Annotated in this window: 47 protein-coding genes, 1 tRNA gene and 1 pseudogene; 25 read left to right on the top strand and 24 right to left on the bottom strand. The window is 71.0% G+C overall.

Translation table 11 applies throughout. The features are described 5' to 3' along the window. Nucleotides 1–149 precede the first annotated feature (149 nt). Together ACFO3J_RS19795 and ACFO3J_RS19790 are read left to right on the top strand one after the other, a co-directional pair. On the top strand, nt 150–1,319 hold the full coding sequence (locus tag ACFO3J_RS19795; protein WP_386430789.1) for a PLP-dependent cysteine synthase family protein: 1,170 nt from the start codon (nt 150–152) through the stop codon (nt 1,317–1,319). Nucleotides 1,320–1,380: 61 nt separating this feature from the next. Beyond that, nucleotides 1,381–2,592, top strand: coding sequence for a low temperature requirement protein A (locus tag ACFO3J_RS19790; protein WP_386430788.1), 1,212 nt, complete (start codon nt 1,381–1,383; stop codon nt 2,590–2,592). Between the two features lie 24 nt (nt 2,593–2,616). On the opposite strand, the gene ACFO3J_RS19785 is transcribed toward ACFO3J_RS19790, so the two are convergent. Next, nucleotides 2,617–3,366, bottom strand: a complete 750-nt coding sequence (locus ACFO3J_RS19785) for a VIT1/CCC1 transporter family protein (RefSeq protein ID WP_386430787.1) — start codon at nt 3,364–3,366, stop codon at nt 2,617–2,619. 136 nt (nt 3,367–3,502) lie between these two features. Next, nucleotides 3,503–4,498, bottom strand: a complete 996-nt coding sequence (locus ACFO3J_RS19780; RefSeq protein WP_386430786.1) for a sigma-70 family RNA polymerase sigma factor — start codon at nt 4,496–4,498, stop codon at nt 3,503–3,505. 192 nt (nt 4,499–4,690) lie between these two features. On the opposite strand from ACFO3J_RS19780, the gene ACFO3J_RS19775 reads away from it, so the two are divergent. From ACFO3J_RS19775 to ACFO3J_RS19765, 3 genes are all read left to right on the top strand, one after another. Next, the gene (locus ACFO3J_RS19775; protein ID WP_386430785.1) at nt 4,691–5,215 is read left to right on the top strand and encodes a GNAT family N-acetyltransferase; all 525 of its coding nucleotides are present in this window, start codon (nt 4,691–4,693) and stop codon (nt 5,213–5,215) included. Nucleotides 5,216–5,336: 121 nt separating this feature from the next. Beyond that, nucleotides 5,337–6,122: a dioxygenase family protein gene (locus tag ACFO3J_RS19770; protein ID WP_386430784.1), complete on the top strand. Its 786-nt coding sequence runs from the start codon at nt 5,337–5,339 to the stop codon at nt 6,120–6,122. A 19-nt stretch (nt 6,123–6,141) separates the two neighbouring features. Continuing rightward, nucleotides 6,142–6,777, top strand: coding sequence for a hypothetical protein (locus tag ACFO3J_RS19765; protein ID WP_386430783.1), 636 nt, complete (start codon nt 6,142–6,144; stop codon nt 6,775–6,777). Between the two features lie 204 nt (nt 6,778–6,981). Here ACFO3J_RS19765 and ACFO3J_RS19760 read toward each other — a convergent pair whose 3' ends face one another. Further along, nucleotides 6,982–8,487 (bottom strand): MFS transporter, encoded by a 1,506-nt coding sequence (locus ACFO3J_RS19760; RefSeq protein WP_386430782.1) that lies wholly within the window; start codon nt 8,485–8,487, stop codon nt 6,982–6,984. A gap of 360 nt (nt 8,488–8,847) precedes the next feature. Continuing rightward, complete coding sequence (locus ACFO3J_RS19755) at nt 8,848–9,504, bottom strand: TetR/AcrR family transcriptional regulator (RefSeq protein WP_386430781.1); 657 nt, start codon at nt 9,502–9,504, stop codon at nt 8,848–8,850. Between the two features lie 180 nt (nt 9,505–9,684). Here ACFO3J_RS19755 and ACFO3J_RS19750 point away from each other — a divergent pair, with 180 nt between their 5' ends. After that, nucleotides 9,685–10,170 (top strand): MarR family winged helix-turn-helix transcriptional regulator, encoded by a 486-nt coding sequence (locus tag ACFO3J_RS19750; protein ID WP_386430780.1) that lies wholly within the window; start codon nt 9,685–9,687, stop codon nt 10,168–10,170. Nucleotides 10,171–10,209: 39 nt separating this feature from the next. Here ACFO3J_RS19750 and ACFO3J_RS19745 read toward each other — a convergent pair whose 3' ends face one another. The 4 genes from ACFO3J_RS19745 to ACFO3J_RS19730 all read right to left on the bottom strand — a co-directional run bounded on the left by ACFO3J_RS19745 (nt 10,210) and on the right by ACFO3J_RS19730 (nt 15,249). Continuing rightward, nucleotides 10,210–11,040 carry an ABC transporter ATP-binding protein gene (locus tag ACFO3J_RS19745; RefSeq protein ID WP_386430779.1) on the bottom strand — a complete coding sequence of 277 codons (831 nt, stop codon included), beginning with the start codon at nt 11,038–11,040 and terminating at the stop codon, nt 10,210–10,212. 65 nt (nt 11,041–11,105) lie between these two features. Continuing rightward, nucleotides 11,106–12,650 (bottom strand): MFS transporter, encoded by a 1,545-nt coding sequence (locus ACFO3J_RS19740; RefSeq protein WP_386430778.1) that lies wholly within the window; start codon nt 12,648–12,650, stop codon nt 11,106–11,108. 881 nt (nt 12,651–13,531) lie between these two features. Then, on the bottom strand, nt 13,532–14,146 hold the full coding sequence (locus tag ACFO3J_RS19735) for an FMN reductase (RefSeq protein WP_386430777.1): 615 nt from the start codon (nt 14,144–14,146) through the stop codon (nt 13,532–13,534). Beyond that, complete coding sequence (locus ACFO3J_RS19730) at nt 14,143–15,249, bottom strand: LLM class flavin-dependent oxidoreductase (RefSeq protein ID WP_386430776.1); 1,107 nt, start codon at nt 15,247–15,249, stop codon at nt 14,143–14,145. The genes ACFO3J_RS19735 and ACFO3J_RS19730 overlap by 4 nt, the downstream gene beginning before the upstream one ends. 330 nt (nt 15,250–15,579) lie before the next feature. On the opposite strand from ACFO3J_RS19730, the gene ACFO3J_RS19725 reads away from it, so the two are divergent. Beyond that, nucleotides 15,580–15,652, top strand: a tRNA-Arg gene (locus ACFO3J_RS19725). Nucleotides 15,653–15,699: 47 nt separating this feature from the next. On the opposite strand, the gene ACFO3J_RS19720 is transcribed toward ACFO3J_RS19725, so the two are convergent. Both ACFO3J_RS19720 and ACFO3J_RS19715 read right to left on the bottom strand, forming a co-directional pair. Beyond that, nucleotides 15,700–17,379, bottom strand: coding sequence for a site-specific integrase (locus tag ACFO3J_RS19720; protein ID WP_386430775.1), 1,680 nt, complete (start codon nt 17,377–17,379; stop codon nt 15,700–15,702). Further along, nucleotides 17,376–18,029, bottom strand: coding sequence for a helix-turn-helix domain-containing protein (locus tag ACFO3J_RS19715; RefSeq protein WP_386430774.1), 654 nt, complete (start codon nt 18,027–18,029; stop codon nt 17,376–17,378). Before ACFO3J_RS19715 ends, ACFO3J_RS19720 begins: the two co-directional genes overlap by 4 nt. Nucleotides 18,030–18,125: 96 nt before the next feature. Here ACFO3J_RS19715 and ACFO3J_RS19710 point away from each other — a divergent pair, with 96 nt between their 5' ends. Both ACFO3J_RS19710 and ACFO3J_RS19705 read left to right on the top strand, forming a co-directional pair. After that, on the top strand, nt 18,126–18,362 hold the full coding sequence (locus ACFO3J_RS19710) for a hypothetical protein (protein WP_386430773.1): 237 nt from the start codon (nt 18,126–18,128) through the stop codon (nt 18,360–18,362). Nucleotides 18,363–19,004: 642 nt separating this feature from the next. Next, on the top strand, nt 19,005–20,042 hold the full coding sequence (locus ACFO3J_RS19705) for a DUF3631 domain-containing protein (protein WP_386430772.1): 1,038 nt from the start codon (nt 19,005–19,007) through the stop codon (nt 20,040–20,042). 410 nt (nt 20,043–20,452) lie between these two features. Here ACFO3J_RS19705 and ACFO3J_RS19700 read toward each other — a convergent pair whose 3' ends face one another. Together ACFO3J_RS19700 and ACFO3J_RS19695 are read right to left on the bottom strand one after the other, a co-directional pair. After that, entirely contained in the window at nt 20,453–20,965 is a 513-nt protein-coding gene (locus tag ACFO3J_RS19700; protein ID WP_386430771.1) for a DUF6907 domain-containing protein, read from the bottom strand. 229 nt (nt 20,966–21,194) lie between these two features. Beyond that, entirely contained in the window at nt 21,195–21,557 is a 363-nt protein-coding gene (locus tag ACFO3J_RS19695) for an ATP-binding protein (protein ID WP_386430770.1), read from the bottom strand. Nucleotides 21,558–21,785: 228 nt separating this feature from the next. Between ACFO3J_RS19695 and ACFO3J_RS19690 the strand changes: the two genes are divergently transcribed. After that, nucleotides 21,786–22,247: a hypothetical protein gene (locus ACFO3J_RS19690; RefSeq protein ID WP_386430769.1), complete on the top strand. Its 462-nt coding sequence runs from the start codon at nt 21,786–21,788 to the stop codon at nt 22,245–22,247. 87 nt (nt 22,248–22,334) lie between these two features. Next, complete coding sequence (locus tag ACFO3J_RS19685; protein WP_386430768.1) at nt 22,335–23,096, top strand: hypothetical protein; 762 nt, start codon at nt 22,335–22,337, stop codon at nt 23,094–23,096. Here the strand turns inward: ACFO3J_RS19685 and ACFO3J_RS19680 are convergent, their stop codons facing one another. Next, the gene (locus ACFO3J_RS19680) at nt 23,097–23,630 is read right to left on the bottom strand and encodes an NUDIX domain-containing protein (RefSeq protein WP_386430767.1); all 534 of its coding nucleotides are present in this window, start codon (nt 23,628–23,630) and stop codon (nt 23,097–23,099) included. Between the two features lie 218 nt (nt 23,631–23,848). Here ACFO3J_RS19680 and ACFO3J_RS19675 point away from each other — a divergent pair, with 218 nt between their 5' ends. Then, complete coding sequence (locus tag ACFO3J_RS19675; protein WP_386430766.1) at nt 23,849–24,250, top strand: Imm7 family immunity protein; 402 nt, start codon at nt 23,849–23,851, stop codon at nt 24,248–24,250. Between the two features lie 991 nt (nt 24,251–25,241). Here the strand turns inward: ACFO3J_RS19675 and ACFO3J_RS19670 are convergent. Further along, nucleotides 25,242–25,421, bottom strand: coding sequence for a helix-turn-helix domain-containing protein (locus ACFO3J_RS19670; RefSeq protein ID WP_386430765.1), 180 nt, complete (start codon nt 25,419–25,421; stop codon nt 25,242–25,244). A 235-nt stretch (nt 25,422–25,656) separates the two neighbouring features. Between ACFO3J_RS19670 and ACFO3J_RS19665 the strand changes: the two genes are divergently transcribed. After that, nucleotides 25,657–26,190 carry a helix-turn-helix domain-containing protein gene (locus ACFO3J_RS19665; RefSeq protein WP_386430764.1) on the top strand — a complete coding sequence of 178 codons (534 nt, stop codon included), beginning with the start codon at nt 25,657–25,659 and terminating at the stop codon, nt 26,188–26,190. 528 nt (nt 26,191–26,718) lie between these two features. After that, nucleotides 26,719–27,711, top strand: a complete 993-nt coding sequence (locus ACFO3J_RS19660; protein ID WP_386430763.1) for a pseudouridine synthase — start codon at nt 26,719–26,721, stop codon at nt 27,709–27,711. A 66-nt stretch (nt 27,712–27,777) separates the two neighbouring features. Here ACFO3J_RS19660 and ACFO3J_RS19655 read toward each other — a convergent pair whose 3' ends face one another. After that, on the bottom strand, nt 27,778–28,569 hold the full coding sequence (locus ACFO3J_RS19655) for a VOC family protein (protein WP_386430762.1): 792 nt from the start codon (nt 28,567–28,569) through the stop codon (nt 27,778–27,780). A gap of 201 nt (nt 28,570–28,770) precedes the next feature. Here ACFO3J_RS19655 and ACFO3J_RS19650 point away from each other — a divergent pair, with 201 nt between their 5' ends. Then, nucleotides 28,771–28,974: a hypothetical protein gene (locus tag ACFO3J_RS19650; protein WP_386430761.1), complete on the top strand. Its 204-nt coding sequence runs from the start codon at nt 28,771–28,773 to the stop codon at nt 28,972–28,974. A 115-nt stretch (nt 28,975–29,089) separates the two neighbouring features. On the opposite strand, the gene panD is transcribed toward ACFO3J_RS19650, so the two are convergent. Then, nucleotides 29,090–29,512 carry an aspartate 1-decarboxylase gene (gene panD / locus ACFO3J_RS19645; protein WP_386430760.1) on the bottom strand — a complete coding sequence of 141 codons (423 nt, stop codon included), beginning with the start codon at nt 29,510–29,512 and terminating at the stop codon, nt 29,090–29,092. 139 nt (nt 29,513–29,651) lie between these two features. Continuing rightward, complete coding sequence (locus tag ACFO3J_RS19640) at nt 29,652–31,676, bottom strand: FUSC family protein (RefSeq protein WP_386430759.1); 2,025 nt, start codon at nt 31,674–31,676, stop codon at nt 29,652–29,654. A gap of 126 nt (nt 31,677–31,802) precedes the next feature. Here ACFO3J_RS19640 and ACFO3J_RS19635 point away from each other — a divergent pair, with 126 nt between their 5' ends. The 4 genes and pseudogenes from ACFO3J_RS19635 (at nt 31,803) to ACFO3J_RS19620 (ending at nt 36,405) form a co-directional block, all read left to right on the top strand. Further along, nucleotides 31,803–32,279 (top strand): MarR family winged helix-turn-helix transcriptional regulator, encoded by a 477-nt coding sequence (locus ACFO3J_RS19635; RefSeq protein ID WP_386430758.1) that lies wholly within the window; start codon nt 31,803–31,805, stop codon nt 32,277–32,279. A gap of 154 nt (nt 32,280–32,433) precedes the next feature. Further along, a pseudogene (locus ACFO3J_RS19630) lies at nt 32,434–32,637 on the top strand (heavy-metal-associated domain-containing protein); the annotation flags it as partial. 129 nt (nt 32,638–32,766) lie between these two features. Further along, entirely contained in the window at nt 32,767–35,100 is a 2,334-nt protein-coding gene (locus ACFO3J_RS19625; RefSeq protein ID WP_386430757.1) for a heavy metal translocating P-type ATPase, read from the top strand. A gap of 99 nt (nt 35,101–35,199) precedes the next feature. Then, entirely contained in the window at nt 35,200–36,405 is a 1,206-nt protein-coding gene (locus tag ACFO3J_RS19620) for a winged helix DNA-binding domain-containing protein (RefSeq protein WP_386430756.1), read from the top strand. Between the two features lie 10 nt (nt 36,406–36,415). On the opposite strand, the gene ACFO3J_RS19615 is transcribed toward ACFO3J_RS19620, so the two are convergent. Then, nucleotides 36,416–38,656: a D-alanyl-D-alanine carboxypeptidase gene (locus ACFO3J_RS19615; RefSeq protein WP_386430755.1), complete on the bottom strand. Its 2,241-nt coding sequence runs from the start codon at nt 38,654–38,656 to the stop codon at nt 36,416–36,418. Nucleotides 38,657–39,212: 556 nt separating this feature from the next. Here ACFO3J_RS19615 and ACFO3J_RS19610 point away from each other — a divergent pair. The 3 genes from ACFO3J_RS19610 to ACFO3J_RS19600 all read left to right on the top strand — a co-directional run bounded on the left by ACFO3J_RS19610 (nt 39,213) and on the right by ACFO3J_RS19600 (nt 41,668). Then, nucleotides 39,213–39,917: a GOLPH3/VPS74 family protein gene (locus ACFO3J_RS19610; protein WP_386430754.1), complete on the top strand. Its 705-nt coding sequence runs from the start codon at nt 39,213–39,215 to the stop codon at nt 39,915–39,917. Nucleotides 39,918–40,427: 510 nt separating this feature from the next. Then, on the top strand, nt 40,428–41,285 hold the full coding sequence (locus ACFO3J_RS19605; protein WP_386430753.1) for a helix-turn-helix domain-containing protein: 858 nt from the start codon (nt 40,428–40,430) through the stop codon (nt 41,283–41,285). Between the two features lie 173 nt (nt 41,286–41,458). Continuing rightward, the gene (locus tag ACFO3J_RS19600; protein ID WP_386430752.1) at nt 41,459–41,668 is read left to right on the top strand and encodes a DUF397 domain-containing protein; all 210 of its coding nucleotides are present in this window, start codon (nt 41,459–41,461) and stop codon (nt 41,666–41,668) included. Between the two features lie 127 nt (nt 41,669–41,795). Here the strand turns inward: ACFO3J_RS19600 and ACFO3J_RS19595 are convergent, their stop codons facing one another. The 4 genes from ACFO3J_RS19595 to ACFO3J_RS19580 form a co-directional block, all read right to left on the bottom strand. Continuing rightward, nucleotides 41,796–42,986, bottom strand: coding sequence for an aminotransferase-like domain-containing protein (locus ACFO3J_RS19595; RefSeq protein WP_386430751.1), 1,191 nt, complete (start codon nt 42,984–42,986; stop codon nt 41,796–41,798). 106 nt (nt 42,987–43,092) lie between these two features. After that, nucleotides 43,093–44,196, bottom strand: a complete 1,104-nt coding sequence (locus tag ACFO3J_RS19590; protein ID WP_386430750.1) for an ADP-ribosylglycohydrolase family protein — start codon at nt 44,194–44,196, stop codon at nt 43,093–43,095. A 330-nt stretch (nt 44,197–44,526) separates the two neighbouring features. After that, entirely contained in the window at nt 44,527–45,780 is a 1,254-nt protein-coding gene (locus ACFO3J_RS19585; RefSeq protein WP_386430749.1) for a phosphodiester glycosidase family protein, read from the bottom strand. A gap of 266 nt (nt 45,781–46,046) precedes the next feature. Next, a complete protein-coding gene (locus ACFO3J_RS19580) occupies nt 46,047–48,653 on the bottom strand; it encodes a bifunctional FO biosynthesis protein CofGH (protein ID WP_386430748.1) in 2,607 nt (868 codons plus the stop codon). 269 nt (nt 48,654–48,922) lie between these two features. On the opposite strand from ACFO3J_RS19580, the gene ACFO3J_RS19575 reads away from it, so the two are divergent. Further along, nucleotides 48,923–50,482 (top strand): CehA/McbA family metallohydrolase, encoded by a 1,560-nt coding sequence (locus tag ACFO3J_RS19575; RefSeq protein ID WP_386430747.1) that lies wholly within the window; start codon nt 48,923–48,925, stop codon nt 50,480–50,482. Between the two features lie 109 nt (nt 50,483–50,591). Here ACFO3J_RS19575 and ACFO3J_RS19570 read toward each other — a convergent pair whose 3' ends face one another. Next, a complete protein-coding gene (locus ACFO3J_RS19570; RefSeq protein WP_386430746.1) occupies nt 50,592–51,125 on the bottom strand; it encodes a pyridoxamine 5'-phosphate oxidase family protein in 534 nt (177 codons plus the stop codon). A gap of 106 nt (nt 51,126–51,231) precedes the next feature. After that, nucleotides 51,232–52,254 (bottom strand): AMP-binding protein, encoded by a 1,023-nt coding sequence (locus ACFO3J_RS19565; protein ID WP_386430745.1) that lies wholly within the window; start codon nt 52,252–52,254, stop codon nt 51,232–51,234. A gap of 519 nt (nt 52,255–52,773) precedes the next feature. Here ACFO3J_RS19565 and ACFO3J_RS19560 point away from each other — a divergent pair. Next, complete coding sequence (locus tag ACFO3J_RS19560; protein ID WP_386430744.1) at nt 52,774–55,719, top strand: AfsR/SARP family transcriptional regulator; 2,946 nt, start codon at nt 52,774–52,776, stop codon at nt 55,717–55,719. Between the two features lie 163 nt (nt 55,720–55,882). After that, complete coding sequence (locus tag ACFO3J_RS19555) at nt 55,883–56,098, top strand: hypothetical protein (protein WP_386430743.1); 216 nt, start codon at nt 55,883–55,885, stop codon at nt 56,096–56,098. Nucleotides 56,099–56,332: the final 234 nt, after the last annotated feature.

Raw genomic sequence — 56,332 nt, 5'->3', positions numbered from 1 at the left:
AACAGGTGGGAACTCGGAGTCGGGGGCAGCTCTCATGTCTCCAGCCTACGGTGGTCCCGGCTTGCCCGGAGGTCCGTCCCTGCCCAAGCAGGTGTACGGAGATACCCCAAGTGTCCGTTTGAGGCAATCGGCCGGATATACATCGTCCCATGAGGACACCCGAGCTGACCCCGCCCCCCAGCACCCCGCCAGGAGCCGCTCAGGAACTGGACATCGACCGAAGCGACCCCGCGTACCGTCGCTGGTTGAGCGAGGCTGTGGGGAAGGTCCATGCCGACGCGAACAGGTCGGCCGATACCCATTTGCTGTCAGTTCCGCTCCCGGCGGGCTGGGGCGTCGACCTCTATCTGAAGGACGAGTCGACGCATCCGACGGGCTCGCTCAAGCACCGCTTGGCCCGGTCTTTGTTCCTGTACGCCCTGTGCAACGGTTGGATCCGCCCGGGCCGCCCGGTGATCGAGGCGTCCAGCGGGTCTACGGCCGTTTCGGAGGCGTACTTCGCCCGGCTGATCGGTGTCCCCTTTGTGGCCGTGATGGCACGTGGGACGGTGCACACCAAGGTGGAGCTGATCGAGTTCCAGGGCGGCCGCTGCCATCTGGTGGACGACGCGCGGCAGGTGTACGAGACCGCCGCCAGGCTGGCCCGGGAGACGGGCGGCCACTACATGGACCAGTTCACGTACGCGGAGCGGGCGACGGACTGGCGGGGCAACAACAACATCGCGGAGTCGATCTTCCGCCAGATGTCCGCAGAACGGTACCCGGTTCCGTCATGGATCGTCGCGACAGCGGGGACGGGGGGCACTTCCGCGACCCTGGCCCGCTACGTTCGGTACGCGCAGGCGACAACGGGGATCTGCGTCGCCGATCCGGAGAATTCGGCCTTCTTCCCGGGGTGGCGGGACAGCGACCCGGGGGCGACAACGGACACCGGATCGAGGATCGAGGGCATCGGCCGGCAGCGGGTGGAGCCGAGCTTCGTGCCGGGAGCCGTCGACCGGATGATGCGGGTCCCGGACGCGGCCTCGATCGCGTGCGTCCGCGCGCTGGAAGATCTCCTGGGGCGCCGGGCGGGCGCCTCCACCGGGACGGGTCTGTGGGCGGCGTTCCGGATCATCTCCGAGATGGTCGACCGCGGTGAACGCGGGAGCGTGGTGGGCCTGTTGTGCGATCCGGGCGAGCGCTACGTCGAGAAGTACTACTCGGACGCCTGGCTGGCCGCACAGGGTATCGACATCAGGCCCTATCTGGAACGCGTCGAGGTCTTCTTGACCAAGGGCACGCTCGGCCAGGCATCCGGGCAGGTCCGGGGCGCCTGAGACGCCGCCGATTCGCGCGTTGGGGTGCGCGCGGCGCCGACTCTGCCGCATGGTGTGCTGCATGAGTGATCCCACCTTGTCGGGCGATTCGGCGTCCGCGACGAATCCCGTGTCCCGGACCGGTGGCGCGCTGCAGCGGATGACGGCGCGCAGTCGGACCGAGGAGCATCGGGCGTCCACGCCGCTGGAGTTGTTCTTCGACCTGTGCTTCGTGGTCGCGGTGGCACAGGCAGGTGGACGGCTGGTCCACGCGGTGACAGACGGGCGCGCGGGACATGGTGTGCTCGGCTACCTGCTTGTCTTCTTCGCCATCTGGTGGGCCTGGATGAATTTCTCCTGGTTCGCCTCGGCGTACGACACCGACGATGTGGCGTACCGCGTGACGACCCTGGTGCAGATCGTGGGAGTGCTGGTGCTCGCGGCTGGCGTACCGCGGGCGTTCGACGACGGCGACTTCCAGTTGACGGCCATCGGCTACGCGGTGATGCGGCTGGCGCTGGTGACGCAGTGGCTGCGGGCGGCCCGTACCGAGCAGGGCGCGGTGCGGGCGACGGCGTTGCGGTACGCGGCGGGGGTGACTGTCTGCCAGGTCGGGTGGATGGCGTTGCTCCTCCCGCACGGCGCTCCGCCGGTGTGGGCGTTCGCGCTTCTCGCTGTCGCCGAGATGTCGGTGCCTCCGCTGGCGGAACGGACGGCGCCCACGGCATGGCATCCGCACCACATCGCCGAACGGTACGGGCTGTTCACGATCATCGTGCTGGGTGAGTCGGTGTCGGCGGCGACTGTGGCCATTCAGTCCGCCGTCGATGAGCACCAGACCTTGTCGGCGCTCATTCCCATCGCGATCGGTGGATTGTTGATCGTATTCGCGGCCTGGTGGATCTACTTCGCGGTGCCCATCCATGACCATCTGGCCTCGAACAGGCAGGCGTTCTTGTGGGGCTACGGTCACTTCGCCGTGCTCGGGACGGCAGCCGTCATCGGGGCCGGACTGGAGATCACAGTCGACCAGGCGGTCGGTACCGCTGACTTGTCGACGCGAGCCGCGGCCGCCTGGGTGACGGTTCCGACGGGCGTGTTTCTCTTCACGGTCTGGCTGCTGCATTCGCGGCATTACAAGCGCGGTCCGGCGCAGCAGCTGACGTTGCCGGTGGCGGCGTTGGCAGTGGGGTTGTGCGCGTTCACCGGTTCGCATGCGGTGCTGTGGGCGGGGCTTGTGTGTGCCGTGACCGTGGCGACCAGCGTGGCTCTGCAGGTGCGCGCCACGGAGTGACCATCCCGACCCGGGAGAGCGGAGTCAGACGCCGCTGGCGCCGAGGAGGGCACCGACGGCGTACGTCACCGCCATGGCGATGGCGCCGCCGGCCGCGTTGCGAATGATGGCCGGGCGGGCGGGCGCGCCACCCAGGCGGGCGCTTCCCCAGCCGCAGCCGGTGAGCGCTACCAGTACGGAGACGACGGTGACCGGCAGTCGCCATGCGTGCGGCGGCAGCACGATGGCCAGCAGGGGCAGTAGCGCGCCCGCGGTGAAGGAGATGAAGCTGGCCCAGGCGGCGTGCCACGGGTTGGCGAGTTCGTAGGGGTCGATACCGAGTTCGACGCGGGCGTGGGCGGCGAGGGCGTCACGGGCGGTGAGCTGTTCGGCGACTTCGCGGGCGAGTTCTTGGCTGATGCCCTGGTTCTGGAGGAGACCGGCCAGCTCATCGAGTTCGGCCTGCGGGGTGGTGGCGAGTTCGTCGCGTTCCAGGGCGAGGGCGGCTTGTTCCGAGTCTCGCTGGGTGCTGACGGAGACGTACTCGCCGGCCGCCATGGACAAGGAGCCAGCCAGCAGTCCGGCGAGCCCGGCTGTGAGAAGGACCGAGCGCGAGTCGGTGGCGCCTGCGACGCCGACGACGAGGCCGGCGGTCGAGACGACGCCGTCGTTGGCGCCGAGGACGCCGGCCCGCAGCCAGTTCAGCCGGGTGCCCAGGCCGTTGTGGTGCGGCTCCTGCGCGTGCTGGCCGGTGGGGTCCGCACCGCTGTCGGCGGAGTCGTCGCTGATGGGCATAGGAGGCAGGGTCTCATCCCGCTGGGAGTCCGCGTACAGGACACAAGCCGGACCCCGGCGCGGGGGGGGGATGCACCGGGGTCCGGGTCTGTGGGGGCGGCTTCCCGGTGGGGAGGCCGCCGGTTGGGGGTGCGGGTCAGGCCGCTTCGTAGTCCAGGCCGGTCGCTCGCGCCATGCGCTTGAGGTCGGCGAGGGCGTGCTTCTCGATCTGGCGGATCCGTTCACGCGTGAGGCCGTGTTCCTTGCCGACCTCGGTGAGAGTGCGTTCACGCCCGTCCACGATGCCGTAACGGGCACGGATGATGGAGGCGGTGCGGTCGTCGAGCCGGTCGATGAGGCCGTCGAGTTCCTCACGGCGCAGCATGACCAGGACGGAGTCCTCCGGGGACGGCGCGGCGCCGTCTTCCACGAGGTCGCCGAATTCGGTCTCGCCCTCGGCGTCCACGGACATGTTCAGGGACACGGGGTCACGGGCCCAGTCGAGGACGTCGATCACACGCTCCGGGGTGGAGCCGAGTTCGGCTGCGACCTCGGCGGGCTCGGCGTCACGGCCGTTCTCGCGGTTGAATTCGCGCTGCACCCGCCGGATGCGGCCGAGCTCCTCGACGAGGTGGACGGGCAGCCGGATGGTGCGCGACTGATCGGCGATGGACCGGGTGATGGCCTGGCGGATCCACCAGGTCGCGTAGGTGGAGAACTTGAATCCCTTGGCGTAGTCGAACTTCTCCACGGCGCGGACCAGGCCCGCGTTGCCCTCCTGGATCAGGTCGAGCAGGGGAAGGCCGCTGCGCGGGTAGCGGCGGGCGACGGCCACGACGAGGCGGAGATTGGACCGGATGAAGACATCCTTGGCCCGTTCTCCCGCGTCGACAAGCGCCTGGAGTTCCTCGCGCTCGGCGTCGCCGCCCGCTTTCGCGGGAAGGTCGGTGTCGCTTGCGAGTATGCGTTCGGCGTAGACGCCCGCTTCGATGTCCCGGGACAGCTCGACCTCCCTGGCGGCGTCGAGCAGCGGGGTGCGCGCGATCTCGTCCAGGTACATGCCGACGAGGTCGCGGTCGGCGACTTCCCCGCCTGCGGCGCGAACGCTGCTGGTCCCGCCTGCGTTACGACGGGCGACGGCACGGGTTGCCATGCGAGCTCCCTTACGAAGGTGCGGTCGGTCTCGGTGGGACAGGGCCGCTGCTCGGGCTTCCACCTGTGCGGCTCATGCCTTGCGGTTGCCCCGTCCGATCTGGATAACGACTGGAATCCGGACACAATTCCCATGTCGTGACCTATTTTTTATGATCATGCAGTACCCTGTCCGGCCACATAGAGAGGTCATATGATGTCGGATCGCGTGAATGTGCAGGTCAGCCCTGGCAAAGAGGATGATCTGACCGAGCTCACCAATATCTACAACCACTACGTCCGTGAGACGGCCGTCACCTTCGACGTCACCCCGATGGCCCCTGACGCGCGACGCCCTTGGTTGCTCTCCCACCCGGAAGACGGCCCTCACCGTCTTTTGGTTGCCCGGGCCCCCGGCCCTTCGGGGCGGATGCTCGGCTATGCCACGAGCAGCCCGTTCCGGCCGCGGGCGGCGTACGCCACTTCAGTGGAGACGAGCGTGTATCTCTCGCCTGACGCAACGGGCGGCGGGGTCGGCACATTCCTCTACAAGCAGCTTTTCGAAGCGCTCGCAGGTGAGGACGTGCATCGCGCGTATGCGGGGGTCACCCTTCCCAATGAGGCGTCCGTGCGTATTCATCGCCGTTTCGGATTCCGGCAGGTGGGCGTGTTCGAGGAGGTCGGGCGGAAGTTCGGGATCTATCACGATGTGGCGTGGTTCGAGAAGCGACTGGGGTGAGAAGCGCGCGCGAGCGCGGAGCCGCGGAGGTGGGTGCGGAGACGGAAGACAGTCTTGCTTGAAGGTTCAAGCAATCGACGCTACGGTCCTACCGTACGTTTGAAACTTCAAGGAGGGCGCGATGACCACCGCAGCTCCCGAGCGCATGCCCGCGCTCTATCTCTCGCACGGCGCGCCCCCGCTCGCCGATGATCCGGTGTGGCCGGGCGAGCTGGCCGCCTGGGCGGCCGATCTGCCCCGGCCCAGGGCGATCCTGATGGTGTCGGCGCACTGGGAGGAAGCTCCACTGGCGATCGGAGCGACGGCGACCGTCCCCCTCGTGTACGACTTCTGGGGCTTCCCCGAGCACTACTACCAGGTGACCTACCCGGCGCCCTGCGCTCCGGCGCTCGCCGAGGACGTCCGCAAGCTTCTGCGCAGCGCCGGGCATCCCGTACAGGACGTACCCGACCGCGGGTGGGACCACGGGGCGTATGTGCCGCTGGTGGAGATGTTCCCCGGCGCTGACATCCCGGTGCTGCAGCTGTCGATGCCCACCTTGAGACCGGAGAAGCTGCTGGAGGTCGGGCGGCGGCTGGCGCCGCTGCGCGATGAAGGGGTGCTGATCGTCGGCAGCGGATTCTTCACCCACAACCTGGCCGCTCTGCGGCATGCCGGCAACCGCCCGCCGAGCTGGTCGGCGGAGTTCGACGACTGGGGGAACCGGGCTCTGGACGCCCAGGACATCGACGCTCTGCTGGACTTCGAGCACACCGCGCCCGCCGGGCGGCTGGCCCACCCGCGCACCGAGCACTTCGCGCCCCTGTTCGTTACGCTCGGCGCCGCCGAGTCCGAACTCGGCAGTCAGCGCAGCATCATCGACGGCTTCTGGATGGGCCTGGCGAAACGTTCCATCCAGTTCGGCTGAACAGGGAGAATCCCACCTCATGCTCCTCGCGCCCATGCAGAAGCGACGCATCGCAATCGGTGCGGCCGTCCTGTCCGGAGCCCTTGCCCTGGCCGCATGCGGCTCAGGTTCGGGTGGCAAGGACGCCACCGGCCCGGCCGCCACGCCCACCGCCGCCGGCAAGTCCGCCACCTCTCCCGCCTCCCTCTCCTGGCCGGCGCCCGCGGACGCGTCCGCCCGGGTGAAGGCGGCCGGGCTGCCGATGCTGGGCCAGGAGGGACAGGTGCTGCACATCCACAGCCACCTGGACGTGTTCGTGGACGGCAGGGCCGTGACGGTGCCGGCCGAGATCGGCATCGACCTCGTCAAGCAGCAGATCAGCCCGCTGCACACCCATGACACATCGGGCGTCGTGCACATCGAGTCGCCGGTGCAGGCCGACTTCACACTCGGCGAGTTCATGACCGAGTGGAACGTACCGATCAGCAAGGGCGCCCTCGGCCCGCTGAAGACCGGTGGTGGCAAAGAGCTGCGGTTGTACGTCAACGGCAAGGAGCAGACCGGCGACCCGGCCGCGCTGAAGCTCGCCGCGCACGAGGAGATAGCCGTGGTCTACGGCGCTCCGGGCGACGGCGTGAAAGTGCCGAGTTCGTACGACTGGCCGGAAGGGCTGTAGATCGGTCCGTCGTACGGCCCACTTGTTCTTATATGCGCCCATATACGCCGACCGTCGCCTCCATACGACGCGGGCCGGTCATCCTCGGGCCCGGATCGTACGACAAACGGCAGGCCCCACTCCTCCAGGTGATTCCGGAGGGGTGAGGCCTGCCGTGTTGTGTCACATACGGTCATACCGTCGTATCGGCCGACCGGGAGATCGTCAGTGCGCGATGACCGGTATGGCGAAGTCCTCGATGGACTCGTCGCCGTCGACACGCTCCGCGTGGTTCTGAACCTCGGCGTTGACCAGGAAGAACGCCAGCAGCGCGGCGATCGCCAGGATGCCGGTGGCCCAGTAGATCGCGACGGAGTAGCCGTGCACGTTCGACTCGTTGATCAGGAGCTGCGACTTCGCCCCGCCGGCGCCGGCGCGGTCCTTGATCCAGGAGGCGGTGGCGCTGGCCGCGAGGGTGTTCAGCAGGGCGGTACCGATGGAACCGCCGACCTGCTGTGAGGTGTTGACCATCGCCGACGCGACACCCGCGTCCTCGGGACGCACCCCGTGCGTGGACAGGCTCATCGCGGGCATGAACGCGGTGCCCATACCGAGACCCATCAGGATCAGGCCCGGCAGCAGCACCTCGGCGTAGCTGGAGTCGACCTTGATCTGGGCCAGGATGCCCATGCCGACCGCGGCGACCAGGAAGCCCGGCGCCATCAGCAGCCGCGGACGGACCCGCAGCATGAGACGGGTGCCGATCTGCGTGGAGCCGACGATCATGCCGCCGACCATCGGCAGGAAGGCGACGCCCGACTTCAGCGCCGAGTAGCCCATGACCGTCTGCAGGTAATAGGTCAGGAACAGGAACAGGCCGAACATGCCGATGATGGCCAGGCCCAGCGAGAGGTAGACGCCGCCTCGGTTGCGGTCCGTGATGACGCGCAGCGGCAGCAGCGGTGCCTTGACCTTGCTCTCGACCAGCGCGAAGGCCGCGAGCAGGACGACGGAGGCGATCAACAGGCTGATCGTCCAGGTGGACGCCCAGCCGTCGGACTCGGCGCGGCTGAAGCCGTAGACGAGGGAGACGAGACCGCCGCTGGCGAGTACGACGCCGGGGATGTCGAGGCGGCTGTGGTTACGGCCCTGGGCGGGTTCGTTGACGAACTTGACCGCGCCGATGACGGCGGCGATCGCGAAGGCGATGTTCACGAACAGCGCCCAGCGCCAGTTCAGGTACTGGGTGAGGACACCGCCGAGGATGAGGCCGACGGCCGCGCCGGCGCCGGCGATGGCACCGTAGACACCGAACGCCTTGGCGCGCTCCTTGGCGTCGGTGAACATCACGGCGATCAGCGACAGCGCGGCGGGCGCGAGCAGCGCGCCGAACAGGCCCTGCAGGGCGCGGGCGCCGAGCAGCATGGCCGTGTTGACGGCGGCGCCGCCCAGGGCGGAGGCCGCGGCGAAGCCGAGCAGGCCGACGATGAAGGTGTTCTTGCGTCCCCACAGGTCGGAGACTCGGCCGCCGAAGAGCAGGAGGCCGCCGAAGGTCAGGGTGTAGGCAGTGACGACCCACTGGCGGTTGCCGTCGGAGATGCCGAGGTCGGCCTGGGCGGACGGCAGTGCGATGTTCACCACGGTGGCGTCGAGTACGACCATCAGCTGGGCGAGCGCGATGAATATGAGCGCCGTCCAGCGCTTTGGATCGGGCTGGAGCGTTTCAGGCATGGCTGGTCTCACTAAAGAAGTTGCGGAGTGACAGGACGTGGGGACGTTTGTCAGCGGTCCCGGCCGTGACCGCGGTCCTGGATCGGTGTCCTGGACCAGGCGTCAGGCCTTCGGGAGGGACGAGCGGTCTTCGTTGACGTCGGTCGTTCTCGGTGGAGCTCGGCGAATCCCGGTGGAACACCGTGATTCTGGGTCGATCATTACCGCTTCGGGTTACGGCTGGGGGCTGGGGCGGTAAGGACTCCGGTGTCCTCGGTCGGGCCTGGTGACTCCCCCGGTCGGTGGACTCCACCGGCTTCACCAGCCCGGCACATGCGACGAACCCGCTAACGCTATAACCCGACTCGTGTGACTTGCGAACTATTTATGGCAGCTTTGCAGCTCCTCCAGGGTCGCCGAGGTCCCCACGAGCTCCGAGCGCGCCGGAGCGCGCAGCCCGTCGAGGAAGAGTTGAAGGTGCCGCTGGGCGAAGCGGTCGAAGCCGAGGCAACCGGTGCCCGGCAGCGGCCGGGTGAGCTGCGTCAGTGCGACCATCAGATCACCGACGGCCACGTCGCCGCGCAACTGACCCGCGTTCCGGGCCCGTTCCATGACCGCGGTGACCGAGCGGTCCAGGCGCCCGACCGCCGCCGCGACCTCCGGATCCCGGCGGTCGAAGGCCTCGGAGAGCATGGGGCACAGGGCGCCGATCCGCTCCTCCGCCGCTTCGAAGACGAATCTGCACAGCGCCGAGAAGGCGTCGGCTTCCTCCACGAGGGCGTCCTCCGCGCACTGGGCGGCACGGGCCATCACGGAGAGGGTGACCTGGCGGATCAGTTCGGTGCGGTCGGCGAAGTGGCGGTAGATCGTCGCGTTGCCGAGACGGGCCCGGCGGGCCACCTCGTCCAGCGCCACGTCGGGGCCGAACTCGACGATCGCCTCACGGGCGGCGCTGACGATCCGCTCGCGGTTGCGGGTGGCGTCCGCGCGCAGCCGTACCGTGCGAGGCCTGACGACGGTGTCGGCGTCGGATGTCACGTCGGGCTCCTTTCGCGGTCGGTACGGGAGCGGTAGCGGGTACCGAAGCGGACAGCAACTCCCCACTTGCTCACTTGAGATCAAACGGGGAAGTTATCCCCGGATATTTCGCCAATCAGGTGTGAAGCACATCACATTATGTGACCGCGTTTTATTGAACCTTCAAGGAGTGCACGTACCATGAACGCCATGAGATGGCTGACCGAAGACGAGCGGGCGACCTGGCGAGCCTTTCTGCACGCCACGACGCTGCTGGGCGACCACCTCGACCGTCAGCTGCAGCGCGACGCGAGCATCCCTCATATGTACTACGCGCTGCTCAGCACACTTTCGGAGACCCCCGGCCGGCAGATGCGGATGACCGAACTCGCCGAGCAGACCAAGATCACCCGCTCCCGCCTGTCGCACGCCGTCGCGCGCCTCGAGGGCAACGGCTGGCTGCGCCGGGAGAACTGCCCGTCCGACCGCCGCGGACAGGTGTGCGTACTGACCGACGCGGGCTACGACGAGTTGGTGCGTACCGCTCCCGGGCATGTCACCGCGGTCCGGACCGCGATCTTCGACCGGCTCACCCCCGAACAGACCGCGTCACTCGGCGAGATCTCCCGGATCATCGCGGAGGGTCTGCACCAGCCGGAGGACGCGGACCTGCCCTGGATGCGGTGAGCGCTCGCCGGGACACGCCGGGCCGGGGATCCGCAGGCGTCAGCGGCGGCCGGAACGGGCCAGCCAGCGTCCTTCGTGCCGGCTGACCTCGATCGGCCGCCCGAAGCATTCCGTCATACGAACGCCGGTGAGGACGTCCGCCACCGGACCCGAGGTGAGCACTCTGCCCTCCTTGAGAAGCATGACGTGGCCGATCGCGGGTGACAGCTCTTCCAGGTGGTGGGTGACGGTGATGGTCGCCAGCTCCGTACGGGTGAGCGCCAGGCGGTGCATGGCGTCGATCAGATCTTCACGTGACGGCAGGTCGAGGGCGTTGAAGGGCTCGTCGAGCAGCAGGAGCGAAGGGTCGGCCATCAGTGCCCGCGCCACCAGGACGCGGGCGCGCTGGCCGCCGGAGCAGACACCGTAGGGACGCTCGGCGAGTTCCTTGATCTCCAGTTCCGCGAGCAGTGCGTGCGCCCGTTCCCGTACCTCGGAGTCATATTTTCTCCACAACGGCTGAACAGTGCCGGTGTGCCCGGTCAGTACGACCGTATGTGCGGTGGCGTCCTGCGGGACCTTCTGGGCGGAGGAGACCAGGCCGATATGGGCGCGCAACTCGCGCATGTCGACACGGCCGAGACGGTGGCCGAGCACCTCCACCGTTCCGGTGGTCGGGTGCATCAGCGCACCGATGAGCTTGAGCAAGGTGGTCTTGCCAGCGCCGTTCGCGCCGAGCAGCGCCCAGTGCTCGCCGGAACGCACCGTCCAGTCGATGTCGTCGAGGATGACCTGGCCGGTGGTGTAGCGCCGCACACTGACCGCGTCCAGGGCGGCGACCTCGTGCGGCGCGCCTTCCATGACACCCGCCTGTGTCCCGTTGACTGTCATGCAAAAACGTTAGCTGTATCCGCCAACTTCACATCCGCCGTTCCGCGATGTGGATGGCGCCTGTTTCACGGAGGCGCGGGGGCGGTCGGAGCGTTCGCGTTCGGGTCGCCGAGCAGGCTTCTCGGCACGCCGCGACGGTAGAGCAGCAGGGTGACGACGAAGCCGACGGCGAAGAAACCGGCGGACCACCAGTACGCGACCATGAAGCTGTGCAGCTGGGCCCGGTCGGCGAGTGTCGGGGAAGGCCGCTTGCCGACCACGAAGTGCGTCGCGGCGCTGGTGGCGAGGGTGTTGAGCAGCGAGGTGCCGATGGAGCCGCCGACCTGCTGCGAGGTGTTCACCATGGCCGAGGCCACGCCCGCGTCCCGCTCGGTGACGCCCGCCGTGGCGAGGTTCAGGCCGGTGGCGAAGATCATGCCCAGGCCCAGGCCGAGAACGAGGGTGGGCGGCAGGACGTGGGCGGCGTAGGTGCTGGTGCGGTCCAGTGTGGTCAGCCAGGCCATGGCGCCGGCGGACAGCAGCATGCCGGTCGGCACGATCGGCTTCGCGCCGACGCGGGGCACGAGCGAATTGGTGGTGACCACCGAGCCGGCCATGATGACCGCCACCATCGGCAGGAAGGCGAGGCCGGTCGTCACCGGTGAGTAGGACAGTGTGCGCTGAAGATAGAAGGTCAAGAAGAGAAACACACCGAAGATGCCGGCGCCCGAGATGAAAAGCGCAAGGTATGACGCCCCGCGATCACGGTCGGCCAGCACGCGCAGCGGCAGCAGGGGGTTGGGCGCGCGCCGCTGCCACCACACGAAGACGATGAGCAGTACGCCCCCGGCGACCAGGAAGCCCCAGGTGCTGGGCGCGCTCCAGCCGTGCCGCTGGGCGTCGGAGAAGCCGTAGACGATGCAGAACAGGCCGCCGGACACGAGGACCGTACCGGGGATGTCCAGATTCGGCCGGTTGACCGTTGATTCCGGGCTCAGCAACCGCAGGCCGCCGAAGAAGGCGATGGCCGCGAAGAGCAGATTGACGTACAGACACCAGCGCCAGTCGAGGTACTCGGTGAGCAGGCCGCCGAGAAGCAGGCCGACCGCGCCGCCACCGCCCGCGATCGCACCGTAGATGCCGAACGCCTTCGCCCGCTCCTTGGGCAGCGTGAACGTCGTCGTCAGCAGTGACAGCGCGGCCGGGGCGAGCAGCGCGCCGAACATTCCCTGTACGGCGCGGGCTGCCACCAATACCTCGAAGCTCGGCGCGCCGCCGCCGACGGCGGACGCCACCGCGAAGCCGATCAGGCCGATCAGAAATGCTCGCTTGCGGCCGATGAGGTCGGCCAGCCGGCCGCCGAACAGCAGCAGCGATCCGAAGGCCAGCGCGTAGGCGGTCACGATCCACTGCCGGTTGCCGTCGGAGAAGCCGAGAGCGCGCTGAGCCGACGGGAGAGCGATGTTCACGATGGTCGCGTCCAGTACGACCATCAGCTGAGCGAGGGAGACGACGCTCAGCACCCACCAGCGGTGGCTGGGGGCGTCCATGTCGGGGGCATGGTGGGACCTGTGCCGTCCGCTGCCACCCGGTCCCGGGGGCGGGGGGCTGTCATCGGTGCCACGAGGCATGTCCTGGGTCTCCTTACCGCGACAGCTCGTCCCGGTTTTACACGCTATGTGCGGCGTTGAGGGGCTGCCACGCGGGCGACGATGCGGCGCCTGCCGCGGAACATGACGCGGGGCCGGCCCCGGACTCGTGGTCCTGGACCGGCCCCGTGGGGGCGCGCGGCTCGCATCAGGTGTGCGGCGGCGCGGGCGCGCGGGCTGGTGGCCCGATTCGCGCCGAGGGGAAGGCGCCGAGGGGTCGCCCGTGCCCGGTCCCCGTACCGGGCACGGCCGCACCCCCTCCACGCATGGGTACGGGGGCGGTCGCTCTTCCGATGAACGGGAAATCAGCCGCGGCGGCCGTCGGACGACCGTCCCGGGCGGCGACGACGGTCCCGGAGCGGTCGGCCGAGCGTCGCTCGACACTGCGCACACGGCTGCCACGAACTGCGCCGGTGACGCCGGTGACGCCGGTGGGTCCGGCGAAGGCCAAGGCGCGGGCCGCGGTGCGCACTTCGCTGGCGAACACAGCGGCTACGGCCGCGACGACCAGCCGTAGAGCCCGCACCAACCAGGCGAGGGCGGCCGTGCCGGCCTTGTCGAGCAGCGGACGAGCGTTCACGCGGTGCGCCCTTCTCGGAACCTACCGCCGCAGGACCCGCGCTTGGCAGCGGGCGTGCGACACCGACAGAGCAATCACTAACCGTCCGCTCGATATGACTAACGTAGCGTCACTCGAATGGCGCGGTCCGATGAGCGCATCGGCGCGAGCTGGTGTACAGAGTGGGCTGACACTACGGCCATATCTACGGATTGTCGGTTCGGCGGTTGACTCCCTGGCCGACTGGAGTCAAGCAGACGCTGTGCGGGGTGATTACGCCGTAATCACCCCGCACAGCAGCCCGTCACTCCTCCGAGGACAGCGCCGCGAGTTGCTGAGCGAAGGGCACGACCGTCTCCTCGGCGGCCGACGCGTGCCCGAGGGGGCGGGCCTCGACCAGGGCCGCGAGTTCCGCCGCGGCCCGGTCGACACGGCTGTCGAGAGCGCTGTCCCCACCCGTGCCCCAGTCCTCCGAAGCCGCGTAGACGGCCGTCGGCATGACGATCGCCCGCAGATAGGCGAAGAGCGGCCGCATCGCGTGCTCGAGCATCAGCGAGTGGCGGGCGCTGCCACCGGTCGCCGCGATGAGGACGGGGGTGCCGGCCAGCGCCTCCTTGTCGATGACGTCGAAGAACGACTTGAAGAGTCCGTTGTAGGAGCCGGTGAAGACCGGGGTGACGGCGATCAGGCCGTCGGCGCCCGTCACCGCCTCGATGGCGTCGCGCAGCCGCGGGCCGGGGAACCCGGTGACCATGTTCTGCGCTATCTGGTTGGCCAGTTCCCGCAGTTCGATCACCCGTATGTCCAGGTCCTCCTGACGGACCTGCCGCCGGGTGGCCTCGGTCAGCCGGTCGGCGAGCAGCCGGGTCGAGGAAGGGAGACTGAGCCCGGCGGTGACCACCACGAGGTTCTTCGTCATGCCTGTGCCTCCTGCGGTTCGGTGACCTCCGCGTCGCGGCGCGCCACCAGTGCCTGGTGAGTGGGCCCTTCCGGTACGTCCGCCGGGCGGCCCTTGGCGAACTCCTCGCGCAGCACCGGCACGATCTCCTCGCCGAGGATGTCGAGCTGCTCAAGGACCGTCTTGAGCGGCAGACCGGCGTGGTCCATCAGGAAGAGCTGCCGCTGGTAGTCGCCGAACGTCTCCCGGAAGGTCAGCGTCTTGTCGATGACCTCCTGCGGGGAGCCGACGGTGAGCGGTGTCTGGTCGGTGAAGTCCTCGAGCGACGGACCGTGGCCGTAGACCGGGGCGTTGTCGAAGTACGGGCGGAACTCGCGCACGGCGTCCTGGGAGTTCTTCCGCACGAACACCTGCCCGCCGAGACCGACGATCGCCTGCTCGGGCGTGCCGTGGCCGTAGTAGGCGTAGCGCTCGCGGTAGAGGCCGACGAGGCGCTTGAAGTGCTCCTTCGGCCAGAAGATGTTGTTCGCGAAGAAGCCGTCGCCGTAGTAGGCGGCCTGCTCGGCTATCTCCGGGCTGCGGATGGAGCCGTGCCACACGAACGGAGGCACTCCGTCGAGCGGACGGGGTGTCGAGGTGAACGACTGCAGCGGGGTGCGGAACTTGCCTGCCCAGTTCACCGCGTCCTCGCGCCACAGCTTGTGCAGCAGCGCGTAGTTCTCGACGGCCAGCGGTATGCCCTCGCGGATGTCCTTGCCGAACCAGGGGTAGACCGGTCCGGTGTTGCCGCGTCCCATCATCAGGTCGACGCGGCCGTCAGCCAGGTGCTGGAGCATCGCGAAGTCCTCGGCGATCTTCACCGGGTCGTTCGTGGTGATGAGCGTGGTCGACGTGGAGAGGATCAGATGATCGGTCCGTGCGGCGATGTGGCCGAGCATGGTCGTGGGAGACGACGGTACGAAAGGCGGATTGTGGTGTTCGCCGGTCGCGAAGACGTCGAGGCCGACCTCTTCGGCCTTGAGCGCGATGGCGACCATCGACTTGATCCGCTCATGCTCGCTCGGGGTCCGCCCGGTAGTCGGGTCCATGGTCACGTCGCCGACCGTGAAGATACCGAACTGCATTTCTCCCACCGTCCCATTTGGTTGATTGTTCAACCACTCGAACCGCCCACCGCTCCGGACTATTCCCGCGACCCCGGCAGGGGCTTCCCACCACGGACCAGCCCCGCGTCCTCCCCCGCCGCGCCCTCTCCCGCCACGACTACGCGGGCCCGACCAGGTGCTTCAGCGGACGGCGCTCCCCCTCCCTCCATTGTCCTGCCGCCCGCCAGCGGCCTGCGACTGCGGACGGGGGCCGCCTCCGCTGCCCCGGCGCCCACTATCCGCGATGGCCGTCAGGAATCCTCGCCCGGGGGGCGATCCGGTACTCTGTCCGTGGTTCAGGCACTCCCCGCCCCAGTAGCTCAGGGGATAGAGCACGGCTCTCCTAAAGCCGGTGTCGCAGGTTCGAATCCTGCCTGGGGCACAACGCGAAACCGCTCTGACCAGCGGTTTCGTTGGATCAGCAGCTCGTCAGGCGGCCTCGGACTCATCGTCCGGGGCCGTCTGCGTGAGCGATGCGTGAGCGGACCGCTCATCGATCTCCGATATTTCCCCCAAACGATCAGCACGATCCGGCACGGATTTCTCGCTGGGTAGGTCGGCGTCGTCGCCGAGCTTCGGCCCCGCGTCAGCGGCCTTGACGCCGAGAGCGGCACGGTGGGCTCGCGGTACAAGCCGAGCCGCCGCCTCTGCGATGGCCAGGTCGGTCTCCGGCAGCAAGCTGGTGTACGTGTCCGCCGTGATGGTGACGGAGGAGTGTCCGAGCATCTCCTGGATGTCCTTCAGGTCTGCCCCGGCCGCGTGGGCGAGCGTCGCCGCACCGTGGCGAAGGTCGTGGAGCCGGATCGGAGGCAGGCCGATCTCCTCGCGCAGCTCGTTGAAACGGCGCGTGACCTTGGCGGGGTGGAGCCAGGCCCCGTTCTCAGCGGTGAAGACCCGACCGGTCTCCACCCACCCGTCGCCCCACTCTTCCCGGTCCTTGTCCTGCTGGGCGCGGTGGCGTTCCAGAACGGCGGCGGTCTCCGAGTCGACGGCGATCGTGCGTGCGCCGGCATCTGTCTTCGGGTCGTCCTCGTAGACCTCCCAGCCGTCGACCACGAGCTGCTTGGCCACGGTGATGAGGGAGTCCGCCAGTTTGGTGTCGGTCCACAGCTGCCCGCACGCCTCGCCGCGCCGGAGGCCCCGGAAGGCGATGAGGTGGAACAGCCCGTACAGCCGGTCGCCCGCCGCGTGGTCGAGGAACGCGCCGGTCTGCCGGGGCGTCCAGACCATGACGGCCGAGGGCTTCTCGCCGGTGCGCTCCCAGCGCGCGATCCGTTCCTCGGTCCATAACTGTGCCTTGGGCCGCCTACCGGCCTCCAGCTCGACGTGAGCAGCCGGGTTGAAGGTAATCAGCTGCTGGGCAATGGCGGAGTTCAGCGCGGCCCTGAGCGTGGAGCGGATGCGCTGGCAGGTGGAGGGGCCGACCGTGTGGCGGAACGGCTGCATCTGCGTGAGAGCCGCCTTCATCTCCTTGCGGCGGGCGCGCTCCTCCCGGCCTTTCCAGGGGACTTGGGCGAGTTCGTTGATGGCTCGACGGCGAGCCGCGTTGCTCTCCGCGATCTCCACGTTTGCCTCTGCGATGGCCTCGAACATGTCCGACAGGTGCGCGACGCGGAGCCGGTCCAGCCGCAGGTGGCCGATCCGCGGCTTCAGGTGGACCCGGATGCTCCTCTCGTCGCGGCTGATCGCGCTCTGACGCCCCTTCTTGCCCTTGAGCCAGATGTCCAGCCACTCCCCCACCGTGAGGCGGCCGGTCAGATCCTGGCCGGACCGGAACCGGCGACGGACCTCGTCGACGTCGGGGAGGGGCGCCTTCTCGTCGGCGATGCGCTCCAGCAGGTCGGTGATCTGCTCAATGCCCTCGGGGTCGTCGGCGTCGGGGATGCCGAGGAGGGCGCGTATCCGGTCGAGGTCAGTCTGGGCGTCTTTGAGGGTGGTGTATCCGGCGCGGTTGAAGGCGCGGCGGGTGCCGTCGGGGCGCTGGGGCAGCTCTTGGCGGACGGAGTAGGTGCCGTGCTTGCGGGTGGTGAGCTTCGGGCAGGACTTGCCGAGTGGTTTGCCGGTGTGCGGGTCGCGGCAGTAGCAGCGGCGGTAGGTGGAGCCCTTCATTTGTCTTTGTCCTCCGGGCTGTTCACGGTGGGCGGGCTGTCGTCGATGGAGTCGAGACCGAGGGGAAGCTGCGGGAGGAGGAGGGCGTCCTCGCGCAGGGCGGCGCGGATACGGCCGAGGTAGGCGTGGTCGTCGTGGGCGCGTTGCTCGTACTGCTCGGCGGAGCGCAGCGCTTCGGCGCGTTCGCCGGGGTCGCGGGCGTCGGCGGCCTGGCGGCGGTGGTCCTGGGCTCTCCCGGTGGCGCGCTGGGCGCTCTCAACGACTGCTTGGTGCAGGCGGTAGAGACTCAGGGCATCTCCGTTTCCGGTGTTCTGTTCGCCGGTGAACCAGCTCAGCACGGTCCAGGTGTTCACCGGGTCGCGGTCGGGCAGCATGGGAGCCGTCTCCGCGTAGCCGACGGGGTAGAGCAGGCAGATCGGGTTCGTGTCGAGGGCTTCGGCGAGCACCATGACGTCGGGCAGCGGCAAGGTGGTGCGGCGGCCGGATTCCATGTTGGCGATCACGTTGCGGGGGACCGGGTAGCCGATCTGCTCACAGGCGTCGGCGAGGTCCTGTGCGCTCATGCCGAGTTCCTTCCGCCGTCGCCGTACTTCCGCCGCCACGGTGGCGGCTAGCTGGGCGTCCCAGTTTGGAGCGTCGTCTTGTGTCATGGCGACACATTAGCTTCGTTCATTCTCATCGTCGTAGTCCGGAGCAGGCGCGGTCCCCGCGTCGGCCGACGGCTTTCGCGATGAACGGAGAAGCAGATGAACGAGAACCGGACCGGCCGCCGTACGACGGGTATGAGCAGGGCGGAGTTGCTCGCGCTTCCCGCCGCCATTGACCTGGAGACCAGCAACAGGGCGCTGTCGCTGGGCCGGAGTAAGGGGTATGAGCTGGCCCGGCGGGGGCTGTATCCGTGCCGGGTGCTGCGGGTGGGGAACGCCTACCGGGTGGTGACCGCCGATCTGCACGCGGTCCTGGGCGTGGCCGGGGCGGCGTAGGAGCGGCTGTTTGTGTCCGGTGAGCGCAAGTCGGTGGACTGGTGCGGGCGGGCGGACGTAATGTTCCCGGTCGCCGCCGGTGGCCCGCCGCCCGCAGCGGTGCTCAGCCGACGAGAACAGCCCCCGGCGCTTACGACGCCGAGGGCCGAGCGAACTCCCCTGCACGCCTTGAACGATCAACCCAGGCGGTGTCGGGCCTGCCAGCCCGGCGCTGCCGGTCGAGGAGATTCACCATGCAGCCTACGACCCGCGCCGTCAGCGGCGCATCCCCGAAAGCGCCCTGGCCGCCGGTAACGGTCCCCGGCCAGTCGCAGCGCACCACCACGCAACCGCTTGCGGCCGGCACCGGCGACCGGACGCCCCGTGCGACCGGTTCGCCGTCGTCCGGCGACCGGCTGACCGCACGCGCCCTGTCGGCCGCCGGCCGCGCGGCCGGAGCAGATGACCGGCTGACCGCGACAGCCGGTCAGGTCACCGTGCCACAGCACTTGGCCGGTGACCGGGTGACCGCGGTTGCTGACCAAGAGCCGGTCACTGACCCCGGTCAGCCGACCGGCCCGACTGACCCGGAGGCCGATTTCCCGGCGGGGGGGCGCTGACCTGCTGACCGAGCTGCGGTCAGCCATCGCCCGGTACGTGGTCATGCCGAGCGACGCAGCCCTGGACGCGGTCATCTTGTGGATAGCGGCGACGCATCTCCAGCCCGCGTGGCAGCACGCGCCGCGTCTGGCGGTGGTCGGTCCGGCGAAGCGGTGCGGGAAGTCCCGGCTTCTGGACGTGCTGCACGGCATCGTCCACGACCCGTTCATCACGGTCAACTCGACCCCGGCGGCGATCTTCCGGTCGATCACCGAACAGCCGCCAACCCTGCTGGTGGACGAGGCGGACACCATCTTCGGCAGCGTGAAGGTGGCCGAGAAGAACGAGGAGATGCGCGGTCTCCTGAACTCCGGCCACCAGCGCAACCGCCCCACCACCCGGGTCGTCGGGCCGGAGCACAAGCCGACGAAGTTCGCGACGTTCGCCATGGCGGCGCTGGCCGGGATCGGCGACCTCCCCGACACGATCATGGACCGGGCGGTGGTGATCCGGATGCGCAGGCGCGGACCGGGCGAGACCGTACGGCCCTTCCGCTCCCGCCGCGACACCCCTCTCCTCCATCTCCTGCGCGACCGGCTCGCCGAGTGGTCGGCTCCGCTGCTGGAGGCGGCAGCGGAGATGGAACCGGTGATGCCGGTGGAGGACCGGGCAGCCGACACCTGGGAACCACTGGTCATCGTCGCCGACCTGGCCGGGGGCCGATGGCCGCAGCGGGCACGGACCGCCTGCCGCGCGATGACCACCCACGAGGAGGGCCAGGACCAGGAGACGGGCCTGAAGACCCGCATCCTGGCCGACATCCGCGCCGCGTTCGCCATGTGCGGGGACCCCGACGCGCTGTCGACGCAATCCCTGCTGAGCGCCCTGAACGCGGACACCGAGGGCCCCTGGCGCGAGCACGGCACCAGCGGCCTGACCCCGCGCGGCCTCCAACTCCTCCTGAAGGACTACGGCATCAGCGCGGCCAACCGCCGCTTCCCCGGCGACACCCAGCGCCGTGGCTTCACCCGCAACCAGTTCACCGACGCCTGGACCCGCTACTGCCCCCAGATCGAACCGGCCTCGCCGTCGGGGCGGTAACCCTCTCCGACCCGCCCCACCCGTCCCCGCGCAGCTCAGCGCGGGGACGGGTCACTTCCCCGTGACGAGTCGACCCGCAACACCGCACCCACCCGTACCTGCCCGGACCAGCCACGCAACGGGTGGGACGGGTCGTTGCTCGCCCCCGGCGAGAAGCAATCAGGGGCGAACCGGAGGACGAGAAGCGCCGCACGTGGCAGCACCGGAGACAGGTGATCTGCGGCGCAGCAAGTTGTGGAGCAAGGACTCCTTATGCCCCAGCGGAGCAAGTTGTCGCGCTCGACGGTCCTCCGGCCCGTCGCACGCTCATGCCCGCGCCGGGGGGGCGCGGGCATGAGAGGTCCCCGAGCGAGGGCGCACGGGGACCACAGGGTGGAGGCGGCGCCCCGGCCGAGACCGGCTGGGAGCGGTCAGTCCGCGCAGTGGGCGGCCCAGTCCTCACGAGCGGCAATGAGCGCCGGCCGCACCTCCTGCTCGAGCCGGTCCGCCTGGGCCCGTAACTGCGACACGATGGCGATGAGCCCTTGCGGGTCGAGGCCGAGGATCCAGTGGTCGAGGCAGACCTGGATGTTCACGACGGGCACGCGCAGGGCGGGGTTCGGGTCGTAGGGGTTGCAGTCGATGGCCCCCTCGAAGACCGCGTCCTCCTCGGCTTTCCCGTTGGCGTCCGGCGCCAGGACGGTCATGGTCTGGCCCTCGAAGAAGTTCCGGTGGCTGATATCGGCCAGCCGCACGGGGAGCAGATCGAGCGGCACGTCGACCTCGCTCGGGTCGTCCTCCGCCCAGGCAGGCAGATAGCCCGACATCGAAGAACCGCTCTCGGTAGTGATCGTCCACCTGCCCGGTGTGCTCCAGGGTGACGGCTGCTTCCGGGGCTCTGCGGCGACGGTGTTCTGCAGCGGTTGGATGTCGGTCTCCTTCATCGCAGGGTGCGGATGTTTATCGGACGATCGGTCATGGTCCGGGCGGCGTGGCGACTCCGGATCGAGAGGATCGGGAGGACCGAGAGAAGTCGGCGCCGGCGGGCGGGCCAGCGACCCGACGAAGTGAAGGGGAGTGCGGCGCGGACCCGGACGGCCAGCCGCCGGTTCTCCGCCGGGACCGTGGTGTCGGCCGGGCCGACTTCGCACCAGACGACCTTCCCGGCCGGATCTACGGCGCTTCCCCATGCGGCGGCCAGGGATTCACCAGGAGCAGCCCTCGCCCGCCTTCGGCCTCCAGCGAGCCGTGGCGCGGCTGCGGGCGTACCGGGTCGACATCGGTGACCTCGACCCGGACCCGCACGCCGGTCCACCGCACGACCACCGAGCACGGTGCCTGCGTGTACCGGACGGCGTTGGTGATCAACTCGGTGGACAACAACTCCAGGTCGCCCAGGGCATCCTCCGACAGCGGTACGTCCCAGCCCCGCACCACCGTCATGACCTGCCGTCTCGCGTCGGACACGGCTGCCAGAAGCGGTGGCACCTGGAAACCGAACGGAGGGGGCTTGGCATCCGACGTGATGTCAGGCATTGCGGAGGACCTTTCGCCAGGCTGTAGATGCCTTGCTGCGCCTTCGAGTTCGGCGCGGCACCGGGCTTGTTGCTTCCTCCGGGGGTCGTCCCTCTGGAGGAATCTCAGCCTGTCCCGCCGGTCCGTCCGGTGATAAGGGCAGCGTGGATACCCAGGATGGGTAAACTCGCCTGCAGTGATCTCGCGTGACGGTGAGCGAGCACCTTCCTGTGCGAGGAGGCGCCGGCCATGACCGAACCCGCTGTACCGGTCGGCCTGTCCACTCGCCTGCTGGCAGATCCTGCGATGGCTGCGGCCTGTGCTGCGAGGGACTTCACGAAGATCTTCGGCTTGGCAAAAGCGAGGGGTGGCTTTCACGCCTCGCGCATCGCCCGCCAGTGCGAACTCACACCGAGCAGGGTGGGTGAGGTCATGTCCGGCCGACGCTCGATCACGAACATGAGCGTGATCGAACGCGTCGCGGACGGGTTACGGATTCCGGGCCACATGCTCGGCCTCGCGACGCGAGCCTGGGAGCAGCGAGCCCCGGCACCAAGCCGGCCCAAGCCGCAATCCGCCCAGAACGTTTCTGGGTCCAGCTTCCTCCCAGCACCGACGGAGGACCTGGACAGTATTCTCGCCATCGCGGCGGCTACCAAGGTCACTCCGAGCACCCTCCGGTCGCTGCAAACCTCGATCGAGGACTACTAGCGGCGGGACGACGAACACGGCGGCGAAGCACTGCGGCCGGCGGTGATCGGCCAACTCCGATACGTCAAGGGCGTACTGGCCGACAGCATGGACCCCGACTACCGGCGCAGCCTGTACGGCATCGCTGCCGAACTCGCACGACTGACCGGCTGGACGTTCTTCGACGCCCGCCAATTCAGCACGGCGAAAACCTACTTCACCGAGTCCCTCCGCCTGGCCCGCGCCATCGACGACCGGGTCTTCGTGGCCAACGTTCTCGCCTGCCTGAGCCTGCAGGCCACCTACCAGGACCGGGCCGAGGAAGCCGTCACGCTCGCACGGACCGCACAAGATGTCGCCCGGCACGACGGCGGCACTCCACGGCTCATGTCCATGCTGTCGATCCGTGAAGCCTTCGGCCACGCCAGCGCGCATGACCGACCGGCGACCCACACGGCCATCACCGTGGCGCAGCGCCACTTCGGATACGTCAGGCCCACGGACGACGACCCACCATGGGTCCGCTACTTCGACCGGACCAAACTCACCGTGGACATCGGCATCGCCCTCGGGCAACTCGGGGACGCAGGCTCCGCCGAGCCCCTGATCGCCGAGGCGCTCCGCAGCGAACCGGAAACGAACCTGAGAGGCCGGGCCTTCCACTCCTTCTGGCTGGCGAGAACCCAGCTACAACGCGGCCACATCGAGGCGGCCTGCCGCACGGCAAGCGACGCTCTGAACCTGTCCACGACCGTCGACTCGCCCCGCGTGACAGCGCACTTGCAGGAGTTCCGCCAACTGCTCACGCCATTCCGCTCGTTCCGGCCGGTCGCGGAGCTGGACGCACGCCTCATGGGGGCGGCGGGCTGACTACAGGCCGGCCTCGTCCAGCAGCAGGTACAGCACGCCGACCAGCGAACCGCTGCTGACGATCTCACGGCGGTCGATCATGCCGCGCAGATCTGACAGCGGAATCCACTCCAGACGATCGGACTCGTTGAGTTCCGTCGGCGGCCCCACACACTCCACCGCATCGGCGCGGAAGACGAAGTGTTCGGAGTCGGTGATGCCATTGGCCGGCTGCGCATAGATCAGCGGCACCATCTCACCGGTACGCCAACCCGTCTCCTCCAGCACCTCACGGGCGGCGGCCTCAGCCTCGGTCTCCCCCCGCTCTATCAGCCCCATGGGCAACTCCCAGGCCCACGAGTCCGTGATGAAGCGGTGCCGCCACATCATCAGCACCTGCTTCTCGCTGTTCACCACGGCCGCCACCGCCAAGTGCCGCAGCTTGAGCACGTGATGCTCCCACCGCCGCCCATCCGGCTGCTCGACATCCACCAACCACACGTTCACCCAGGGGTTCTCGTAGATCGGACGTTCCCCATGGACCTTCCACTGCATCGCTGCGGCCCCTCTCGATCAACGTCAGCATGCCAGAGACCCACCTTCGAGCGGCCCGCCCAGGGCCGAGTTGTCCGAAGCCCAGCCAAGCTGATGGGGGTCTTCGAGAGCGGCCAGTGTCGCCTCAGCTCCTCACCCGGTGGATGGTTGAACGGCCTGGGGATTCAGGTGAATGGGAAGCACTGGGTTGCCGTCGCGCCGGTTAGTAGTCTGCGGTCATGTTCGAATACCACGGCTGGATCAAGGTTCTGGAGAGCGCCAGCGCTGGCGATGACCACTATGACGACGCCCGTCTCCGGGAGATCGTCGAGGGCATCAAGGGGCGGATTCGCGAGATCGACAGCCCGTATCTGCTTGATCTGTGGTGGATGAACGGCGGGGCATTCGTGCACTTCGGGGGCTTCCCCAACCATCGTGACGAGGAGATCCTGGAGTTCTTCCGGGAGGTCGGTGAACGGGCGCCGGGTTCGTACGGCCTACTGCACGTCCGCGATGACGAGGATCCCGAGTATGGGAACGACGTCCTCGTCACCAGGATGGCTCGAGGGCAGGTGAGCCAGCACGCAGACTCGCTGCTCTCGCCGTGCATCCCTGTCTTGGAAGATCCGTTCCAGTCATAGAGGTTCGGGTCCGTCAGACCCCCGCAAAGGGACGATGTCGGCCTCAAGATCGTTCACGAACTGCGGTCATAGCCAGATTCGAAGGGCGTCATCAAAGCGTGAGCGATGCGTGAGCGGACGACACAGCACCGGCCGATCGCCGCCGGATAGCGAAGCCTGCCGGGTGGTGCTGGCCAGCGCGGCCAGCACCACCCGGCACGGTCATTCACCCCGGATCACGATTCCCGTCGCTCTCCTAAAGCCGGTGTCGCAGGTTCGAATCCTGCCTGGGGCACGGACGCCACAGCGGGGACGCGATGAACGGCCAGGTCAACGGCGCTGCCGGGCCTGGCCGTTGGTCATTCGGCGTCCTCGTGCGGGCCCCGTCGCGCGTCGAGGGCCGGCAAGGGGGGCCGACCGCGGTGCGGTCCTCGACGCGCTCAGGGGTGCCATCCGAACTGACCAACGAAAGAGCGAAGACTGCGGTTGCTCCCTCGTTCGAGTGAACGAACGTTCGAGAGCCACCCCGAGTCGCCCGCCCCGAAGGCCCGGGGCGAGACCGGTGACCGGGCCCACATTTCGGCAACAGCGCGTGCTCGGGCGGTGCTTGAGCGTAGTGTGACGATCGGCCTGGGCAACCGGCTACTCCCTCCTCCGGACATCCGTATGTCCGAACCCGGAAGAGAGGAGAGCAGATGGGTAAGCACCGGAAACCGAGAGGTGGCTTCCGGCGCCCCGGCCGCCGTGCGTTATCGCTGCTGCTGATCCAGACTGCCATCTGGATGCTCAGCCGCACGGCCGGCCGGTAGTCCGGCTCAAGCGGGGGCCGTCGTCAAGGACAGTCGGTGGCGGCCCTCGCCCGTCGAAACTCCAGCGGACCACGCCGCGTGGAGCGGCCACAAGAAATTCCCCACCTTGGCATATGCCAATCACCGAGGCTGCCGTCGCCCGACCGCCCGGCCCGGACCGCGCCACCTTGACCCGGACGTCCACGACTCGCATCCAAAAGTCCTCATCGGTCGTGAGTGATCGCGGCGGTCGGCACATCGAGGGCGAGGGCGTAACGGCGGATGGTGTCGTCGCTCGCTCCGGCGAGTCCACGCTCCAATCGGGACAGATGACCTCTGTCGATGCCGGTCTTCGCCTGCATGTCGCGCAGGCTCACTTTCCGAGCCTTTCGGAGTGCCCTCATGGCCGCGCCGTTCGGTCTCACATCCTGAAATTAGCCGCATAGAGCCCGACTCGCAAGCAGATTTCCGAGCCTTGAAGCTCACTTTCTGAGCTTCAAGGCTCGGAACGGGATGTGCGCCCGGATCGTCCGACGCACCGTCATGCAACCCATGGGCGGCATCGGGCCGTCTCCCCTGCAGGTCAAAAGGCCGAAAGACACCTACGTGGTTGCATGGACTACGGCATGATGAGGCCCCATGGACGGAGACTGGTTGCGACTGGGCAGAGCCGTGCGGGCAGCACGCGGCGGCAAGGGGCTCAGCCAGGTGAAACTCAGCGAGGTGGCCGGCGTCGGGCGGACGGTCATCCAGACGATCGAGCGTGGTGGTGGCTTCGACCGTGTGACGTCGACCCTGCGCAGCCTCGAGGTCGCCCTCGACTGGAAGCGGGGTTCGGTGGAGAGCATCCTGGAAGGCGGCGATCCGCTGCCCCTGCACGGACCCGGGGAGCAGGATCCCGCAGGCTCATTGCGGCAGGGCGCCTACGGGGGCCTGCCTCTTCGGGTGACCCACACGCTCATCGAGGGCACCACCTTGGACACCACGATCGTGCCTCTCACGCCGAACGCCGACATGGTCGTCGTCGTGATGGGGAAGCCGAAGGCGACGGCCGAGCAGCTGAAATCGGCGCTGTTGGCCTGGGAGGAGGAACGGGGCTACCTGGCGCGATTGGCCAGACTCTTCGACGATCCGCAGGGCACACCGGAGCCCTGGCGCGAGCCGGGCTCGTAACCGGCTCCACCCGGCTCGGCTCCCGTGGCGAGCGGGTTATCCACAACCCGTCGCTTTTCGCTCACATCGGGCACTCTTTTGTGGTTGCATGATCGCACCGGCGAGGGGGCCACCGCCCGGTGTTCAGGGGGCCGAGTGATTCGGGTTCTACGCACGTCCGGTCTGCCCGAAGGCGTTCTGCTGTGGGTCAGGCCGTACCGACAGGGATTTGTGGTGTACGTGGCACCGGCGCTTCTTTCCACGACCGAGACCGAGCGGCTGAGGACGCCGACTCCGCTGTGGAAGGACGGGCCGGACGCCTTGATGTGGAAATGACGTGATCGTCCGCGTACCGGTGGGCTGCCTCTGCTGAGCAGTGGTGGGCGGCTCTCCGGCGCGGCCGGCCGACCTGCCGTACGGCCGTGACAGCCATGACGGCCATTACGGACATGACGGGCCGCGCTGATCATGAGCGACCACGGCCGTCGGGCTCATCGGGCTTCCACGTAGCCTGGCCGAGGCGGGCGGGCGGACAGAGGTGAGGGCACGGTGGCACGCAGACCTGGTCGGAAGGCGCCGCCGTCACCGCTGGAGCAGCGCGACGGGGTGGACCCGGTGTGTCTGCGTCTGCCGGGCGATACGGGCGGCATGGAGGATGTGAGCGGATCGGGGGGCGGCCGGCCCGCGACCATACGCGGGTATCTGCTGGAGCGTTACGCCGCCGCCATCGGCCCCGCGCGGGTCGAGGCCATGCTGGCCGACGGGCGGTTCGTCGGCGAGGAAGGCCGCCCGGTCAACTCGGCGACACCGTACGAGGCAGGGGCGCACATCTGGTTCCACCGCGACTTCGCGCCTGAGCTGCCCGTGCCCTTCCCGATCGGGATCGTGTACCGCGACGAGCGGATCGTCATCGCCGACAAGCCGCACTTTCTGGCCACCACGCCGCGGGGCCGGCACATCACGCAGACCGCGGTGGCCCGGCTCCGGCGGGATCTGGACCTGCCGCGGCTTTCTCCGGCGCACCGGCTGGACCGGCTGACCGCGGGGCTGGTGCTGTTCGTCGTGCGGCCCGAGGACCGCGGCGCGTATCAGACGCTGTTCCGGGACCGCAGGGTGCACAAGGAGTACGAGGCCGTCGCCGTCCACGACCCGGCGGTGGAGCTGCCGCGGACGGTGCGCAGCCGGATCGAGAAGGAGCACGGCGTACTGACCGCGCGGGAGGTGTCCGGGCCGGTCAACGCCGAGACGCGCGTCGAGCTGCTGGCACAGCGCGACAGGTTCGGCAGCTACCGGCTGCTGCCGGCGACCGGCCGCACGCACCAACTGCGGGTCCATATGAACGCGCTCGGGCTGCCGCTGCTGAACGATCCGCTCTACCCCGAGATCGCCCCCGAACTCGCTGAGGACGATCCCGGCCGCTTCGACCTCCCGCTGCAACTGCTCGCGCGGGCGCTGGAGTTCACCGACCCGTGGACCGGGCGGCGGATGCGCTTCGAGAGCAGCCGTGAGCTGGCGGCGTGGCGGGGCGGGGCCGCGCACTGACCGCAGGTCGTCCGGCCCGGTCACGGTGCGGCCACGTGATGGTGGGCCGGTGCCGGGCGAGGGGCGTCAGGACATGGACTCGGACGGGGTGAGCAGGGCAAAGAAGGCGCCTTCCGGGTCTTTGAGCAGGGCCATCCGGCCGACGCCCTCCATGTCGGTGCACGGCATGAGGACGGCTCCGCCCTTCTCGACGGCGATGGCGGCCACCGCGTCGCAGTCGGCGACCGCGAAATACGGCTGCCAGTAGCCGAAGCCGTCCGGCAGCATCTCGGTGCCGAGTTGCATGATGCCGCCGTGCGAGCCTTCCTGGCCGCCGCCGGACCGGGAGACGACCACGTAATTCCCGGCGCCGTCCGGCAGCGGCATGTCCTCGTAATCCCAGTCGAACACGCTGTCGTAGAAGCGCTTGGCCTGCTCGGCGTTGGTCGTGTAGAGCTCCGTCCAGCACAGGGCGCCGCCGCCGACCCGCTCCAGGCCCTTGACGGTGCCCGGCTGCCAGACGGCGAAGTCGGCGCCGTCCGGGTCGGTGAAGCCGGCCAGACGGCCCTTGTCGAAGACGTCCATCGGCGCGAAGCGGACGGAGCCGCCGGCCTGCTCGACGGCCTTGGTGGTGGCATCGGCGTCGGACGTCTCGAAGTAGACGATCCAGGCAGGCTTGGCGTTGTCGCCCTGCAGGGGCCCCATGGCGGCGACGGTCTGCCCGGCGAGCTGGAACATTCCGTAGCCGCCCGCCTCCGGGCCCGCCGAGCGGAAATCCCAGTCGAAGAGGGCCTTGTAGAAGGCTGCGGCGGACTCGATGTCGCGGCTGCCCAGATCGATCCAGCTGGGCGCGCCGGGAACGTAGTCGCTGGTGAGCATCGTGCTGACCTCCGTGAGCTGACGGATTTGCCGGATTCGAACGATGTGTCCTGCCTCACATCAGCATGGCAGCAGCCACTGACAATCGCCGTTCGCGGGCAGGTCACGGCAGAACACCGACGGCGCCGCGTGACCTGGCGCACACGGGTGGTGGCCCAATGGATTCGAGGATTGTCAGTGGTCCCCTCTAGGGTTGTTCACATGTACGGGGGAAGACTCGATCAGGCGAATACGGCCCTGCGCGCGTATGTGCAGGAGCACGGTGACCGGCCCTGGACGGCCGAAGAGCTCGCGGAGCTGGCGCGGCTGCGCGGGCGGTGGACGTCGGCCGCGCGTGAGCTGCGTATGCACATACGTCCGGTGACCGGCCCGGTCAGCGGTTCCGCGGTGGTGACCGCGGCCTGACCTACGGCGTGGGTGCGCCGTTCCCGTGGCGATTTTCCGGGTGGCCGGTCCTCCGGTGCGTCTTCTGTGCGTCGTCCTGCGTCTTCGGGGGCTGATCCTCGGGTGCTGCTACGGCTCAGGCGTGCGCGATCGCGTGCGGCGGGCGGACGGTGCCGGTGCCGGGGGCCGGCTCGGCGGTGTCCGCACCGAGGGCGGTGATCCGGTTGCCGGCATCGACGTGGACGACGGCCGGGCGCAGGGTCCGGGCCTCGGCGTCCTCGACCTGGGCGTAGCTGATCAGGATCACCAGGTCGCCGGGGTGCACGAGGTGGGCGGCCGCGCCGTTGATGCCGATCACGCCGGAGCCGCGCTCGCCCTCGATCACGTAGGTCTCCAGACGGGCGCCGTTGGTGATGTCGACGATGTGGACCAGTTCGCCGGGCAGCAGGTCGGCGGCGTCCATCAAGTCGCGGTCGACGGTCACGGAGCCCACGTAGTGCAGATCCGCCTGCGTCACCGTGGCCCGGTGGATCTTGGATTTGAACATGGTGCGCAGCATGCCGCCGCCTCCTGGTGGTGAGCAGGTCGCGTCCTTGATCGGGTACGCGCCGACGCATCCAGGGTAGAGCGGCTGTCGGCGGGTCCGGCAGCGGGGCGCCCGGGAGTGCGGAAGATCTCGTCGGACGGCGGTCCGGGACTCAGCCGGGGGCCGGGGCGGGCGGGGGCGCGGAGACGAGAGCGGGTGGGGGCGCGGGTGCGGGCAGGCGGTCGTAGAGCTCGGCGAGGGAGGTGTTGAGCCAGATGAGGGGGGCCGGGCCGCTGCGGGCCGGACGGGGTGGGGTGGCGTCGGGGCGGTGGCCGAGACGGCGGCGTACCTGGCCGATGTTGAGTGCGGTCAGGCCGAGTTGGGGGCGGGCGGCGGCGAGGGCGGCGCTTTCGGTCGCGGCCAGGGCTCGGGCGGCGTGTGCGCAGGCGGCCAGTGCGTCGGCCCAGTCGGCGGCGTGCGGGGTGCCGGCGTCGCGGCGGGTCGGCGACGCGCCGCCGGCGCGGACCCGGCGGGTGATGACGCGGTGGGCCCGGGCGGGAGCGGAGGCGTCGGCCAGGTCCTTCGTAGCCCGATCGACGCGGCGGGCGAGCCGGCGGACGGTGACGGGTTGTGGGTCGGGTTCACGAACGGCGGCGAGCAAATCCTGGAGTGCCTGGAGGGCGCGGGCCGCGCGGGCGCGCATCACCGTTTCGGTGGGGAGCGGGAGGACGAAGAAGGCGGCGGCTGTCCCGCAGGCCGAGCCGAGCAGGATGCCCTCGGGGCGCTGGACGAGGAGGGCTGCGCCCTGTTCACCGTTCAGGCTGTAGAGGACGGCGAGCAGGCTGGTGACGCAGAACGCCCACACCGCGTAGTTGAGGTCGCGCAGCCACAGACCGATCAGCAGGTAGCAGAAGATGACGGTCACAGCGGCGGCCGGGACGCCGGCGACCACGTGGGCGATCAGCGTCCCGGTGAGGGCGCCCACGAAGGCGCCGGCCACCCGTAGGCCGCTGCGGTGCACGACATCGCCTCGCCCACGGGCCGCGCCGCACACCACGAACGCGGTGATCACCGTCCATGGCCAGTGCTGGGGGAAGAGCAGGTGGCCGGCCAGGAAGGCGGCGGCCATCGCGGTGGTCAGTTGGGCGGCAAGCCGGGTCTGGGGTTGGGGGCGGTGCCGACCGGCGTCGCGGCGGCGCGCGGGCGGCTGCTCGGTCGGCAGTTGGCCTGCCGGTGTGCGGCGGACGGTCGCGGCGGTCGCCCGCAGTACGGAAAGGGCCGTTTCCAGCCGCCGGCCGTCCGGCCCCGCGGGATCGGCCGGGTCGGTGGCGGCGACCTCGGCGTGGAGTGCGGCGGTGGCGAGGGCGTCGAGCGGGGCTCGGTCGGCGCGATCGGGCAGGCGGGCGGCGTCGAGGCGGTCCTCGACGGTGAGGGCGGTGCGGTGCACGGTCGCGGCGGCGCGAGCGTGCGGGCGGCTGCCGGCGGGCAGCGCGCGCATCCGGGCCACGGCCAGTGGCAGGTCCAGTGCCGCGGCGGCGGCTTCCCTGGTGGGCCGGGCCGGCAGCAGTTCCTGGACGGCGATCACGCAGACGACCGCGATCAGACCGGCGAGGCCGCCCCACAGCGGACCGGTCGCTTTGGCGGCGCTCGGCGGTAGCGGGACGACCAGGACCGAGATCAGCGGGGTGAGCGCGAGCCGCCCGAAGTGGCGTACTTTGCCGCCGAACCGCATCAGATAGCGGGACGCGCCCACCGCCGCGACGAAGGCCGTCGCGCCCAGCCAGGTGTGGTGCAGCATGAAGCGTCCGGTGAAGGCGGCGAGGATGCCGATCGCGGGCACCTGGAGCAGGGCGGCGAGGCGATACGGGAGGCTGGTCCCGTGCAGGGTGCGCGAGACCAGGACGGCGACGACGGTCGCGATGACCACCATGCCACCGGGCAGATCGGCGGCTCGGCAGACCGACCAGGCGAGGAGCAGCGCGGCCAGGGCGGCGATGATCGTACGTATGGCGATATGCAGGCGCACCCGGCCGGGGTCCAGCAACCGCAGTCGGATCAGCATCCTTATGCCCGCCCTGTCACCCTCGCCGCTCGTCCGCCCCGCCACCCAGGTCACCGCCCTGCCACCCGCCGTGTCACCCGCGCGCTCCACGGCCGTCCCCGCAGCGCCGGCCACCCCGCGACGCAGGTCACCCATTCGAAGACGCAAGGCGCCGAACCACAACGCCTTGCGTATGACTATCACACGCCAGTGAGCCATTTCATCCGAATAATCGGCCACTGCTCCGCGCAGATGATACGCCTTGCTTAGAAAATGGCAGCCATGTTCCCTCCCCCGCCCCTCGATTCCGCAGCCGTCGTCCGCCGGGCGGTGAACCGGCTCGGCCGCCGTATGCGGGCCGAGCGGCTGCCCGACGGCCTGCCGAACGGCAAGCTCGGCATCCTCGCGCACCTCTACCGGTCAGGGCCGGGCAGCCCGAGTGCGATCGCGGCGGCGCTGCACGTACAGCCGCAGTCGCTGACCCGCACGCTGGCCGCGCTGGAGGCGGACGGGTTGGTGACGCGGGCGCGGGACGCGGCGGACGGGCGGCAGCACCGGATCGAGCTGACCCGGGACGGCTTCGAGGCGATGGCGCGGGACGTGGACCACCGTGACGCGTGGCTGCGCGCGCGGATGCAGGCGGAGCTGAACGAGACCGAGCGGGAAGTGCTGCGGCTGGCCGCCCGGCTGCTCGATCGGCTGGCGGAGGAGCCGGAGACGTGGCCGGCGGCAGACACCGCGGCAGCGGCGGACGGCTGATCCGAGGATCGGCCGGTCGGACGGTCGCATCAGCAGCTCTGAATACCCCTAGGGGGTACTGTTTCCTGTACCCCCTAGGGGTATATCGTAGGGAAAAGAGAAGACAGGGAACGAGTCCCTTCACGCGCATCACGAGGAGCACAGCATGAGCGAGACCGTCTACTCCGTGACCGGGATGAGCTGCAGCCACTGCGAGTCCGCCATCGCCAAGGAGGTCACCGGGATTCCGGGCGTCACCTCCGTGACGGCCGTGGCGAAGACCGGGCTGGTGACCGTCGCCTCCGAGCGGCCGCTCGACGAGGAGTCGGTCCGCGCCGCGGTGGACGAGGCGGGGTACGAGCTCGTCGGGCAGGCCTGACCGAGCCGGGGACACCGGCGGCCGGCCGGAGGGCGCCCGCGCGGCTCCGGCTCCGTCCTCCCCGGCCTCCCCACCCCGTACCGCCGCGCCGACGCACGCACGACCGACCCACCGACCAGGGAAGTGGAAATGGTGACCACCACCGCGCACACGGACCGCGGACCCGCCGAGCAGCGGATCGAGCTGGAGATCGGCGGCATGACCTGCGCGTCCTGCGCCGCCCGGATCGAGAAGAAGCTCAACCGCATGGACGGTGTGAGTCTGGCGACGGTCAACTACGCCACCGAGAAGGCGAAGGTGGCGTACGGGCAGGGGATCGCCGTCGGCGACCTCATCGCGACGGTCGAGGCCACCGGTTACACCGCCGCGCTCCCCGCACCGCCCACTCCCCCGCCGGCCCCCACCGGCACCGGTGACGAAGGACACACCGACCCGACCCGGCCCGCCGCGGACCGCGAACTCGCGCCGCTGCGCAGGCGGTTGATCATCGCCACCGTCCTCGCCGTCCCCGTCGTCGCCCTGTCGATGATCCCAACGCTGCAGTTCACCGACTGGCAGTGGGTGGCGCTGGCCCTGACCTCGCCCGTCGTGGTCTACGCGGGCCTGCCGTTCCACCGCGCCGCGTGGACGAACGCCCGGCACGGCGCCGCCACCATGGACACACTCGTCTCGGTGGGCACGGTCGCCGCCTTCGGCTGGTCGCTGTGGGCGCTGTTCTTCGGTACGGCCGGGATGCCCGGCATGACGCACCCGTTCACCTTCACCGTCGCCCGCGGGGACGGCGGCGGTGACATCTATCTGGAGGCGGCGGCCGGGGTCACCGCGTTCATCCTGGCCGGACGGTACTTCGAGGCGCGGGCCAAGCGCCGCGCGGGGGCGGCGCTGCGCGCGCTGCTGGAGCTGGGCGCCAAGGATGTGGCCGTACTGCGCAGGGACGCCCGCGGCGCGGAGACCGAAGTGCGTCTGCCCATCGGCGATTTGACGGTGGGCGACCGCTTCGTCGTACGGCCCGGGGAGAAGATCGCCACCGACGGCGTGGTGCGGGACGGCGGTTCGGCGGTCGACGCGTCGATGCTGACCGGTGAGTCGGTGCCGGTGGAGGTGGGGCCGGGTTCGCCGGTCGCGGGTGCGACGGTGAACGCGGGGGGCCGGATCGTGGTCGAGGCGCTGAGGGTCGGCGCCGACACCCAACTGGCCAGAATGGCGCGCCTGGTGGAGGACGCGCAGAACGGCAAGGCGGCGGCGCAGCGGCTCGCCGACCGGATCTCGGCGGTCTTCGTGCCGGCCGTGATCGCGCTGGCGCTCGGCACCCTCGCGGTGTGGCTGATGCTGGGCGAGGGTCCGACGGCCGCCTTCACAGCGGCGGTTGCCGTACTGATCATCGCCTGTCCGTGCGCGCTCGGCCTGGCGACGCCGACCGCGCTGCTGGTGGGCACCGGGCGCGGCGCCCAACTCGGCATCCTGATCAAGGGACCCGAGGTGCTGGAGTCCACCCGGGCCGTCGACACGGTGGTCCTGGACAAGACCGGTACGGTCACCACCGGGGTGATGACGCTCACCGAGATCCACACCGCAGTCGCGGCCGACGCCGACGCCAAGGACGTACTGCGGCTGGCCGGTGCGCTGGAGCACGCCTCCGAGCACCCGGTGGCCCGGGCGATCACCGCGGCCGCCGACGAGCGGGGAGTCGAACTGCCCGCCGTGGCAGTCGACTTCATTGCCGTGCCCGGGCTGGGCGTGCGCGGCACGGTGGACGGGCACGCGGTGCTCGTCGGCCGGGAGCAGCTGCTCGCCGCGGCGGGCGCGTCGCTGCCGCCCGAACTGGTCGAGGCGAAGGCGGCAGCCGAGAAGCGCGGCGGCACAGCGGTGGCCGTGGCCTGGGACGGGCGGGCCCGGGCGGTCCTGGTCGTCGCCGACGCGGTGAAGCCGACGAGTGCGCGGGCCGTACGGCGGCTGCGCGAACTGGGATTGCGGCCGGTGCTGCTGACCGGCGACAACGCCGCGGTGGCCGCCGCGGTCGCCGAGGCGGTGGGCATCGATCCGGCGGACGTCCACGCGGAGGCGCTGCCCGAGGACAAGGTGGCCGTCGTCCGCCGGCTCCAGGAGCGGGGCCGCACGGTCGCGATGGTCGGCGACGGGGTCAACGACGCGGCGGCGCTCGCCCGGGCGGACCTCGGACTCGCCATGGGGACCGGCACGGACGCGGCGATCGAGGCCGGCGACCTCACCCTCGTGCGCGGCGACCTGCTGGTGGTCGCCGACGCGATCCGCCTGTCCCGGCGGACCCTCGCCACCATCAGGACCAACCTGTTCTGGGCGTTCGCCTACAACCTCGCCGCGATCCCGCTGGCCGCGGCGGGACTGCTCAACCCGATGATCGCCGGGGCCGCGATGGCCTTCTCCTCGGTGTTCGTGGTCGGCAACAGCCTGCGCCTACGCGGCTTCAAGCCACTGGCAAGGTAGCCGCGGCGGTCCGTGCCGCGCGGACGGCACCGCACCCTGCCGCCCGCGCCCGACCGTGTCCGGTGCCATGGCACCGCACGGGATGGCACGGTTGGGCGCATGAGTGCTGAGGTGAGCGGGGTACGGATCGGGGTCGAGGAGCGGCGGGCGCGGTTGCGGGCGCGGCAGTTGGCGGCGGTGGACGACGTCGCCGAGGTCGTCGAGGGATTGGTCGCCCTGCACGCGACCGATCCGGCCACCGTGTTCCTGTCGGTGGCCGCACGGCTGTGCCGCCCGAGCGGCGCGATCGCCGCGGTGGAGGAGGCGCTCTACGGGTCCGGGTCCGGTCCGGGGTCCGGCCCCGCGCTGGTGCGGATGATGGCCATGCGCCGGACGATGTTCGTGGTGAGCCGGGAGAGCGCGCCGGACGTGTTCGCGGCGGCCGGGCGGGACATCGCGGCGCGGGAGCGGACGAAGCTGCTGGAGCATCTCGCGCGGGGCGGCGGCTGGGACGCCGCCTGGCTGGCGGAGGTGGAGGCCGAGGTCGAAGCCGCGCTCGACCGGCACGGGGAGAGCGGCGGCGCCCGACTCTCCGCGCTGGTGCCGCGGTTGCGCGAGCAGGTGGTGGTCGGGCGCGGAAAGCCGTACGAGACGACGCAGAATGTGGCGAGCCGCGTCATCCGCGTGATGGCCGCCGAGTACCGGATCGAGCGGCGCCGGCCCGCCGGGTCGTGGACGAGCGGCCAGTTCCGCTGGGCGCGGGCCGAGCCGCTGCCGGAGCGTCCGGTGGGGCCCGCCCGGGAGGCGGTCGTCCGGGCCTGGCTGCGGGCGTACGGGCCCGGTACGGAGGCCGATCTGAAGTGGTGGACCGGCTGGACGCTCACCGAGGTGCGCAAGGCCCTCAAGGCGGTGGGAGCCGAGACCGTGCGGCTGGACGACGGCGCCGGTCACATACTGCCCGGTCACATACTGCCCGGCGACACCGAACCGGCCGAACCGCCGCCTCCCGGCCCCGTACTGCTTCCCGGGCTCGACCCGACACCGATGGGCTGGCAGGACCGGGACTGGTTCCTGCCGCGCTCGCACCGGGCCGAGTTGTTCGACGGGACGGGGAACGTGGGGCCGACGGTGTGGTGGGGCGGTGAGGTGATCGGCGGCTGGGCGCAGCGGGCCGACGGGAGCGTGGTCTGGCGGCAGTTGACCGATCGGGGGGCGGAAGCCGCCGGGGCGGTGGACCGCGCGGCGGCCGAACTCGTCGGCCTGCTCGGGGGCGTACGGATCACACCGCGCTTCCGTACGCCCCTGGAACGGGAACTGTCCGCCTGACCGCGGGGATTCAGCCGATCCGGACGAGCTTCTTGCCGAACGACGGCTCGTGCAGATCGCTCTTCAGCACCACCGGCACGGTCGTACGCGCCCCGCCCGTGCCGAAGCTGAGCGTGCCGACCGAGGTGTCGGCGCCCGCGTTGTGCGGCACCCCGGAGGAGTTGGGGCTCAGCGTGAGGCGCACCTTCATGCCCGGCCAGCCGATCGCGTTCAGATCGCGCTCGGCCACCACCGGGGTGCTGCCGCCCATGCCGTCGTGCACCTCGCCGACGACCTCGCCCTTCTTCACTATCGTCGCCGACGTCAGGCCGCCCTGGACGGAGTCGATCAGCTTCTGGCTGTTGTCCAGGGCGAGTTGCAGGCTGTCGAAGACGGTGGCGCCGCCGCGCTGCTGGAGCACGACGCCCAGGATCAGCTGCTCCTTGCCGGCGACCTTCTTGTGCGCGGCCCACATCAGGGCGCCGCCGGCCGGGGTGCTGGAGCCGGTCTTGATACCGACCACGCCCTGGTGCACCAGGTCGTTGTTGTTGTTGTAGATCGTGCCGACCCCGGGGATCTTGATGTTGGGCAGCGCGACGACGGACCGGAAGACGCTGTTCCTCATCACCTGCCGGGCCAGTTTGAGCTGGTCGTCGGCGGTGCTGACGGTGGTCTCCTCGAAGCCGCTCGCACCGGTGTAGGTGGTCTGCGTCATGCCGAGGTCGGCGGCGGCCCTGGTCATCTTGGTGACGAAGGCGGCCTGCGTGCCGGAGTCCCAACGGGCAAGCAGACGCGCGATGTTGTTGCCGGAGGGGACCAGCAGCAGTTGCAGCATCTGCCGTTCGGTGAACTTCTGGCCCTCCTTGACCGCGGCGGTGGACTCGTCGGTGGACGAGGACTCGTTGGCGGCCTGCTGGTCGACGGTGATCAGCGGCCCGTTCTGGGTCCCGCTGAGCGGGTGGTCACGCAGTATCAGATACGCGGTCATCACCTTCGTGACACTCGCGATCGGTACCGGGGTCTGGGCGCCGTGCACCCCGAGCGAGCCCAGTCCTTCGACCTCGGCGACCGACTGGCCCTGCGCGGGCCAGGGCATCGACTGCGCCAGCGGGGTGCCGTCGAAGGTGTACGACGAGGCCGCGGTCAGCTCCAAGTCCGGTGTCGGCAGCGGGCGTACGGCCTGCACGACGACGTAGACCAGCGCGAGAAGGACGGCCAGCGGGGTCCAGATCTTGAACCGGCGCAGAGTGCTGCGCAGGGCGGTCTGGCGCGGGGGCGGGGTGTTGGTCAGCTCGGCGAGCAGCTTCAGCGGCGCCTGCTCGGGGGCCGGCGGCACGGCCATGCCGCGGGTGCCCTCGGGGCCGACGCGCTCGCCCTCGGCGGGCGCGGTAGAGGTGGCCTTCCCGCCCGCGGCGCCCTGGGCGCTCGTCGTCCGGGCCGGCGGCCTGGCGGCCGGCGGCAGCGGTTCGGGGACCGGCCGTACCGGCGCGTACGGGCTCTTACGGGCCGCTACGGGCCTGCCGGGCGCGCCGAACACCACCGGGCCGTCGCCCTCGCCGTCGGGGCGCTCGGGCGGCAGGTCGGAGACCAGGGGCCGGACGAAGCGCTTGGCGGGCGCGGCCTCGTCGGGACGGTCGGAGGCGGCGGGTTCGCCCGCGGCGCCGTCCTTCTCCGTACGTCCGGGGGCGCCGGCGCCACCCGGGGCGCGCGGCGGGTCCGTACGGTCCAGGGCTCCCGCCGCGTCCGTACGGCCCGAGGCGCCCCTCCCGCCGCCGCCGGCGGCTCCCGGGGCCGCCAGGCCCTCCTGGGACGCCCCAGCGGCCTCAGGGGCCTCCGCGGCCCCCTCCTGGCCCTGCTCCGGGGACGGGGTGCCACCCTTCTGGCCGTCAGCCGTCCGGGGGGCGGACTCCGCCGAAGGAGTGCGCGCGGGCGCGTCCGCGGGCGCCGGGGTCTCCTCGGCGGCCTCCCCGGGTCCGTCCCCGGGACCGTCCTCGGGACCGTCCTCGGCGTCCGCCGCGGCCTCGTCGTCGGAGTCGTCGGAGTCCTCGGCACCGCCACCGATGACCCCGGAGTCCTCCGCCCTGCCGTCGGTCCGGCCGGCCGCGTCCTCGGCCGCCGGATCCGCCGTCGCCCCCGGAGCATCACCCGCCCCAGAAGCCCCACCGGCCCCAATCGCCGGGTCACGATTCGGTTCCGTTTTGGCGGGCGCCCCGCTCTCCGCGGGGGGCGTGAACGGCGCCTCCGGAGCGCCGGGGCCGCTCGGATCATCCACGGTCACTACGTCGTCCGGCGTATCCACCACCGCCGTGGAAGTGGACGCCGGAGCGGGCTGCGGGCGCGGCTCGGGAGCGGGGCCGTCCGGCGGGGCGGCAGCGCGTGCGGCGGTGGAGCCGCCGGTCGACGCGCCCGCCCGATCCGCGGAGACCTCCGATGTTCTCTCCGCCCGGCTCGCATCAGGCGCCTCATGCGTCTCGATGGGCAACCGAAGCACCGTGGTCATCGGATCTGCGGCCACCCGATCGGCCACCTCCCCCGACGTCCCGTGCTGCTGCTCCCTGCCGGGGGACTCGCCCGTCACGCAGACCTCCTCCACACTTTGTGATCGATCATGCACGTTTCGTGATCGGGCCGGTCCGGTGCCGCCACGGTCCACCCCGGCTCACAGGGGCCAGTGTCCCGCGACAGGCCCGCAGGCCGCCCGCGACACCCCACCCACCCCGTAGACGAGAACGACATACCACCCGGTTCCCGTCGATATGGCAAAGGCGCTCTCGACAGGCTGGTGTGAGAGGCGTCACCCTGTCATTCATCCACGCGGGGAGGCATGGATGGGCAAGAGCCGCAGAAGTATTCCGGAAGAGCTGTTGCTGCTCGCCTTGGACCCGACGACCGGGACCACGGCGCAGCCGCAATCACTCGACCTCGGCCTCGCCGGGGCACAGCTCGTCGAGCTGGCCCTGGCCGGACGGATAGCCCCTGACGGGGATCGTATCGCCGTGGTGCACCCACGGCCGACAGGAGATCCGACCCTGGACTCCGCGCTCGAACTGCTGCGCCGACGTGGCAGTCCGGTGCGTGCCGTCCACTGGATCGGCGGGCCCCGGCTGGGGCTGCGCCAGACGTATCTCGCGCACCTGGAGCGGTGCGGCATGGTGCATGCCGTACCCGGACAGATGTGCGGGGTGCTGCCGACCACTCGGTATCAGGCGACCGACAGCGCGGTCAGCCGGGAGATCAGAGCCCGGCTGGACAGTGCGATCCGCACCGGCGTACCGCCGGACCCGCGGACCGCCGCGCTCGCCGCGCTCGCCCACGCCGTGGGACTCGGCAAGCACCTGTACCCGGGTAACGAGGGCCGGTCTTCGCGATCGCGCCTGCGGGACCTGATCCGGTACGACCCGATGGGCGGCCTCGTCGCGCACGCCGTGATGGATGTGCAGAACGGGGTGGCGGCGCAGCCGAAGCAGCGCCCGCCGGCCCAGGTGCAGCGCGCGGCAGGGCACGGCTCCATGGCCCGGGCCGGCGCCCGTTGAACAGTGCGGGCTGTTGGTCGGCGACATCAGCAAGGTTGTAGCAGTCAGGATGTACGCGGCGGATAAACGCACGGCCGCGGCGCACATCGGGCCCACAGGCACGCGAGTGGCGGTGGGACCGGGCAGTTTCCCGTACGCACCCCGTACGACAGGACGGCAGCGGTGTCCGCCGGCAGGGACCGGGCACCGCTGGGCCGAACCGTCCGCAGCGACCCGTTCCGGGAGCCGCTGCGCCGCGCGGGGCGGCGGACTCCGGAGATTCCGGGGGCCGGCGCCCCGCGCGTCGCTTTTGTGTCCGGTTTGTGTCCGGGGCCGGTCCCGCGCGGAGTCGGCGAGGGCCGTGAGAAGACCCCGGGAGAAAAGACCCCGGGAAACACCCGGAGAAGACCGGGAAAGGTCACCGGGAAGCCCGCGGGCAAGCTTGTTCCGTTCATTCGCCAGCGCGGCGAAGACGGGTAGTGGCAGGCTGACTGACCACCAGTCCGGATCAGCGTGGAGGTGCGAGTCCCTGTGGTCGCCAACGTCAATCCCACCGTCAGGCGACGCCGGTTGGGTTCGGAGCTGCGCAAGCTCCGTGAGATGAAGGGCATGACGGCCGAGGAGGTCGCGGCCCGTCTTCTGGTCTCCCAGTCGAAGATCAGCCGGCTGGAGAACGGCCGGCGCAGTATCAGCCAGCGTGATGTGCGCGATCTGTGCGGGGTCTACGGCGTGGAGGACGTCCGGGTCGTCGACTCGCTGATGCAGATGGCCAAGGAGTCGCGCCAGCAGGGCTGGTGGCACGCCTTCGGTGACATCCCCTACAGCGTCTACATCGGTCTGGAGACCGAGGCGGCGAGCCTGCGCGTCTTCGAACCCCAGGTGGTGCCAGGGCTGTTGCAGACGCACGGGTACGCCAGCGCGGTGATCGCGGGCAATCTTCCGGAGGCCACGGCGGAGCAGGTCGAGAAGCGGGTGAACGTCCGGATGCGCCGCCAGGAGCGGATCACCGACCTGGACGCGACGCCGCTGCGGATGTGGGCGGTGATCGACGAGGCGGCGCTGTGCCGCAAGGTCGGCGACAACGCCACGATGCGCGAACAGCTGGAGCACCTGGTGGACTTGAGCCAGCTGCCGCATGTCACCGTCCAGGTGCTGCCGTTCGAGGTCGGGGCGCATCCGGGGCTGAGCGGTCAGTTCGCGGTGCTGGAGTTCACCGACACCACCGACGCCACGGTGGTGTATCTGGAGGGCGTCAACAGTGATCTGTATCTGGAGAAGGACGCAGATGTGCAGGCGTACAGCGTGATGTACGAACACCTGCGGGCCCAGGCGCTCAGCGCGGAGCGGACCCGCGACTTCATCCGGGCGGCCGCCGAGCGCTACGTCTGAGACCGGCGGGCGGCAGGTTACACCTACCCCCGCCCAACTGGGAAGATTTCGAGGGTATATGCCATCCGGTTGGGTGAAGAGTCCCTCGGGCGTATGAGGTCGGCGAGTAGCGTCGAGCGCGTCAGGTAAGGCGTGCGATCGCGCCACCGTCACCAGTACAGACCGGAGCAAAGATGGCAATCAAGCTGGGCAGCACCACCGGGTGGATGAAGTCCTCGCGGTCCACCGGAAACGGCGCCTGTGTGGAAGTGAAGTCACCCGCTGTCGAGTCCGTGGTCGTCCGTGACTCCAAGGACCCCCAGGGCCCGGTCCTCACGTTCTCGCCCGAGGCGTGGTCGTCGTTCGTCACCGATGTGGACCGGGGCTCCTTCACCATCGGTTAGCCCGCAGCGCGCCACCCAGAAGAGCCCTCTCGACTGGCCGCCGTCCTGGCCGAGGGGGCTCCCTGCCGTCCGTGGGAGGGGAGCGGAGGGACCGGGTGGCGCACCGGGCGCGCAAGGGCGAGGGCCCTCAGAACACCCTGGCCAGTCGTACCAGCCCCGCGGCGATCTCGGCCGGTGAGTGGGTGGTGAACGACATCCGCAGCGACCCCGGGTCGGGCTCGGCGGCGAAGAAGGGCGCGCCGGGCACGAAGGCGATGTCGTACGTGATCGCGCTCCGCAGCAGTTCGGTGGCGTCGTGTCCGGCGGGCAGGCGGACCCAGACGAACATCCCGCCCTCGGGCCGGTTCCAGGCGCTGCCGGCCGGCAGCGCGGCGGGCAGTCCGGCCAGCAGTGCGTCACGTCGGCCGCGGTAGGCGGCGCGGACCCGGTCCAGGTGCGCGTCCAGGTCGCGGTCGGCGAGATAGCGCGCGGCGGCGGCCTGGTCGACGGTGGAGGTGTGCAGGTCGGCGGCCTGTTTGGCGATCACGCAGGCCCGGGCGAGGCCGGCCGGCGCCCGGAGCCAGCCGAGCCGCATCCCGGGCGCCATGATCTTGGAGAAGCTGCCGAGCAGGACCGTGCGGTCGGCGGCGTCGTCCAGCGACGCGATCCAGGGCTCCTCGCGGCCGTCGAAGCGCAGTTCGCCGTACGGGTCGTCCTCGGCTATCCACAGGCCGTGCCGCCCCGCCACCGAGGCGACCGCGCGCCGGCGTGCGAGCGGGAGCGTACGGCCGGTCGGATTCTGGAAGTTGGGGATGAGGTAGAGCAGCTTCGGCCGCTCGCGCAGCACGAGTTCCTCCAGCGCCTCCGGGATCACGCCGTCGTCGTCGGTCGGCACCGCCACCACCCGGGCGCCGGCGAAGCCGAAGCACTGCAACGCGGCCAGATAGGTGGGGTTTTCCACCAGCACCACGTCGCCCGGCTCCAGCAACGTGGTGGCGAGCAGCGCCAGCGCCTGCTGCGAACCGCTCGTCACCACGAGGTCGTCGGCCTCCGTGGGCAGACCGCGCAGGGTCAACCGCCCGGCCACGGCGGTCCGTAGCGCCGGATCGCCCTCGGTGGTCGAGTACTGCAGCGCCTTGCCCGGCTGCTCGGCCAGGACCCGGTCGTACGCCGCCCGGATGCCCTCGGCGTCGAAGAGTTCCGGCGCGGGCAGGCCGCCGGCGAAGGAGATCACCTCGGGCCGGGCGGTCAGCGCCAGGATCTCGCGTACCGGCGAGGCACCCACCGCGCGGGCGCGGGCGGCGAGGGCGGGGAGCGCGGCTCGGGTCGTCGTCGTCATATGCGGCAGCCTACGAAGAACTGCTAGGACGTCCAAGTACTTTCCGGGATGCGGTCAAGGTTGTCACCCGCTTCGGTGGCGCCGCCCGCCTTACGCGGCAGGGCGGTCACGCGGCCGGGTAGCGGTCCAGCCAGGCCGGGCTGGCGCCGGAGGGGCCGTGCAGGGCGGGGGCCTGCGTCATCTCCATGGCGAAGTCGTCGGCGAGTTGGAGGATCGTGCTGCGGCCCTCCAACTCGGCGATCCAGGCGGGCGGCAGGGCCGTCTCGCCGTGCTGGACGCCGAGCAGATTGCCGCAGATGGAGCCGGTGGAGTCGCTGTCACCCGAGTGGTTGACGGCCAGCAGCAGACCGTGGCGCACGTCCTCGGCGACCAGCGCGCAGTACACGCCGATGGCCAGCGCCTCCTCGGCGCTCCAGCCCTCGCCGAGCGCCTCGACGCGCTGCGGGGAGGGCAACCCCTGGCGCACCGCGCCCAGCGCGCTCTGCAGGGCGTCGGTGGTCTCCTGGTGGCCGGGGCGGGCGCCGAGCAGCGCCAGCGCGTGCTGGACCGAGCCGTCCAGCGCCTCGCCGCGGGCCAGGCCGTGGACGATGACCGCGAAGGCGCCGGCCGCGAGCTGCCCGGTGGGGTGGCCGTGGGTCTGCGCGGCGCACTCGACGGCGAGTTGGAAGACCAGTTGCGGCTCCCAGCCGACCAGCAGGCCGAAGGGCGCCGAGCGCATCACGGTGCCGCAGCCCTTGGAGCCGGGGTTCTTCGGCTCCTCCAGGGTGCCCATCCGGTCGTCGGACAGGCCGGACAGGCAGGCGCCGCCCGGGGCCCGCTGGGCGTACAGCCATTCCTCGCGGGCCAGCCAGCCGGTGTCCTTGCGGCGCTCGTCCGGGCCCCACTCGCTCTGGGTGGCCGCCCAGCGCCGGTAGGCGCGGTGGATGTCGGTCGGCGGGTGCCACGCGCCGGTGTCGCGGCGCACCTGGGCGCGTATCAGGCCCTCGACCGTGAACAGCGTCATCTGGGTGTCGTCGGTGACCGCGCCGCGTCTGCCGTAGGCGGTCACGTAGTCGGTGACGCCGTCCGGGCCGTGGCCCTGCTGGATCGCGTCGAGCGACTCGAACTCCACGCCGGCGCCGAGAGCGTCGCCGACCGCGCCACCCAGCAGGCAGCCCCGTACCCGGCTGCGGAAGTCCTGCTGCTGCGCGCGTCCCCAGACAGCGGTCACGGCGCTCCCTTTCGATCAGCCCCCGGTCGGACCCGTTCTGCGCCAGCACCCTAGCCGACCCGACCAGCGGGGGAAGGGGGGCGGCGGGTAGGTCGGGGTTGTCCGCGAACGACCGATAACGGGGGTGAACGCGCGGATGGCGCTGGATTCTCCCGGCGCGGAGGAAGCGGACGGGGAGGACGAAGGGAGCGCGCGTTACGGCTGCGCGCCCCCTGGTGGGAGGGGCGGGCGCTCGACGGGGGCTGGCGGGGCGCTACGGACGGCTCCGCGCCCGGGCGCTGTCGCCGCTGCGGGCGCCGGCTCGGCAACCCCCGTGCGTGGCCGCCCGGTTCAGCCGTCCGTGAGGATGCCGATCGCGTTGGCGACCGGCCGCTCCGCGCCGTCCGACGGGTGGTTGCGTACGGTCGCGGCCCGCCGGCCCTCGGCGCGGGTGACCAGCGTGCTGGAACCGCCGCCGTCCAGATCGACGGCGGCCTCGGCGCCGATCCTCCGCATCAGCTGGGCGAGTTCGGCGACCGTCAGGCCCGCGTCGGACTCCGCGTCGCCGTCCAGGGCGAGCAGATACACCGTGCGGCCCCGGTCGCCGAAGCCGGCCGCGGTCCTGGTCGCCGCCGTCCTGGTGTCCAGTCCGGTGAGCTGCTGCCCGTCGCGCAGCACGGGGAAGCCGCCGATCGCGAAGGCGTACGCCGAGGGGCTCACGGTCGGCGCGAGCCGCTCGTCCACCCGCACCGGGTCGCCGACGCGCAGCCCGCCGGTCGGCCCGCGCCGCGGCCCGCCGCGCAATGCGTCGGCGCCCGCGTCCCGGCCCAGCAGCACCGTCGTACCGGCCGGGATCGCGCCCGCGCCGGGTTTGTCGGCGACCGACACGACGCGGCCGTCGCGGACCACCACCTCGTAGGTGTCGGTGCTGCATCCGGCTCCGCGCGAGGTGTCGCTGCCGCAGACCGCGCGGCGGCGGGAGACGGCGCCCCAGTCGTGGGTGTAGGCGCCGATGCCGTCGTCGGGCAGCGCGTACTGGTTGTAGCCGCCCAGGGAGTAGTTGCCGTGCGCGGTCCGGACCGAGCCCTTGAGGACGAGCCGGTCCAGCCGCGCCCTGCGGTCCGTTCCGACCCCCAGGACGTCCTCGGCGGTGGTCCCCGGCGGCAGCCCCGGCCCGAAGCGCTGGCCGCTCGGCACCGCCGCCTTCAGCGCCCGGCCGGCGGCGATCTCCGGACCGTCGGACGCGCCGGTCGGGACCACGCCGGGGTGCTGGGCCTCGCTGATGTCGAAGAAGTCGCCGTTGACGGCGCCGAGCGCGTGCCGGGCGTCGGCCAGGCGGGAGACGGCCGCCCGGGCCGCGACGGCCCCCGGCGTGAGCAGGTCCACCCGCACACCCGGGGTCCGGAGGTCCACCGTCAGCACGCCGCCGCGCACCGTGCCGTGGGACGCGGTGGTGGTGAACTCGCCGTACGTCACGCCGCGCGCGAGCTGCTCCACGCGCGTGTAAGGCATCCCGCCGTCCGCCGCCACCGCGCCGGTCGCCTCCGCGAGGGACCCGGTGACGACGGCGAGGGCGGCCAGGGCGGCGGCCGTCCCGCGCGTCACGCCGGTCCCACTGGCCTTACCGGTCCCGCCGGCCTTGCTGGTCCCGCCGGTCCGCGCCACTTCGCCCCCAAAGGGTGCCGCAACTCACTTCCGCCACCTCGGACTTCATCACCGGGCCGGACGCACGCCAAGGAACACGGGGAGACGTGGCCGTGGCGGGGCGCGGAATTCACCGGAGCGGGCCCCTCGCGGGGGCCCGGCAGAGTGAGGCGGCGTCAGATCCGTTACACGGGCGCGTGCTTGGGGAAGCGCGGTCAGCCAGCGGCTCAGTCCTCCAGCAGCGGGAGGAGCTGGGGGAGGTGGCCGTCGGAGGCGTGGCCGGTGGCCAGGCGTTCGGGGGTGACGTCGCCGTAGAGGGTGGTGCGCTGGCGGGCCGGGCGGCCGGCGGCGTCGGCGATCGCGACCAGGTCGCGGATGGAGCGGTAGGAGCCGTGGGCGGAGCCGGCCATCCGGGAGATGGTCTCCTCCATCAGCGTGCCGCCCAGGTCGTTGGCACCGGAGTTCAGCATCGCGGCCGCGCCCTCGGCGCCGAGTTTGACCCAGCTGGTCTGGATGTTGGGGATGTACGGGTGCAGGAGCAGGCGGGCCATCGCGGTCACCGCGCGGTTGTCGCGCATGGTGGGGCCGGGGCGGGCGATGCCGGCCAGGTAGACGGGGGCGTTGGTGTGGATGAACGGCAGCGTGACGAACTCGGTGAACCCGGCCACCCCCTTCTCCACGTTGCGCTTCTGCACCTCGGCGAGCAGGCGCAGGTGGCCCAGCCAGTGGTGGGGCTGGTCGACGTGCCCGTACATCATCGTCGAGGAGGAGCGCAGGCCGAGTTCATGGGCGGTGGTGACCACCTCGATCCAGGTCGCGGCGGGCAGTTTGCCCTTGGTCAGCACCCAGCGGACCTCGTCGTCCAGGATTTCGGCCGCCGTGCCCGGGATCGAGTCCAGCCCCGCCTCGCGGGCCGCGCTCAGCCATTCGCGGACGCTCATCCCGGTGCGGGTCGCGCCGTTGACGACCTCCATCGGGGAGAAGGCGTGCACATGCATCCCCGGCACCCGCTCCTTGACCGCGCGGGCGATGTCGAAATACGCGGTGCCCGGCAGGTCGGGGTGGATACCGCCCTGCATGCACACCTCGGTCGCGCCCAGCTGCCAGGCCTGCTCGGCCCGGTCGGCGACCTGCGAGACCGACAGCGTGTAGGCGTCGGCGTCGGTGCGGCGCTGCGCGAAGGCGCAGAAGCGGCAGCCGGTGTAGCAGACGTTGGTGAAGTTGATGTTCCGCGTCACCACATAGGTGACCTCGTCGCCGACCACCGCGCGCCGCAGGTCGTCGGCGATCCGGCACAGCGCGTCCAGCGCCGCCCCGTCCGCGTGCAGCAGCGCCAGCGCCTGGGCGTCGGTGAGGCGGGTGGGGTCGTCGGCGGCCACCGACAGCGCCGCCTTCACATCGGCGTCCACCCGGTCGGGGACCATCCCCGGCGCCGCCCGCTCCCGGAGCGCCTCCCAGTCCCCGTAGACCTCCTCGAAGTCCTCCCGCCGGTCGCCGCTGCGCCCCTCCGTGTCGATCGTGCGGTGCAGATCGGTGCGCCCCACGCCCGCGGCGGGGAAGGCGTCCTCCGGCTCCTGCCACGGCCGGCCCGCCACCACCGCGTCCTCACGTGCCAGCCCCGTCACGGGGTCGGCCAGTGCCCGCACATGCGGCACCAGCCGCGGATCCAGCCACGGCTCGCCCCGCAGCACGAACTCCGGGTAGATCGTCAGCCGCTCGCGCAGGACGAACCCGGCGTCCGCGGTCCGGTCGGCCAGATCCGTGATCTGCGGCCAGGGCCGCTCGGGGTTGACATGGTCCGGTGTCAGCGGCGACACCCCGCCCCAGTCGTCGATCCCCGCCGCGATGAAGCGGCCGAACTCCCCGTCCACCAGATTCGGCGGCGCCTGGATCCGCGCGGAGGGGCCCAGCACGACCCGCGCCACCGCGATGGCCGCCGCCAGTTCCTCCAGCTCCGCGTCCGGCATCCCCCGCATCGCCGTGTCCGGCTTGGCGCGGAAGTTCTGGATGATCACTTCCTGGATCCCGTGATAGGCCCGCGCGGTGCGCCGGATCGCGAACAGCGACTCCGCCCGCTCCTCGTAGGTCTCACCGATGCCGATCAGGATCCCGGTGGTGAACGGCACACTGGAACGCCCGGCGTCCTCCAGCACCCGCAGCCGGACCGCGGGCTCCTTGTCCGGCGAACCGTAGTGCGGGCCGCCCGGCTCCGACCAGAGCCTGGTCGCGGTCGTCTCCAGCATCATCCCCATCGACGGCGCCACCGGCTTGAGCCGCTGCAGATCCGTCCAGCCCAGCACTCCCGGGTTCAGGTGCGGCAGCAGACCGGTCTCCTCCAGCACGCGGATCGACATCGCCCGCACATAGGCGAGGGTGTCGTCGTATCCGTGCGCGTCCAGCCACTCCCGCGCCTCCGGCCACCGCTCCTCCGGCCGGTCCCCCAGCGTGAACAGCGCCTCCTTGCAGCCCATCGCCGCACCGCGCCGCGCGATGTCCAGCACCTCGTCGGGCGACAGGAACATCCCCTCACCGGCCCGCCGCAGCTTCCCGGGCACCGTCACGAACGTGCAGTAATGACAGGTGTCGCGGCACAGCCGGGTCAGCGGGATGAAGACCTTCCGCGAGTACGTGATCACCCCCGGCCGCCCCGCCGCCTCCAGTCCGGCGTCGCGCAACCGCGCGGCGACCCCCGACAGCGCGGTCAGATCATCGCCCCGCGCCTGCAGCAGCACCGCCGCCTCACCCACGTCGAGGGCGACGCCACTGCCCGCCCGGGCCAGAGCGCGGCGCATGGAATTGGCGGTGGGCACGGCGGCGGACGGCGGCAGGCTCATCCTTCGAGGATAAGTTCCCCGACCGGTGATCAGCGGGTCGACGGACCATCAGTCGACGCGGTCAGCTGTCGGAAACATCACCCGTCGATCGGACCGGATGAGGAATATCCGGTCGCATCGTCAGAGGTAGGACAGGCGGATGGGACGACAAGCGACAGGCGGGGACGGCAGGTGCGGGTGGTGCTGGGGGTGACAACGGTTCACTGTCGGCAGCCTGCCGCACAGGGTGTCGCCATGCGCTCGTCACCCGGGCGAGTGACCGTTGTCCCATGGACCGACGCGACGTACTGAAGTTCTCCGCGCTCGCGGGGGCCGCCGGCGTACTGACGCTGGCCCCGGTGAGCTTCGCCGCCGCATCCGACGCGGGGGACCCGGCCGCGGCCGGCGCCGCCCGGGACGGGGGGTCGGGCGGCGCCGGGACCGTCCGGACCAGGGTCGTCACCGGGCACCTGCCCACCGGCGTGGCCGACTTCGTCCACCTGCCGGTGGAAGTGCCCCGCGGGGTGCGGCAGATCGCGGTGGCGTACACCTACGACAAGCCGACCGTGCCCGTCGGGACGCTCGGGAACGCCTGCGACATAGGGGTCTTCGACCAGCGCGGTACGGAGGTCGGCGGACACGGTTTCCGCGGCTGGTCGGGCGGCGCGCGGACCGACTTCACGATCAGCGCCGGCGAGGCGACGCCCGGATACCTCGCGGGGCCGGTCGAGGCGGGCACCTGGCATGTGGTCCTGGGGCCCTACACCGTGGCGCCGCAGGGGCTGGACTACTCCGTCACGGTCACCCTCACCTTCGGCGACCGGGGCGCGGCCCCGGCGCCGGACTACCCGCCGGACCACGCGCCCGGCCGCGGCCGCGACTGGTACCGCGGTGACTGCCACCTGCACAGCGTGCACTCCGACGGCAAGCGCACGCTGGAACAACTGGCCGCGCTCGCCCGGGCCGCCAAGCTGGATTTCATCAATTCCAGTGATCACAACACCAACTCGGCGCACGCCCACCTCGGGTCGCTGGCGGGCGATGATCTGCTGATCCTCACGGGTGAGGAGGTCACCACCCGCAACGGCCACTATCTGGCGCTCGGTCTGGACGCGGGCGAGTGGATCGACTGGCGCTACCGGGCGCGCGACGACGCCTTCGGCGCCTTCGCCCGGCGGATCCGGCGGGCCGGCGGCATCGTGGTGCCCGCCCACCCGTACGGCCCCAGTCCGGCCAGCCAGTGGAAGTTCGGCTACGACGACGTGGACGCCATCGAGGTCTGGAACGGCCCCTGGACGCCCGACGACGAGGTGTCCCTGCTCACCTGGGACAACCTGCTGACCTCCGCCGCGCGCCGCGCCGACGGCCACTGGATCCCCGCGATGGGCAACTCCGACGCGCACCGGGACCCCGATGTGGTCGGCCTGCCGCAGACCGTCGTGCTGGCGGACGGCCTCGACCGGCGCTCCCTGCAGGCGGGGATCCGGGCCGGCACCTCCTGGATCGCGGAGTCGGCGCGGGTGCGGCTGTCCTTCTCGGCGGCCGGTCCGCGCGGAGAGCACGCCGGCATCGGCGAGCGGCTGCCGGTCGCCGCGGACGCGCCGGTGACCGTACGGCTGGCGGTGAGCGGGGTGCCCGCCGCCTCGCTGGTCCGGCTGGTCACCGACGAGGGCCAGATGGTGGCCGCGCCGCTGCCGGCGACGGGCGTCCTGGAGTGGCCCACCACCGCGTCGGTGGCGGCGTACGTACGGGCCGAGGTACGCCACCCGGCGCCGGACGGCGGCGCTTCGGGGCTGCCGGGGCCGGCCGCGGCGATCACCAACCCGATCTGGCTCGGGCGGAAGCGGTAACGGTCCCGGCGGCGCCGGGACCGGCCCCGACCGATCCGCGCGCACGTCCCTCACCCCGAATCGCCGGGGGCCCGGTGACCGCCTCCCGGCCCGGGCCCCCGGTCCCGCGTCAGCGCTCGAAGCGCCAGCGCGTCGCGCCCTCCGGCTCCTTGATGCCGACGCCGACCGCGGTACGGAAGGCGAAGCGGTACAGATACCAGGGCGGCGGCCCGGCGCTGGGAGCGCTGAACGGCGCGGTGAAGCCGTCGTCGGTGGCCTCGGCCGGCCAGCCCCGGGCGCGGTAGCGGGCGGCGACGCGCTCCAGCGTCGAGGCCTCGGTGGTCCTGACCGCCTCGCCGTCCAGCACGAGGTCCAGGTCGGGCAGCCGGACTGCGATCGTGCAGGCCGGGTTGGCGGCGAGATGACGGGACTTACGGGTGCCGGGGCCGCTGGTGAAGTAGAGGTCGCCGTCGTCCCAGAGGGCGCCGATGCCCACGGTGTGCGGGGCGCCGTCGGGGCCGGCGGTGCTCAGGAAGTACGGCACGGCGACCACGTCCACCGGTTCCGCGGCGAGTTGGTCGCGGGCGCGGCTCCACGGGAAGGTGGCGGTGCCGTACCCGACGCGATCGAGATTGACGGTCTCGTACGGGGTCTTGTCGGTCATGCCCAAGGAGACGGTCGTGCCGGGCGGAACTCATCGGTCCGACGCGCGTTTCCGGGCGGCCCGACGATCGCACCGTTCCCGGGGCCGCCTGCTGCCCCGGGCCGCCTCAGACCGTGACCCGCACCGGCAGCAGGATCCGCCACACCGCGTCCTCCACTCCGTGCACCGCCGCGATCCAGCCCACGTTCTCCTCGTCGGTGCCAAGCCGGACCGCCTGGGCGAGTTCGCCCATCACATCGGCGAGGTCGGCGTGCGCCATCGCCGGTTCCAGCCGGCCGCCGACCCCGCCGTCGTCGTGGTAGCGGTGGTAGGCGGGGGCGGTGCGCAGCACACCGACCGGCCGCCAGTCCTGCGCGAGCCGCCAGACGGGGTCGCCGCCCACGCGCTGGCCGTCGGCCTCGACGACCTGGGTACGGGTCCGGTCCACCGCGAGCGGCGTCCAGATGTCGGTGCCGGTCAGCACCAGGTCGGGGGCGCAGCGGGTGACCGCGCGGCCGACCGGGCCGGTGGCCCCGGGCTCGGACAGCACCACCGGGATCGCGGCCATGCCGGCGTACAGACAGCCGTAGAAGGCACCGGCCAGGTCGGCGCCCTGCGGGTAGGCGAGCATGACGCGGCTGCCGGGCTGGAGCAGGCTGCCCAGCCGGGCCGCCACCGCGCGGGCCCGCCGGTCGAGTTCGGCGAAGCTGCGGCCGGCGGTGCCGGTCAGGGCTGTGCCGGTCGGCGTGGTGCTCGGGTAGGGCAGCGCGGGCACGGTCTGCGGACGGCGCTGGGCGCGGTGGCGCAGCAGGGGGCCGGGCAGGCGGCCGATGTCACCCGAACGGGGTCGTGTACCGCCGTTCCCGCCACCGCCGCCGCTGCCGCGGCCGCCACCGCCGTCGACGCCGTCGTCCGGGCGGTCGGGGCCGTCGCCGGTCATACCGGCCGCCCTTGTCGCCGCGGGCAGGGCGGCAGCGGTGAACCGCTCGGGCCGCCGGACCGGGAGCGCCGGAAGGTTGAGGACGGCGGGGTTGTCGAGGACAGCCGGTCCGTCGAGGACGGCGGGGTTGTCGAGGACAGCCGGTCCGTCGAGGACGGCGGGGGCGTCGAGGACGCCCGGGAAAGCCATGACGACCGGCCCGGAACGCACCGCCGGGACCGTACGGTCGCGTCCCCGCGACCGCCGGGTGAAGGCCGGCCCTTCCCCGGCAGACCCGGCCCGCTCACCGGCCCGCCCACCGGCCGACTCAGCAGCCGGCCTGCCCGTTCGAGCCGCCGTTCGCCCCGAACCCGGGGTATGAAAAGATTCCCCCGAAACACCCAAGACCGGAGAATCGGGCGAACCATCCGCGCACCAGGCACACATGACGCTACAGTCACCAGCCCAGTCGTAGATCGCACACCGGTACGAACGGACCCCACACAGCACAACCTCCGCGCACGCACAGACGGAACCTCGGATTCAGCCACACTTTTGCCGCGAGGCCGGATCGGGACCCAGACCGGGGTGACCTCAGCGGCCCGACACGGCAAACTGGCACGGGCGAGCCGAACTCCCGGCTCCACGTGCCATGCGGACAACTGTTCCGTCCAGCGATGAACGATAGATATACGCGCGGAGAGTCCGGTCCTGGGGAGACCGGACTCGCGAGCGGTTCAGGGGGCTGAAATGGAAACCAGGACGGAGCCGGGCGGCAGCCTGCGGTTCGCGGTCCTCGGCCCGGTTCGTGCCTGGCGCGGTAGCGAACCGATCGGCACCGGCGCACCGCAGCAGCGGGCCCTGCTCGCCGCACTGCTGCTGCGTGGCGGGCGCACCGCCACCGCGTCGGAACTCCTCGATGCCGTATGGGGGGAGAATCCGCCCAATACGGCCCTGGCCGCGCTGCGTTCGTACGCCTTCCGGCTGCGCAAGGCGCTCGGCCCGACCGCGCTGATCACCGACTCCGGCGGCTACGCGCTGCATGTGGCGACCGACGCGCTGGACAGCGCCATGGTCGAGCGGCTGGTCACCGAGGCGGACCAGCGGCGGGCCGCGGGCGAGACGGCGCAGGCCCGCGAACTGCTCGGCCAGGCACTGGACCTGTGGCACGGCGAACCGCTGGCCGGACTGCCGGGGCCGTACGCCGAGACGCAGCGCTCCCGGCTGGCCGAGTGGCACATCGGCCTGATCGAGACCCGGCTCGAACTCGACCTGGAGCTGGGCGCGCACGCCGAGGCGGTCTCCGAACTCACCGCGCTGTCCGCCGACCACCCGCTGCGGGAGCGGCTGCGGGCGCTGCTGATGCTGGCGCTGTACCGCAGCGGCCGGCAGGCCGAGGCCCTCGGCGTCTACGCCGACACCCGGCGGCTGCTCGCGGAAGAGCTGGGCATCGACCCCTCCCCCGAACTCGCCGAGCTCCACCAGCGCATCCTGGAGGCCGACCCGTCACTGGCCGCTCCGGCCGGCATGGGCACGGGCGTGCCCGAGGTGGTGCGGCCCGCGCAACTGCCGGCCACCGTCGCCGACTTCACCGGCCGGGCCGCATTCGTCGCCGAACTCGGCCAGCAGCTGGCCGAGGCGTCCAAGGGCAGCGGGGTGATGGCGGTCTCCGCGGTGGCCGGCATCGGCGGTGTGGGCAAGACCACCCTCGCGGTGCATGTCGCGCACGAGGCCCGCGAGTCGTTCCCCGACGGGCAGTTGTACGTCGACCTCCAGGGCACCGATCCGCGCCCGGCCGAACCCGAGGCGGTGCTCGGCGCGTTCCTGCGCGCGCTGGGCGTGCCCAACCCGGCCATCCCCGACTCGCTGGCCGAACGCGCCGCCCTCTACCGCTCCACGCTGGACGGCCGCCGGGTGCTCGCCCTGCTCGACAACGCCTACGACGCGGCGCAGATCCGCCAGTTGCTGCCCGGCACCCCGGGGTGCGCGGCGCTGGTCACCAGCCGGGTGCGGATGGTGGACCTGGCCGGCGCGCATCTGGTGGACCTCGATGTGATGTCGCCCGAGGAGGCGCTGAGCCTCTTCACCAAGATCGTCGGCGAGGAGCGGACCAGCAGCGAGCGGCAGGCGGCCCTCGACGTGGTGGGCGCCTGCGGTTTCCTGCCGCTGGCCATCCGGATCGCCGCCTCCCGGCTGGCCGCCCGCCGGACCTGGACCGTCTCCGTACTGGCCAACAAACTCGCCGACCAGCGGCGGCGGCTGGACGAGCTGCGGGCCGGCGACCTCGGGGTGAAGGCGACCTTCGCCCTCGGCTACGGCCATCTGTCCGCCGCGCAGGCCCGCGCCTTCCGGCTGCTGTCGCTGACCGACGGCCCCGACATCTCCCTGGCCGCGGCTGCCGCCGTGCTGGACCTGGACCACTACCGGACCGAGGAGTTGCTGGAGGCGCTGGTCGACATCAGCCTCATCGAGTCGGCGGCGCCCGCGCGTTACCGCTTCCACGACCTGCTGCGGCTGTACGCGCGCGAGTGCGCCGAACGCGACGAGACCGAGCAGGAGCGCTGCCAGGCGCTGTCCCGGCTGCTCGACTTCTACCTCGCCTCGTCCACCTGCGCCTACGAGTTGGAGAATCCCCGGGACCGGGTGCTGGAGCACTTGGCGCCGGCCGTCCACCCCGGGCTGGTCTTCGGCTCCCGGGAGGACGCCCTGGAGTGGATGTTCGCCGAGGCGCAGGGCCTGCTGGCCGCCGTCCAGCAAGCCGCCGACAGCGGCTGCGAGGGCCCGATGCGGCGCGCCGTCGATCTGCTGCTGGCCGCACAGGACTTGATGGAGTCCGGGGTCTACGCCCGGCAGTACGAGCAGGCGGCACGAGCGCTGGTCGCCACCGCGCACGCCTGCGGCGACCGCCTGGTGGAAGGACGGGCCAGGGTCCTGGTGGCCCAACTGCTGCGTATGGTCGCGCGGTTCGCCGAGGCCGACGAGGAGGCCCGGCGCGCCATGGTGGTCGGCCTGTCCGTGGGCGACCCGGTGACATGCAGCTACGCGCCGAATCTGCGGGGCAGCATCGCCCACCAGGCCCAGCGTTTCGAGGACTGCGCCGACTTCCACCGCACCGCGCTGGGCGCCTTCCGCGATGACGGGAACCGGCACGGCGAGGCGTCCGCGCTCAGCAACCTGGCGCGGGCGCAGCTCAGCCTGGGTGAGTCCGAGGCGGCGGTGGCCAGCAGCGGGCAGGCGCTCGCGATATACCGGGAGCTGAACGCCGGTTTCCGGCTCGGCAACGGCCTGTACACGATGGCGATCGTGCTGGCCCAGGCCGACCGGCTCGACGACTCACTGGCCTCGCTCACCGAGGCGCTCCAGATCTTCCGCGACTCCAGGCAGCGGTTCTGGGAGGGCATGACGCTCTTCCGGCTCGCCGAGGCGCACCTGTCGGCCGGCCGCCGCCGGGAGTCGGCGTCCCACGCCGAGCAGGCCCTGGTCATCCTCCGCGAGGTCGGCGGCGAGTGGCGCACCGCCAACGTGCTGACCGCGCTGGGCCGGGCGCTGGCCGGTATGGGCCAGCTCGTCAGGGCGCACGCCTGCTGGCACGACGCGCTGAACATGTATGTGGACCTCGGCTCACCCGAGGCGCAGGACGTACGCCAATTGCTGGGCGGCGAGTCCTCGACGTCGTCGGGATCCCTCGCCGTCTGAGCGCGTAAGGGCAGGTCGGGCAACTCATCGAGCTCGTTTATCAGTTGATTATCGACGGCTGCCACGATTCCATCACTACACGAACTGCCCGCCCGGTGGGGCACGGGGGAACTCGCCGGGTGGGCCTTTTCAAAGGTACGTCCCCAAGGCACAGGAGAGCGCCATGAGCACCGAGATTCCGCCGACCGATCCGACCGACCCTCTCCCGCCGGTACCGCCCGGCTCCACGAAGGACGACCCGGACAACTGGCACACCGAGGGCACCACTCAGGCTCCTGCCGACGGCCTGCTGACCGGTAAGCCGGCCAAGCCCGCTCCGGTCAAGCCCGGGACCGTGAAGCCCGACAACTGGCACACCGAGTCCGAGCCCTCGGTCTGATCGACCGGCCGCGGCCGATCGGGGCGCGTTGGGGAACGCGCCGCGATCAGCCGTCGGTGACGGGGGAGCACGGGGGAACGGGGGCACGGGGGAAATAGAGGGGGGACGGGGGAACGGGGGAAGCACGGGGGGAACGGGGGGCACGGGGGACCAAAAAGGGGGGAGCCCGGGGGGAACCGGTGGGCCTGATCTTGGGGGATCGGGCCCGCCGGTCGGGCAGGGGGAGGAAGTGGT

This window comes from Streptomyces polygonati (assembly GCF_042650325.1).
GTDB classification, from domain to species: domain Bacteria; phylum Actinomycetota; class Actinomycetes; order Streptomycetales; family Streptomycetaceae; genus Actinacidiphila; species Actinacidiphila polygonati.
Note: the sequence above shows the minus strand (reverse complement) of the source record. Positions and strands in the feature narration are given on the sequence as shown.

Bases quoted from the DNA above. Each gene is read 5' to 3' on its own strand.
- ACFO3J_RS19780 (WP_386430786.1), bottom strand. From the start codon at position 4,498: ATGGCAACCCGTGCCGTCGCCCGTCGTAACGCAGGCGGGACCAGCAGC.
- ACFO3J_RS19575 (WP_386430747.1), top strand. From the start codon at position 48,923: ATGGACCGACGCGACGTACTGAAGTTCTCCGCGCTCGCGGGGGCCGCC.
- ACFO3J_RS19745 (WP_386430779.1), bottom strand. From the start codon at position 11,040: ATGACAGTCAACGGGACACAGGCGGGTGTCATGGAAGGCGCGCCGCAC.
- ACFO3J_RS19665 (WP_386430764.1), top strand. From the start codon at position 25,657: ATGGACGGAGACTGGTTGCGACTGGGCAGAGCCGTGCGGGCAGCACGC.
- ACFO3J_RS19735 (WP_386430777.1), bottom strand. From the start codon at position 14,146: ATGACGAAGAACCTCGTGGTGGTCACCGCCGGGCTCAGTCTCCCTTCC.
- ACFO3J_RS19795 (WP_386430789.1), top strand. From the start codon at position 150: ATGAGGACACCCGAGCTGACCCCGCCCCCCAGCACCCCGCCAGGAGCC.
- ACFO3J_RS19700 (WP_386430771.1), bottom strand. From the start codon at position 20,965: ATGAAGGAGACCGACATCCAACCGCTGCAGAACACCGTCGCCGCAGAG.
- panD (WP_386430760.1), bottom strand. From the start codon at position 29,512: ATGCTGCGCACCATGTTCAAATCCAAGATCCACCGGGCCACGGTGACG.
- ACFO3J_RS19715 (WP_386430774.1), bottom strand. From the start codon at position 18,029: ATGACACAAGACGACGCTCCAAACTGGGACGCCCAGCTAGCCGCCACC.
- ACFO3J_RS19650 (WP_386430761.1), top strand. From the start codon at position 28,771: ATGTACGGGGGAAGACTCGATCAGGCGAATACGGCCCTGCGCGCGTAT.
- ACFO3J_RS19685 (WP_386430768.1), top strand. From the start codon at position 22,335: ATGGACCCCGACTACCGGCGCAGCCTGTACGGCATCGCTGCCGAACTC.
- ACFO3J_RS19680 (WP_386430767.1), bottom strand. From the start codon at position 23,630: ATGCAGTGGAAGGTCCATGGGGAACGTCCGATCTACGAGAACCCCTGG.
- ACFO3J_RS19785 (WP_386430787.1), bottom strand. From the start codon at position 3,366: ATGCCCATCAGCGACGACTCCGCCGACAGCGGTGCGGACCCCACCGGC.
- ACFO3J_RS19770 (WP_386430784.1), top strand. From the start codon at position 5,337: ATGACCACCGCAGCTCCCGAGCGCATGCCCGCGCTCTATCTCTCGCAC.
- ACFO3J_RS19765 (WP_386430783.1), top strand. From the start codon at position 6,142: ATGCTCCTCGCGCCCATGCAGAAGCGACGCATCGCAATCGGTGCGGCC.
- ACFO3J_RS19775 (WP_386430785.1), top strand. From the start codon at position 4,691: ATGATGTCGGATCGCGTGAATGTGCAGGTCAGCCCTGGCAAAGAGGAT.
- ACFO3J_RS19600 (WP_386430752.1), top strand. From the start codon at position 41,459: ATGGCAATCAAGCTGGGCAGCACCACCGGGTGGATGAAGTCCTCGCGG.
- ACFO3J_RS19690 (WP_386430769.1), top strand. From the start codon at position 21,786: ATGACCGAACCCGCTGTACCGGTCGGCCTGTCCACTCGCCTGCTGGCA.
- ACFO3J_RS19670 (WP_386430765.1), bottom strand. From the start codon at position 25,421: ATGAGGGCACTCCGAAAGGCTCGGAAAGTGAGCCTGCGCGACATGCAG.
- ACFO3J_RS19555 (WP_386430743.1), top strand. From the start codon at position 55,883: ATGAGCACCGAGATTCCGCCGACCGATCCGACCGACCCTCTCCCGCCG.
- ACFO3J_RS19710 (WP_386430773.1), top strand. From the start codon at position 18,126: ATGAACGAGAACCGGACCGGCCGCCGTACGACGGGTATGAGCAGGGCG.
- ACFO3J_RS19720 (WP_386430775.1), bottom strand. From the start codon at position 17,379: ATGAAGGGCTCCACCTACCGCCGCTGCTACTGCCGCGACCCGCACACC.
- ACFO3J_RS19610 (WP_386430754.1), top strand. From the start codon at position 39,213: ATGGGCAAGAGCCGCAGAAGTATTCCGGAAGAGCTGTTGCTGCTCGCC.
- ACFO3J_RS19635 (WP_386430758.1), top strand. From the start codon at position 31,803: ATGTTCCCTCCCCCGCCCCTCGATTCCGCAGCCGTCGTCCGCCGGGCG.
- ACFO3J_RS19595 (WP_386430751.1), bottom strand. From the start codon at position 42,986: ATGACGACGACGACCCGAGCCGCGCTCCCCGCCCTCGCCGCCCGCGCC.
- ACFO3J_RS19580 (WP_386430748.1), bottom strand. From the start codon at position 48,653: ATGAGCCTGCCGCCGTCCGCCGCCGTGCCCACCGCCAATTCCATGCGC.
- ACFO3J_RS19790 (WP_386430788.1), top strand. From the start codon at position 1,381: ATGAGTGATCCCACCTTGTCGGGCGATTCGGCGTCCGCGACGAATCCC.
- ACFO3J_RS19640 (WP_386430759.1), bottom strand. From the start codon at position 31,676: ATGGGTGACCTGCGTCGCGGGGTGGCCGGCGCTGCGGGGACGGCCGTG.
- ACFO3J_RS19740 (WP_386430778.1), bottom strand. From the start codon at position 12,650: ATGCCTCGTGGCACCGATGACAGCCCCCCGCCCCCGGGACCGGGTGGC.
- ACFO3J_RS19705 (WP_386430772.1), top strand. From the start codon at position 19,005: ATGCCGAGCGACGCAGCCCTGGACGCGGTCATCTTGTGGATAGCGGCG.
- ACFO3J_RS19760 (WP_386430782.1), bottom strand. From the start codon at position 8,487: ATGCCTGAAACGCTCCAGCCCGATCCAAAGCGCTGGACGGCGCTCATA.
- ACFO3J_RS19675 (WP_386430766.1), top strand. From the start codon at position 23,849: ATGTTCGAATACCACGGCTGGATCAAGGTTCTGGAGAGCGCCAGCGCT.
- ACFO3J_RS19730 (WP_386430776.1), bottom strand. From the start codon at position 15,249: ATGCAGTTCGGTATCTTCACGGTCGGCGACGTGACCATGGACCCGACT.
- ACFO3J_RS19625 (WP_386430757.1), top strand. From the start codon at position 32,767: ATGGTGACCACCACCGCGCACACGGACCGCGGACCCGCCGAGCAGCGG.
- ACFO3J_RS19655 (WP_386430762.1), bottom strand. From the start codon at position 28,569: ATGCTCACCAGCGACTACGTTCCCGGCGCGCCCAGCTGGATCGATCTG.
- ACFO3J_RS19695 (WP_386430770.1), bottom strand. From the start codon at position 21,557: ATGCCTGACATCACGTCGGATGCCAAGCCCCCTCCGTTCGGTTTCCAG.
- ACFO3J_RS19570 (WP_386430746.1), bottom strand. From the start codon at position 51,125: ATGACCGACAAGACCCCGTACGAGACCGTCAATCTCGATCGCGTCGGG.
- ACFO3J_RS19750 (WP_386430780.1), top strand. From the start codon at position 9,685: ATGAACGCCATGAGATGGCTGACCGAAGACGAGCGGGCGACCTGGCGA.
- ACFO3J_RS19560 (WP_386430744.1), top strand. From the start codon at position 52,774: ATGGAAACCAGGACGGAGCCGGGCGGCAGCCTGCGGTTCGCGGTCCTC.
- ACFO3J_RS19620 (WP_386430756.1), top strand. From the start codon at position 35,200: ATGAGTGCTGAGGTGAGCGGGGTACGGATCGGGGTCGAGGAGCGGCGG.